This window comes from Catonella sp., from assembly GCF_052173895.1.
In the GTDB taxonomy this organism is placed as follows: Bacteria; Bacillota; Clostridia; order Lachnospirales; family Lachnospiraceae; genus Catonella.
In genome coordinates this window covers 1-57,671 of the sequence record NZ_JBQMXS010000011.1, presented here as the reverse complement: position 1 = coordinate 57,671, position 57,671 = coordinate 1, and the positions used below count along the sequence as shown (strand labels likewise).

Here is a 57,671-nt window from a genome sequence, read left to right as displayed (position 1 = left end):
TCTGTAGCCATCATTTTTTTATACTTTCTTGTAACAATATAATAGCATATAAGGTGAGTTAAAAACGTTATTATCCAAGTTACAGGGTATGAGAGAAATAAGGTATGGAGACTTCTAAATTCTACAAAAATAGTGTATATCCAAACTATTCTAAGTCCGCAGGCACCTATTAGCGAAACAATCATAGGTAGTATAGAATAGCCTATGCCACGCATAGCACCTACCATTACATCCATAAGACCGCATAAGAAATAGAACCTTGCAATGATGGAAAGTCTTGTAAGCCCATATCCTATTACCTCAGGCTCATTATTGTAAGCGGAGAGTAAAGTATTTCCGAATAAATATGCAAAGTTTCCAAGTACAAGCCCGGTTATGGTAACGATTATAATGCAGTTAATAAGTACTGCTTTTATTCGCTTAAATTTGCCGGCGCCAAAATTTTGACTGGTGAAACTGATACAAGTCTGATGAAGTGAGTTCATAGATACATATACAAAACCTTCTATATTACCTGCTGCTGTGTTGCCGGCCATAACTGTAGAACCGAAAGAATTGACAGAGGATTGTATAAGTACATTCGAAATGGAAAAAATACATCCTTGAAGCCCTGCGGGAAGTCCTATTTTCATTATATCAATACATTTATCGGGTGTAATTTTTATCTTATTTAAGTATAATTTTATTGAACCTGTCTCGTGCTTTAAGCAGATAATTATGAGCGTGCAGGACACTGCCTGAGATATAACAGTGGCAATGGCCACACCGGCAACTCCTAAGTGAAATACTGTAACAAGAAATACATTCAGTATTACATTTACTACACCGGCTATTGTGAGGTAATAGAGAGGGCGTTTCGTATCACCTACAGCCCTTAGTACAGCTGCTCCAAAGTTAAGGATAAGGCTCAGGGGCATACCCAAAAATATAATTCGCATATAAAGAGTGGACTGATCAATTACATCTTCAGGTGTTGCCATAAGTTCAAGCAGTGGTCTTGCAGCAAAGAGTCCGGCAACTAAAAGGATGATGCCGCCGACAACTCCCAGTGCGATGGAAGTATGTACTGTTTCTGAGACAGATTTTTCATTTTTTGCTCCCTGATATCTGGCTACGAGTACATTTGTACCTATAGAAAGCCCCATAAAGAGACTTACAAGCATATTGATAAGAGCACCGGTAGAGCCTACTGCGGCCAGTGCAGTCTTGCCTGAAAATCTCCCTACAACAATTACATCAGCAGTGTTGAAAAGCAGCTGAAGTATTGCGGAGAGCATAACTGGGATTGTGAATTGTATTATTTTTGAAGTTAGAGGGCCTTCAGTCATGTCCATTCTATAAGATTTTTGTATTTCTGCCATATTATCTCCTGTAAATTGTATAGTAGTAATAAATTATAATAGTACACTCTTGTGATAATGTCAAAGATTAATATAATGAAGCAGGTCTATTTTGATTGATTATTTTTTTGAGTTGTTATATACTTAGCCTAGATAAATTTAAGAGGAGGCAGGTTATGGAATATAAGGAAAAAAGGAAGGCCGAGAGACTTCCGGTAGATCTTATCCTTGGTGTATCTGAACTTTTTAAGCAGGATAATGAGGTTATTAAAAATGTAAATGCACCTATTGAAGTGTTGGATATTTCAAGAAGAGGAATAGGATTCCACAGCGAGAGTGATTTGCCACTTGAGTTTTATTTTAATGCGAGAATTCAAGTTACTGATGATTTACACTCTGCGTTTTATTGTGTGGTTAAGATTGTAAGAAAATCACAGATTGATGAAAAAACTTTTTCATATGGTTGTGAATTTGTGGGCTTTCCTCCGGTGCTTAATTATATATTCGATGATTTTGAAGAGAAGATTGCTAAGAAAATGGGTAAGTAAGTTATTGTCTGCAATAGCTTTAATAGATAAGCGTTTAAAAAATAATTATAAAAATTTTTTATAACTGCATCAGCTTATATTAAATTACAATATATAAGTTGGTGCAGTTTTATTGACTAAATATCAAATTATGATAACATTAATAATTGGTAAAATCTAACAAAACTATGGTGTAAAGGAGAGAAAGATGAAGTTGTACAAAAAATTATTTGCATTTGTATTGATGTTAGCTTTGATGCTAACAAGTGTCAATATGAATGCATTTTCTGCGTTTGGACAAGAAGCAGAGGCGGTACTTACCGGCGTGAGTGTCACCAAGCCTGAACCGGTTCCTGCAAGTGGTGGGAAAAAGGCATTCAAATTAAAAGGAACGAACCTTAAGCTTAAAAATACCAAGGCTAAGGTTACTTTGAAAGACAACACAGAAGATATTGCTGAGATTAGTAATACACTTTCACCGGTGAGACCTGATTTGAACGTAGATGAAGTGTATCCAAATTTCAATGTTAATTTATTATTTCCTGCAAATGAGTCCACTGAAGATAAGATATATGTTGTAAGTTTTAGTGTAGATGGAGGTAAAACTTTTTATGACAAAAAGACTGAGTCGCATGAATCAGGGCTGTCAGTCGCACCTATAGAGATTACTGTAAAAGGAAATAGCTCAGGTCAGCAGAATCCGGGCACAGAGCCTGAACCTGAAAAAAAGCCTGTAGTTGATAAAATAACTATAGCTACTCAAATTGGTGAAATGGTTTCTTTATCCATAATTGGTAAAGATTTAACAGCAGCAAAATTCAAAGAAAAGGTAACTTTGGGAGATGGTTCACCTGTTGCAGGTTATAATGCTGCAAAATGGAATTATGTTCGTGATACTGGCTTTGCTCAGACTATACGTTTACCTGAAAATAATACAGAAAATGATATAAATTATAAAATATATATAAGTATAGATGGTGGTAATAGTTATCTTGACGATAAGGCTGTTGCTGTAACTGTTCCTAAAAAAGTGGTGGGAGCAGAGACAGAGATTATAGAAATCTCTGAACAGGGTGTCAATTTGATAGAAAAAAAGCTGGGCAAAGAAGGCGGAGATATAAATCTTTTTGTGTCTACAAAAGAAGAAACTACATATGACAAGATAAAGGCTAAAATTACCAGGATTGTAGACGGAAGTGAAGAGAGTACAGATGTATTCTGGCAAATAGGTGTAAAAGATAAAAAAAGTAAGTCTTTTAAATTTAATGCACATTTTCCTGAAAATACCGGGAAAAAAACTAAAGAATACAAAATAGTATTCAATGCAAAGGGTTCTGATACAGAATTTCAGACCGAGCCTGTACTTAAAGTAATTGTAGCAGGAACTGATGAAGGAAGTTCTGAAGATGAGATTATTATAAAGACTATCAGAGCATCTGTTCCGGGACTTCCAAAGGAAGGTGGAGTATCCAATATTTCTGTAATTGGAGAAAATATTGATGTAAATAAATTAGACGCAGCTATAACAAAGACAATTAATGGAGCATCTGCACCTGTAGAATTAAAAGTTGATAAGCAGGGAGGTGGCAGAGCGGCTTCCTACACTATAACTTTCCCAAAAGCAGAATCAGATAAGGTTGAGATTTATAATATAAGCATAGGTGGAAAATCAGTGATTGTTACAGTAGGCGGTAGAGTAAGTGGAAGTCTGCTTAATATACTGCCAAGCAAGGTATACACCAATAAAGATAAGACAATAATTACTGTTTATTATGATGAAGAAATTTATGCCGTAGCTGATGACTATAAGGAGCTTAAAGAAGGTATAACTCTTAAGGCAATTAGGGCAGGTAAAGTAACGGATAGAAGGCTTACAGAAGCAGATAATGTAACTATAGATGGTAATAAGGTAATTATAACCTTGGCTACCCCTTTTGATGGAGAAATTAACTCAAAGCTTGTAGTGGAAGAGAGGCTGTTAAAGAATAAAGAAGGCTTTGAAGCAAGAAAGATTAATCAGATTATTGATATAGCAAAGCCTATAGTGAATTCTTCCGTATTTACAAAGGGTGAAGTTTTAACCAAAGAAGGTGGAGATGTAGAGTTAAAGCTAATTGGTGAAGGCTTTGTGCAGAAGGTTGGTGGAGAAGATAAGCCTGTAAATACCTTAGTAAAAGTATTGGAAAATAATAAAGCCAAAACAGAGCTTTATGGAATTGTAACTGAAGGATTTAAGAAGAAAAACAGTGATGAGATTAAATTGACAACTAATACCGAAGGAACAGAACAGACTATAGCTTTCAGTCTCCCTGCTAATGATACAGGCAAGACCAAGACTTATTCGGTTATGGTTTCCTTGGATGGCGGACTTACATATAGTTCTGCGCTCGGTGTAAATGTTCTTGAAAACAGAGCAAAAAGACTGGTGGCTTCTATACTTCCAACAGAGATAAATGATGGAAAGCCAAGCCTCAGCTTTATGTCAATTACTTCCTATGGCACCCAGGGCGGTGGTAGCGGAGCAGTTGATATTACACATACTGAGACACCTAACGGTCAGGAAAGTAAAAAGACTTGGGTGACTGCTTTTGGAGCAAATTTTGATAAAAAGCTGACAAAGATAAGAGTTTTAGACAGAAACGGTATTATATGGTATCCACTTCAAAATGAGGGGACATCAGACAGCACGTCTAATTTCATTATGGTAAGCTCAGATGGTACAGGTATATTCGGAAATGGCAATACTCAGATGCTTGAAGTTATAGGTATGAACAACATACTTACAACTGAAACCTTTACTTATCAGGTGGCTATGGATGGCAAAAACTATGATGAGAATACTGTTGTAACTGTTACGGTACCTTATGATGGAGCACCTAAAAATACTAAGAAGGAAATGACTGAAGAGTTTATTCAAAATGTAAAAGTAAGCCATGTAACTAAGGCTGGAAAGGCTCTTGAGGCTGAAACAGTGGTAAGAGGATATTCATGGTCAAAGCTTAGGTCGTTTGGAATCAGAGATAAAGAGTTTGCTAATTGCACTATCCTTGGTTATAGAAAAAATGGAAGTAAAGAACTTACTCCTATTACCGGACTTTATGAAGAACTTGTTGGTAAACTTGAATCAGTAGAGTTTGTATATAATGAAACAATTCCTCCTACAGTTTCACCTTCTCCTGCAGTTCCGACAGAGAGCGGAACTCCTGCCGAGAACCCAACCAAGTCGAATACAGATGTAAAAGATATAGTTAAAGACAGTACTCTTCTTGGTACAACTAAAGATACAGTAAATCAGGAAAATACGAAAAACTCAACCTTTACTACTTCTAAAGAAACTTTTAGAATAAGTAAGAAACTGTTTAATTCTTTAGATAAGAACGATAAACACATAAAAATAACTGTAAAAAATGGTGAGATTTCTTTGTCGGTTAAGGAGCTTAAGAATGCTGCCAAAGGTACATCTTATCTTGGAATAGTTAAAAACAGCAACAAAAAAGATGTTAAAAAGTTAAGTTATAATAAAAAACTTTTCAAGTCTGTTACAGTAGTAGGAAATAAGTCCTATGAAGTAAAACTTGTTGTAAATGGTAAGGTGGTTACAAAAACTTCTTCAAAGACTAAGGTATATCTGAAGACAGATAAGGCACTTACAGGAAATATTTATGTAATCAACTTTAAAACAAGCAAGAAGATTAAGGCTAAGTATGATAAAAAATCTAAATCAGTTGTTTTTTCAACAAGTGAATTAGGAAAGTTTGTGATTGTAAAACAGGCAAAATAATTAAGACAAATTAAGTTTGGTAAGATAACCAAAAGAACAGACTGTACAAAAAACAAATGTACAGTCTGTTCTTTTATGCTCTCATATCAAAGGTGTATCTACTATAATTATTGCTATCAATTTCGGAAGGAATAAAGTCATTTATGAGATTGAACTCGCCGGACTTAAGTTTTTTCTCGTCTTCTTTTTCAGTAGTTTTTACTACTTCACTTTGTGGATTGAATCCCTGTTTAGACATAGCAGTATCCAGTTCGTCAAGATGGCTTGCTATCAGTTTTCCAGAAGTGTCATCACTTAGGAAAAATCTGGTAGAAACCTGTTCTCCATTAAGGTCGATTCTTATATTTATTCCACCTAAATTTGCCATATCAAGATGTAGTAGACAGGAAATTCCATCTTCATTACCAATTCGTTTTTTATGTTTATCGGAGTATACATACAAATCTCCGGCAGCAGTTTGGCCGTTCATTCTGATGGGCAATTCCACGAAGTTATACATCTGATTCATTTCATTCATAAAATTCATATTCTGTTTTGTCTGTCCAAGATCGGCAGAAAGCTTTGCAGAAGCGTTTCCGGAAGTGTTGTCTGCAAGAATTTTTAGTTTATCTATCTGCTCATTCATTCTTCTATAAAGATTGGCTATGGCCTCTTTTTCGTTAAGCTCTTCTGCGGAAAGAGTCCAGTCGGTATGTATAAGCATTTTCAAGGTTTTATGAAAATCATTTGATTTAAGCAGTGCCTCTTTAATTTCAATTGGCACACTGGTAGTGGTAAGGAGTGTTTTAATATGTTCGGCAGCCTCGCTGAGTGTTGCAGTTTCGGGAAGTAAATTAGTAAGTAAGTCATTTGAGATAGGGAGTTCTTTACTAAATAATTCAGCTATCTGCTTTGTCATAGGAGTTAATGCTTTTTGTTCAGTCTCAGGAAGAGTTTTTATAAGTTCGGAGAGTTCAGTTACAGTACAATCACCCTTAATAAGCTTTTGCAGTTTTGAAGCATCTACATCTACTTCAGCATTTTCAAATAAGGTAAATATTTCAAGCCTTTGATCCTCACTCAGTATATAAGAAACGGCAGTGTCTTTAGTTAAATTGGTATTGGTAAAAATAGTATTATCCGGAATTAAATCATTCCCGGGTAAATTGGTTTCTTCTGATATTAAATAATCAAGAAACATTGTAAAATCATTAGGAATAGCAGCAGGAGGATTATTTTCGTTATTGGCAACAAGGGTTAGAACCAGTTCATCAGGCTCTATTCCTATATTGAAAATATCAAGCATATTAGAAGCGAGATTGGCACTTTCTTCTATATTTCCATCAGAAAGCAGTCCTTTTATCATGTCTAGCATATCATTGAAATTTGATTCAGTAGCAGCAGTGAGTTCAGGCAGACCGTTGCTGTAGATTTCAAATAGTTTTGTACTTTCAGGGTTTACATCCAGTCCTGCCTTGTTCATTAGCACAAGGTTAGTCATAGATATGTCAGGATTTTTAAGAGACTGCCTAAGCATTCCATTTATCATCTGTCTGCTTATCGGATATTCATTTTTAAGAAGGGCAGTTACAAGTTCTTCATTTTTAGGAGAAAATGGCAGACCTGAGGATTCAAGAGCTCTGTAGACAACGTTTTCAAGATTGTTTCCTGTCTGAATGGTTTTTAAGGTGATTTGACCATCTTCTTTATTAATAACTTTAAATCTTGCCCCATCACCGATGGAAAGTTCTGCACTGTTGTCATACTTAGCAGTTAGAGTTTGTCCATTTTCAAATTCAAGAGTAAGCTCTCCGGGGGAAATATTTTTCACTTGACCGGAAAATACCTGTCCTTTTGACAGAGTATTATAATTTATATTGCCTAAAGCTGGACTGGTGCCTGAAGCTCGGCTTACTTCGTTGTTTCGACTTGTTTCTGCTGATTCTCTTCTGCCATTTATACTGTTATTTGGCAGTCTTGATACATCTATTGGCATAACTCCTCCACACATAATATTATATAGTTATATAGTTTATCGGATAAAATAGAAGATTTCTATAATATGATTTATCTTTACTAGGAAATTTTTATATTTAGATAGACAGATTCACATTTGACAGTTATAATAACTAATGGGGAAATGTACCCTATGTTTTGAAAGGATTTGGTGTTGACGCATGGATGCAATTAATTCAGAAACTCTTATGATAAGCAAATTATTGCCGGGATCTATAATAAGCCTAACTGCCAGAAAGGGCAGTCGTACTTATCGTTTTGAAAGCTTTGTTGTAGAGCTGTCTGAAAAGGATGACATTGATGTTGCTAAGAAATTAGAGAATGAACCTCTCTTGATTGAACCGATAAAGGTAGATGGTAAATTGGTAAGATTTGATAAAGAGGGAATTAGCTATTATTTTATAGGTAACCACAAAGGAAGACCATACTTGTTTGAACAGGTATATGTAGATAAGGTAAATTTACCGGTATATGGTACAGTTCATGCTATAAGGGCTCCTAAAGAAGGAAGAAGGTTTAACAGGAGAGATAATTTTAGAATCTGGCTTGGACAGTATTGTCACATAGCTCTTAGAGGAACTAGAGCTCAGCATGATGCTATGGTTAAGGACATAAGTAATGATGGAGTAGGGCTTATAATTAAAAAAGAGAATGAAGTAAATATAGGGGATTCGGTAGAAGTTCAGTTTAATTTTGAGAAATATAATGAACAGAAAGAAGATTATCAATTTACGCTACATACCTTAAAGGGGGAAGTAGTAAGAATAGTTGAACAAAATGATAAGGCTAATTTAGCTGGATGCAAGATAATAGATGGAAGGGAAGCTGTAGAGAAATTTGTTGCAATGAAACAGAGGGAAAAGAATAAGGTGGGGCGTAAGACTAATGACCTTATCAGTATGTTTGTGGGTAAGGATAGAAAAGAAGACAAATCATAGAATAAATATGTTTTTGTAATATATTTTGCCAAGAATTTTATAAGAAAGATAAGGAGATAATTAAATGTCAGAGAATGAAAGAAAACCATATAATCCGGCAGAGATTGAGCCGAAATGGCAGAAGTTCTGGGAAGAAAATGAAACTTTTAAGACAGATGTATGGGATTTTAGCAAGCCAAAGTACTATGTACTTGATATGTTCCCATATCCATCAGGGGTAGGTCTCCATGCAGGACATCCTGAAGGTTATACTGCAACAGATATAATTTCCAGAATGAAGAGGATGCAGGGCTACAATGTACTTCATCCAATGGGATACGATTCTTTCGGTCTTCCTGCTGAACAGTACGCTGTAAGTACAGGTAACAATCCGAACGGATTTACTGAGAAAAATATCGGCACATTTTCAAATCAGCTTAAAGAGCTGGGCTTTGACTATGACTGGTCGAAGATGATAGCTACTTCCGACAAAGATTATTATAAATGGACTCAATGGATATTTGAAAGACTATACGAGAAGGGGTATGCAAAATATGTGGATATGCCGGTAAACTGGTGCGAAGAATTGGGTACAGTGCTTTCCAATGATGAAGTAATAGATGGTAAGAGTGAGCGTGGTGGTTTTCCTGTTGTAAGAAAGAATATGAAACAGTGGGCTATAGACCAGGTTGCGTTTGCTGAAGAACTCCTTGAAGGTCTTAATGAAATAGACTGGCCGGAGTCTACCAAGGAAATGCAGAGAAACTGGATTGGTAAAAGTGATGGTGTAGAGGTTGATTTTAAAATAGTTGATGGTGGAGAATTCTCAATTTATACAACCTGTATTGAGACTATTTACGGTATCACTTTTATGGTTCTTGCTCCGGACGGGGAAACAGTTAAGAGCCTTATGCCAAGGATTAAGAATAAAGAAGATGTAGAAAAATATATAGCTGAAACTCTTAAGAAAAATGACATGGATAGGACAGAGCTTAATAAGACAAAGTCAGGCTGTGTACTTGAAGGAATATATGCTATAAATCCTGTAAACGGTAAGGAAGTTCCGGTATACATAGGTGATTTTGTACTTGCAAGTTACGGTACAGGTGCAGTTATGGCTGTTCCAAGCCATGACCAGAGGGATTTTGAGTATTCTGAGGCTCATAATATACCTAGAATACAGGTTATTGACGGGGGTGATGTAAGCAAGCAGGCATTTGAGAAACAGGATTATCTCGGCAAGGGATGCAAACTGGTGAACTCTGAAGAATTTAACGGGCTTACAGTGGAGGAAGCAAAGGAAGCCATCACAGAAAAACTTGTTAAAATGGGAGTTGCAAGAAAGAAGATAAACTACCATTTTAGAGAATGGATTTTTGCAAGACAGCGTTATTGGGGAGAGCCTATCCCGGTAGTGCATACAGAGGAGGGAGAAGTAAAACTTCTTCCTGAAAGTGAACTTCCTCTTGTTCTTCCTGAGTTAGAAGATTATAAGGGAAAGAATGGCAAGGCTCCGCTTGAAAATGCTACTGAATGGAAAGAGTATGACAAAAACGGAATAAAGGGTAAGCGTGAGACCTCAACAATGCCGGGTAGTGCAGGCAGTTCTTGGTATTATATGAGATATATCGATCCTAAAAATGATGATGAGTTTGCAAATCAGGAACTCCTTAAGCACTGGCTACCGGTAGACCTTTACATAGGAGGACCTGAGCATGCTGTCGGACATCTTATGTATGCCAGGATTTGGAATCGCTTTCTTTATAATGAGGGGCTGTCTCCTGTAAAAGAGCCTTTTAAGAAACTTGTACATCAGGGAATGATACTTGGTTCAAACGGAATTAAGATGGGTAAGCGTTTTCCTGAATTTGTAGTAAATCCAAGTGATATAGTGAGAGATTATGGTGCAGATACCCTTAGAATATACGAAATGTTTATGGGACCTCTTGAAGCATCCAAGCCTTGGAGCAAGCAGGGAGTAGAAGGTTCAAGGAAATTCCTTGGAAGAGTATTCTTCTATTTCTCAAATCCTGAGAATATTGTAAGACAGGGTGAGGAGGGCTATAACGAACTTTTAGAGGAACATAAACTTATTTATAATCAGACTGTTAAAAAAGTAACAGATGATTTTGAAACCCTTGGCTTTAACACAGCAGTAAGCCAGATGATGATATTTATGAATGCTGTTACAAAGGGTAAATGCCCACTTGAATATGCAGAAGGTTTTGTAAAAATGATTTCCTGTATTTGTCCACATCTTGGTGAGGAGCTTTGGGAAATATTCGGACATACCGGAACAATAGCTTACGAGAGTTGGCCAACCTATGATGAGGCAGCACTTGTAGTTGATACTGTAAAGATAGGCGTACAGGTAAATGGTAAAGTAAGAGGTACTATTGAAATAGCTGCTGAGGCAGAGGAAGAAGAAGCTATAAACAAGGCTTATGAGATTGCTTCTGTAAATAAGGCTATTGATGGAAAACCTGTAAGAAAGGTTATCTATGTAAAGGGAAAGATACTTAATATAGTGGCAAAGTAAGATTTTAATATTTGACAGGGAGATAATTTGTCTCCCTGTTTTTTTGTATATATAGTAAACTGCATAAAATTTTAAGTTGAATTTTACAGCAATCAATGTATAATAAGAGTGACAATATGCATTATTAGTGAAGATAAGGAGGGAAACATGGCAAATATTTTACCTGTATCTGATTTGAGAAATTATAATGAAGTTTTGAAGAATTGTCATAAAGGAGAACCGGTATACTTAACAAAAAATGGAAGAGGCCGTTTTGTGGTTATGGACATTGAGGATTATGAGCGTGATAAGGCGGAAAAGAAGCTTTTAATGAAATTATATGAAGCGGAAGAGGCAGTTAAAGATGGTGAAGGCTGGCTAAGCTTGGAAGAACTAAAAAGGGTTGTGGGGTAAAAATATGTTAAAATTGCGTATTAATCCGATTGTTGCAGAGGATTTAAAGAGTATTAGGGATTATATCGCTGAGGATAATAAAGAATGTGCTGTAAAGACCGTAAATGAGATTTATGGGAAATTTGAGAATTTACAACTATTTCCAGGGATGGGTACTGACCTTTCAAGGAGGGTAAGTTTTCGCACAGACTATAAGTATATTGCGTGGGAAGACTATCTGATTATTTATAAAATAAATAATGAATATTTGGAAATTTATCGTGTTATAAATAGATATCAGGATATAACAAGGATTTTAGATTGAGTTTTGGAGGAAAAATGTCAGATAAACAATATGAATTTAGTAATAGGCTTGCAGATTTGATAGCACAGGCTCATATGAGTGGGAATAAGATACATGAAAGTGATATAAGGGAATTTTTTGAAGATTTAGAGCTTGATGAGAGTCATTTTAATCACATATTTGCATATCTTAAGGCTTCGCATATAGCAATAGAAGGCTGTGAATCTAAAGAAGAAATTGAAGAAGAAGCAAAAAAATATGCTGAGGCAGCTAAGGCACAGCTTGAAGAAGCTGCAAGAGAGGGCTTGGAGAAGAAAAGTAATATAAAGGATACAAAAAAAACAATAAAATATCAGTCCGAATTTTTAAATATGTATTTAAATGAATTAAAGCATATAGAGAAGATGACATTAAAAGAAGAGCAGAATATTATGAAACTTCTTTTAGAAGGAGATGAAGAATCAGAAACTTCTTACATAGATAGAAAACTTCATAAAGTAGTTGAAATAGCAAGAGGCTTTGAATTAACTGAAGATTATTTTAAAGAATTGATAGAAGAAGGAAATATTGGTTTATTAATGGGAATCAAAGAACTTAAAGAAAAGCCTGAAGAAGAAAATCCTATTGAATTTATAGAAAGCAGAATAGAAAGTGCTATGCAGGATTTTTTAGAAGAGAGTTTAGAAATAGAAAGTACAGCAAATGCCATGGTTGCGAAAGTAAACTTCGTTAGCGATGCAGCTAAAAAAATGAAAGAAATGAACGGTTCATCACCTACACTTAAGGAACTTGCAAGTTATACTAATTTGACCGAAGCTGAACTAACTGATATCATAGAACTGTCCGGAGATAATTTAAAAAGCAAAGAGTGATTTGACCATGCTTAATAGTAGTCAAGACATCCAATCAAAAAACACTTGGAATATTAAGCAAAATTATTCACGAAATATCAAGAAAGCACATAATTAAGCCGCAGGCTTAGAATTATGTGCTTGCGCAGATATTTTGATGTAATCACATTTAGCCGAAGGCTAAATGCGTGAATAATTGAAGCGAGCTGTCAGCAGAAAGTTCTGTTGTTTTTGAAACACTTTATGCACGAATAATAATTATCATCCAGACATATACCTTGTTAATAATTTACATCATATACATACAGGAGGAAACTATGAGTACAAACCGTTATGACAGCCCACTTTCAGGGAGATATGCCAGTAAAGAAATGCAGTATATATTTTCGCAGGATAAGAAATTTACAACTTGGCGCAGGCTTTGGATTGCACTTGCAGAATCAGAGAGAGAACTTGGGCTAAATATAACTGAAGAACAAATAGCAGAACTTAAAGAACATGTAAATGATATAAACTATGATGTAGCTGTGGCAAGGGAAAAAGAAGTTCGCCACGATGTTATGAGCCATGTCTATGCCTATGGGGTACAGTGTCCTAAAGCAAAAGGCATCATTCACCTTGGAGCTACTTCCTGTTTTGTAGGAGATAATACAGATATTATTATAATGACGGAAGGGCTTAAGCTTGTTAAGAAAAAACTTCTTAATGTAATGAGCAAGTTAGCAGATTTTGCAGAAAAATATAAGGCGTTACCAACTCTTGCATTCACACATTTTCAGCCTGCACAGCCTACAACAGTAGGAAAAAGGGCGACGCTTTGGCTTATGGAGCTGAAACTGGATTATGATGATATATGTTACCTGATAGATAGTATGCAACTTCTGGGTTCAAAGGGAACAACAGGAACTCAGGCAAGTTTTTTGGAACTTTTTGACGGAGACCACGAGAAAATTAAAAAGATAGATAAGTTGATAGCTGAAAAAATGGGATTTACTGATTGTTTTCCTGTATCAGGGCAGACTTACTCAAGAAAAGTAGACTCAAGAGTGCTGAATGTACTGGCAGGAATTGCCTCAAGTGCTCATAAATTCTCAAATGATATCAGGCTTTTACAGCACCTTAAAGAAGTAGAAGAACCGTTTGAAAAAAGTCAGATAGGTTCGTCTGCTATGGCTTATAAGAGAAATCCTATGAGAAGTGAGCGTATTGCCTCTCTTTCCAGATATGTAATGAGCGATTTGATGAACCCTTATATAACAGCAGCAACTCAGTGGTTTGAAAGAACACTTGATGATTCTGCAAATAAACGTCTATCTATTCCTGAAGCTTTCCTTGCTATAGACGGTATACTCGACTTATATATGAATGTGGCTGATGGACTTGTGGTATATGAGAAGGTTATAGAAAAGCATATCATGGCCGAACTTCCATTTATGGCTACCGAGAACATAATGATGGATGCCGTTAAGCGAGGTGGAGATAGGCAGGAACTCCATGAGAAGATAAGAACTTTATCTATGGAAGCAGGAAAAAATGTAAAGGAAAGAGGGCTTGATAACAACCTGCTTGAACTTATAGCAGCTGAACCTTCCTTTGGAATTACTCTAGAGGAGTTAAAAAAGCAGATGGATCCGTCTAAGTATACAGGCCGCTCCAAAGAACAGGTAGAGGACTTCTTAAAAGATGTTATAAGACCTATACTTGATGAAAATAAGGCAGAGCTTGGACTTGAGGCGGAGATAAATGTGTAAAATTAATTTATAAGCCCCAAAACAGAACCGTCCCCCAAACGTTAGATTTTTGGTCTAACTCTTGGGGGACGGTACATCTTTCAACTTCTTTTATTCTTTTAGATTAAAACCTGTCTTTTTTATAATCCCTTAGAATAAACAATATATCAAACTATTATGTTTATTAAATAGTATACCCTTGCATTTAAATCGGTCATATTGTATTATTATGGGAAACATTTGTAAGCGAGAGGAAGAAAGTATATGGAAGCTAATATTACTCTTATAAAAGGTGATGGCATAGGACCTGAGATAGTAAATGAAGCGGTTAAGGTACTTGAAAAGATAGCCTCTGTATATGGTCATAAGTTTAATTACAATGAAGTCCTTATGGGAGGCTGTTCGATAGATATGTATGGAATTCCTCTTACAGATGAAGCTATAAAGACAGCAAAAGCAGCAGATGCAGTTCTTCTCGGTGCAGTAGGAGGTAATACGGATACATCTCCTTGGTACAAGCTTTCACCTGAAAAACGCCCTGAGGCAGGGCTCCTTAAAATAAGGAAAGAACTGGGGCTTTATGCGAATATAAGACCTGCTATTTTGTTTGATGAATTGAGAGCTGCCTGTCCACTAAAGGAGTCAACAGGTGGAAAATGCTTTGATTTTGTTATATTTAGAGAGCTTACAGGTGGACTTTACTTTGGAGAAAGAAATACTACAGTGGTAGAAGGAAAGCGTAAGGCTATAGACACCCTAGTTTATGTAGAAGATGAAATAGAAAGAGTAGCAAGGAAAGCCTTTGAAGCAGCAGCGAGAAGAAAGAAGGAGCTGTGTAGTGTAGATAAGGCAAATGTTTTAGATTCTTCAAGGCTTTGGAGACAGGTAGTTTCTGAAGTTGCTAAGGATTTTCCGGAGATAAAACTTACCAATATGTTAGTTGATAACTGTGCTATGCAACTTATAGCAAATCCTTCTCAGTTTGATGTAATTTTAACTGAAAATATGTTTGGAGATATACTGTCCGATGAGGCGAGTATGGTTACAGGTTCTTTAGGAATGCTACCTTCAGCCAGTCTTGGAGAAGGGAAATTCGGGCTGTATGAGCCGAGCCATGGTTCAGCACCTGATATAGCAGGACTGGACAAGGCAAATCCTATTGCAACAATAATGTCTGTAGCGATGATGCTTAGATATTCCTTTGGACTTAATAAAGAGGCTAATAAGGTGGAAGAAGCTGTTAAAGCAGTTCTTAAAAAGGGTTATAGAACCGGAGATATTTATAGCGAGGGTAAGAACTTGATTGGATGCAAGGAAATGGGAGATAGAGTAGTAGAAGAAATTTGTATTTGATAGATTTAACTGCTAGAGAAGATGTTTAGAAGACCTAATAAGAAAGGAATTTTTAATGAGAAGTGATAATGCAAGAGCCGGTATGAAACAGGCGCCGGCTAGGAGTTTGTTTAATGCCCTAGGTTTTACAGCGGAAGAGATGAAAAAGCCTATGGTTGGAATAGTGAGTTCGTATAATGAAATAGTACCGGGACATATAAACTTAGATAAAATAGTAGATGCAGTAAGGATGGGAGTTGCAGAGGCAGGTGGAGTACCTGTGGTATTTCCTGCTATTGCTGTCTGTGACGGTATAGCAATGGGGCATATAGGCATGAAATATTCTCTTGTAACAAGAGACCTTATAGCTGATTCAACTGAATGTATGGCTATGGCACATCAGTTTGATGCATTGGTTATGGTACCTAACTGTGATAAGAATGTACCTGGGCTTTTGATGGCAGCTGCTAGAGTAAATGTACCTACGGTCTTTGTTTCAGGAGGCCCTATGCTTGCAGGAAGAGTTAAGGGATGTAAGACCAGTTTATCCTCTATGTTCGAGGCGGTGGGAGCATATGCTGCAGGAAACTTAAGTGAAGAGGATGTACTTGAATATGAAAATAAGGCCTGTCCAACCTGTGGCTCCTGCTCAGGCATGTATACAGCAAACTCAATGAACTGTCTTACAGAGGCTCTTGGTATGGGACTTCGTGGCAATGGAACTATACCGGCAGTTTATTCAGAGAGAATAAAACTTGCAAAACACGCAGGAATGGCAGTTATGGAAATGTTCAGGCAGAATATAAGACCTCGTGATATAATGACAAAAGAAGCTATAATTAATGCACTTACAGTAGATATGGCACTGGGTTGTTCTACCAATTCAATGCTTCATTTACCGGCTATTGCACATGAAATCGGCTTTGATTTTGATATAGCCTTTGCCAATCCGATCAGTGAAAAAACGCCTAACCTTTGTCATCTTGCTCCGGCAGGGCATGCTTATATGGAAGATTTGAACGAGGCGGGGGGAGTGTATGCCGTAATGAAGGAACTTGCGGATATAGGACTTATTAATACAGAATGTATGACTGTTACAGGTAAGACAATAGGAGAGAATATTAAGCATGCTTATAATAGAGATGAAGAAATTATAAGACCTGTAAGTAATCCTTTTAGTAAAACAGGTGGTCTTGCAGTACTTAAGGGAAATCTTGCACCGGATGGAAGTGTAGTTAAGCGTTCTGCAGTTGTAGAAGAAATGATGGTACATGAAGGACCTGCAAGAGTTTTTAATTCAGAAGAAGAGGCAATAACAGCAATTAAGGGTGGAAAGATTGTACCGGGAGATGTGGTGGTTATAAGATACGAAGGTCCTAAGGGAGGACCGGGTATGAGAGAGATGCTCAATCCTACTTCAGCGATAGCAGGTATGGGACTTGGCTCTACGGTAGCCCTTATTACAGATGGAAGATTCTCAGGAGCTTCAAGAGGGGCATCTATCGGACATGTTTCACCGGAGGCAGCAGTAGGAGGTCCTATAGCCCTTATTAAAGAAGGAGACATAATTTCTATCAATATACCTGAGATGACACTTAATATGAAGGTGTCAGATGAGGAACTTGAAGAGAGAAGAAAGACTTGGAAACCAAAAGACAGTGGAGAAATAACAGGTTATCTTAAGAGATATCAGGCTATGGTTACATCAGGAAATAGAGGAGCTATACTTGAAGTTTAAAAGACTTAATAGTAAAATAGATTGATTATAATGTTTATAATTTACCAAGATAAGAAAAGGAGAATTTATGGCAGAACTTAATGGATCACAGATTCTTGTTGAATGTTTGAAGGAGCAGGGGGTAGATACTATTTTTGGTTATCCTGGTGGAGCAGTACTTAACCTCTATGACGAACTTTATCGTCATCAGGATGAAATAAAACATATCCTTACTTCTCACGAGCAGGGAGCTGCACATGCGGCTGACGGATATGCAAGAGCTACAGGTAAGGTCGGAGTCTGCCTTGCTACAAGTGGGCCGGGAGCGACAAACCTTGTAACAGGAATTGCAAATGCATATATGGATTCAGTTCCTATGGTCGCAATTACAGGTAATGTAGGTACAAATCTTCTTGGTAAGGATTCTTTTCAGGAGGTTGATATAACAGGTGTAACAATGCCTATTACAAAGCATAACTTCATTGTAAAAGATGTAAAGAAACTTGCAAAAACAATAAGAAGGGCATTTAAAATAGCATCAACAGGTAGACCGGGACCTGTACTTATAGATATTACAAAGGATGTAACTGCTAATAAATGTGAATACAAAAAAGAAGAAATAAAGAAAGAAGAAAAGAAAAAGATAGTGGATAATTTCACTGATAAAGAGCTTGATAAGGCAGCAGAGATGATAGCAAAGGCTAAACGTCCTGTTATTTTCATAGGTGGCGGAGCTATTATTTCGGAAGCACATAAAGAGATAAAAGACTTGGTAGACCTTATGGATGCGCCTGTCTGTGATTCGCTTATGGGAAAGGGAGCATTTGACGGTACTGATAAGCGTTATATGGGAATGATAGGTATGCATGGCACTAAGACAGCGAATTTCTCAGTAACGGAATGTGACCTTTTGGTTGTTCTCGGAGCAAGATTCTCAGACAGAGTTACTGGTAATACCAAGAGTTTTGCAAAGAGAGCAAAGATTTTGCATATAGACATTGATCCTGCTGAGATAAATAAGAATATTAAGGTTGACCTTAGTGTTGAAGGTGATGTTCAGGATGTGCTTAAGGAGCTTAATAGGAAGCTTAAGCAGCAAGACCATGAGGAATGGATGGAGCATATAGCTGAGATGCAGTCGAAATTTCCGCTTAGATATAATGAGGCTGAACTTACAGGACAATATTTTATAGAAGAGCTTTACAGACTTACAAAGGGTGATGCAATCATTTCTACAGAAGTAGGACAGCACCAGATGTGGGCTGCACAGTTCTATAAGTATAGTAAGCCTAGAACCCTGCTTACTTCAGGTGGTCTTGGAACTATGGGATATGGTCTTGGAGCTGCTATTGGAGCCCAGATAGGTTGTCCTGATAAGCAGGTTATTAACCTTGCAGGAGATGGCTGTTTTCGTATGAATATGAATGAGCTTGCGACGGTAGCACATTATAATGTACCTATAATTGAAGTTGTATTTAATAACAATGTACTTGGTATGGTAAGACAGTGGCAGACACTTTTTTATGGCAAGAGATATTCACAGACCATGCTTTCTCAGGATATTGACTATGTTAAGCTTGCTGAAGCAATGAGCATAACTGCTTTTAGAGTAACCAAAAAAGAGGAAGTAGAGGAAGTTATAAAGAAGGCTCTTAAGGCTAAGGGGCCTGTATTTATAGAGGTAGTTATAGACAGGAATGAGAGTGTATGGCCTATGGTTCCTGCCGGTGCTACCCTTGAGGAGACCTTCTCTGAGGAAGATGTAAAGGAAAAGGAAGCTAAGGTTAAGAAGTAAAGATAAAAGTTAAAGAAACAGACTTGCATAAAGTAAGGGCTGTTTCTTTAACTATAACTTTGAAGCTGTCTTTAATTTGGTATTTGAATTATTATCCCCATAACTTTATGATGACAGCTCCGAATGATAAATTCTAAGCGAGCGCATTAGGCGTAGCGAAGCGGATGCCGGAGCGAGTCTGAAATGTTATCATTCGGAGCGTCAACTTTGCTAAATAATTTGAAAGCGACAAATTTTAATTTGGTGGTGTGAAGCATGAATTATATAAGACAAGCAAAAATTGATGATTTAGGAAGAATAGCTGAAATATTTGTATTTAATTACAGATTGAATTTTTATCCGATATTTCAAGAAGATACTTTCTATTTTGAGGAGTTAACGGTTTTTAATATGGCAGAAAGTTTTGTGAAAGAACTAGATAGTATTTGGGTTTATGATGATGGTGTTGTAAAAGGATTTATTCAAGTAGAAAAACGAGAAGTGAAAAGATTATTTGTTGAACCTGCTCTTCAAGGAAAAGCTATCGGGGCTGAATTATTAGAATATGGAATAGCAGAAAAGGATGTTAACTTTTTGTGGGCATTAGAAAAAAATATAAAAGCAATATCATTTTATAAGAGACATGGTTTTAGCTTGACAAATAAAAAGAAATATGAAGAAGATACAACAGAGTTTCTTGTTTGTATGGAGAGATAAATTTCAATTAGTAAGTGCTAGAAATAACTTGACTTTAGCGCACCAAAGCGATAAAGTATAAGAGTGATATTTGTGAATATTTTAACGATATAGAGGAGGGAATATTTATGGAAAGAGTATATAATTTTTCAGCAGGACCTGCGGTACTTCCTGAGGAAGTGCTAAGAGAGTGTCAGGAAGAAATGATGAATTATGGCGGAACCGGAATGTCCGTTATGGAGATGAGCCACCGTTCCAAAGCTTTTGAAAATATTATAAATACTGCGGAAGCAGACCTTAGAGAGCTTATGAACATACCTGATAATTATAAGGTACTTTTCTTACAGGGAGGAGCCTCACTTCAGTTTGCCATGATTCCTATGAACCTTATGAAAAACAAGGTTGCTGACTATATTATTACAGGTCAGTGGGCAAAGAAGGCATTTGCAGAGGCTAAGATTTATGGTGATGCGTTAGCAGTAGCTTCCTCTGCCGATGAAACTTTTTCATATATTCCTGATTGTAGTAATCTTCCTATTAGGGAAAATGCAGACTATGTATATATATGTGAAAATAATACAATATACGGAACTAAGTTCAAAACACTTCCGAATACAAAGGGTAAGACTTTGGTAGCCGATGTTTCATCCTGCTTTCTAAGTGAGCCGGTAGATGTAAGTAAATACGGTATTATTTATGGAGGAGTACAAAAAAACATCGGTCCGGCAGGAACTGTTATAGTAATTATAAGAGAAGATTTGATTACAGAAGATGTACTTCCCGGTACACCAACTATGATGAAATATAAAATTCATGCAGATAATAAATCGCTTTATAATACCCCTCCTGCTTACGGCATCTATGTATGTGGAAAGGTATTTAAATGGCTTAAGGCTCAGGGTGGACTTGGCGTGATGAAGGAGAAAAATGAGAAAAAAGCTGGTATTCTTTATGATTTCCTTGATAATAGCAAACTTTTTAAAGGCACTGTCAGAAAAGAAGACCGTTCGCTGATGAATGTACCTTTTGTTACAGGAGATGATGAACTTGATGCAAAATTTATAAAAGAGGCTTCTGCGGCAGGTTTTGTAAACCTTAAAGGGCATAGAAGCGTAGGTGGAATGAGAGCAAGTATTTACAATGCCATGCCTTTAGAAGGAGTGGAAAAACTGGTAGGATTTATGAAAAAATTTGAAGAAGAAAATTTGAAATAAATCAGCAGATAAAAGGGGAAAGAGTTATGTACAAGATAAAGAAACTGAATAAAATATCAGACATAGGACTTAAAGAATTTACAGAAAATTATAGTTTTGTAGAGGAATTAAATGAGGCAGATGCAGTTCTTGTAAGAAGTGCGGATATGAAGACACTGGAATTTGGTGATAATCTGCTTGCAGTTGCAAGGGCAGGTGCAGGAGTGAATAATATCCCCCTTGATAAGTGTGCAGAACAGGGCATAGTGGTATTTAATACGCCGGGGGCAAATGCAAATGCAGTTAAAGAACTTGTAATAGCAGGTATGTTACTTGCTGCAAGAGATGTAGTAGGGGGTATAGGCTGGGTTCAGGCTAATAAGGGAGCAGAGGGACTTTCTAAGCTTGTAGAGAAAGAAAAAAGTAACTTTGCAGGCAATGAAATAGAGGGTAAAAAGCTGGGAGTGATTGGACTCGGTGCAATAGGTGTTTTAGTTGCAAATGCGGCTAAGAGACTGGGGATGGAAGTTTATGGATGTGACCCTTATATTTCCGTAGAACACGCATGGAGTCTTTCAAGAGATGTAGTTCATGTAAAGACAGTGGAAGAAATTTATAAAACTTGTGACTACATTACAGTTCATGTACCTCTTATGGATGCAACAAGACACATGATTGATGCTGACAGCTTAAAGATAATGAAAGATGGAGTAGTTCTCTTAAACTTCTCAAGAGATGCCCTTGTAAAAGATGAAGATATAGAAAAGGCTCTAAAAGAGGGTAAGGTAAGAAAGTATGTAACCGATTTCCCAAATGAAAAGAGTGCCAATATGGAGGGAGTTATTGCCATACCGCATCTTGGGGCTTCTACGGAGGAGTCGGAAGATAATTGTGCAGTAATGGCAGTTAAGGAGATAACAGACTACCTTGAGAATGGAAGTATCAAGAATTCTGTAAATTATCCTAACTGTGAGGTGGCAAAGCTGACAAGTAAGGCAAGAATAACCATTTTACATAAGAATATCCCAAGTATGATTACAAAGTTTACAACCGTACTTTCTTCTTATAATGTAAACATAGAAGAGCTTGTAAACAAGAGCAGGGGGGATTATGCGTACTCTGTATTTGATATTGATAAGGAAGTTAGTGGAGAGATGAGGAAGGCTCTTAGTGAAATAGAGGGAGTGCTGAAAGTTAGAGCTATATAATTTAATATGTATTTGAGTAAAAAAGATGAGATAAATAATTTCTATGGATTATTTATCTCATCTTTTTTCTTTTATATATAAAAATTTACGGTGAAATCAAGATGTGTAAAGACTTAATTTAATATAACTTAACAAGTGTCTTGTCAGATGTAAACTTATGTGTTATTATAACATTCCAAAGAACACTTAAACAGTGTTGGAAAGGAATGTTATGGGAAATGATATTAAGTCTACGGTCAATGAAGTGAATTTATCCCAAAAGATAAGAGAATTGTGCAAAGAAAAAGATGCAGCCATATTGGCGCACTACTATGTTGATGGTGAAATACAGGATATTGCAGACTATGTTGGAGATTCATTTTATCTTGCAAATATGGTAAAAAAACTTCCCAATAAAGTAATAGTTTTTTGTGGAGTAACTTTTATGGGAGAAAGTGCAAGTATTATAAATCCTGATAAGAAAGTTTTGATTCCTGATATGTCAGCCGAATGTCCGATGGCAGGGATGGCAGATAAAAAAGAGATTATAGCTATGAGAGAAAAATATGAAGACCTTGCAGTAGTGTGTTATATAAATTCATCTGCAAAGACAAAGGCACTCTGTGATGTTTGTGTAACTTCTTCAAATGCCTTAAATATAGTCAAGGCTCTGCCGCAAAAAAATATTTATATGATTCCTGACGGCAATCTTGCGAGATGGATAGCCGGCAAACTGCCTGACAAGAATATTATTCCGGGCAGAGGTTACTGTTATGTACATCATGGAATAATGGTTGATGATGTGCTTAAGGCTAAAAAGGAGCATCCTGAAGCACAGGTACTGACACATCCTGAATGTCGTATTGAGGTATGCGAAATTTCAGATTATGTAGGAAGTACGAGTGATATTATAAGATTTGCATCTGAAAGTAGTTGTAAAGAATTTATTGTATGCACAGAAATCGGAGTGTCACATAAGTTAAATGCACAAAATCCGCAAAAAACATTTCATTTTATAAAAAAAGGTGTCTGTAACAGTATGCGCAAATTGACACTGGAAAGTGTGTATGATTGTCTGATAAATGAGAATACAGTAGCAGAGATAGACGATAATATAAGTAGGCAGGCAATACATTCATTAAACAGAATGCTTGACTTTGCAAGGATATAAATGGAGAATATTATGAGATTACAGACAGATGTACTTATAGTAGGGAGCGGGGTTGCAGGACTTTACTGTGCATTGAATTTACCTGAGAACTTGCAGGTTACTGTTATTACAAAGGCAAAGGTACATGAATGTGATTCTTATCTTGCACAAGGAGGTATCTGTGTTCTGAGAAACGAGGCAGACTATGACAAGTATTTTAAAGATACACTTCGTGCAGGACATTATGAAAACTGCAGAGAGTCAGTAGAAATAATGATTAAATCATCTCAGGCGGTTATTAAAGAACTTATAGATTTTGGAGTTGATTTTGCAAAGGATGAGGATGGGAACTTAATTTATACTAAGGAGGGGGCTCATTCAGTTCCACGAATCTTATTTCATGAGGACATAACAGGAAAGATAATAACCGAAACTTTAATCAAAGAGGTTAAGAGTAGAAGTAATATAAGTCTGTTGGAAGATATAACAATGATAGATATATTGACTTTTGAATATAAAGGGATGAAAATATGCAGGGGAATAACTGCCATACATTCTAAGGATTATAAAGAAAAATCATCTGTCAATTTTAAAGAGCCTTATGCCAATCTGATTACTATTGAAGCAAAGGATACGGTACTTGCTTGTGGAGGCTTAGGCGGACTGTATGAGCATTCCACAAATTATAGTCACATTATGGGAGATGCACTCGCAATAGCAATAAAACATGGAATTAAGCTGAAAAATATGGATTATATACAGATACATCCTACAACACTTTATACAGGGAAGAAAGGCAGGGCATTTCTTATAACTGAGTCTGTAAGGGGAGAGGGAGGAATACTTCTAAATGCAGACGGTAAGAGGTTTGTAAATGAACTTTTGCCAAGGGATATAGTAACGGAGGCTATTTTTACAGAAATGAGACGGAGCGGAGCAAAGTATGTGTGGCTATCTATGGAAAATATAGATAGAAGTGAAATTATGGGGCATTTTAAGCATATATATGAAAAATGCTTGGAAGAAGGATTTGACTGTACCAAAGAGCCTATTCCGGTAGTTCCCGCTCAGCATTATTTTATGGGAGGAATAGATGTAGACAGTTACAGCAGAAGTAGTATGAAAAATCTATACGCAGTGGGGGAAACAAGCTGTAACGGTGTACATGGACGAAATCGTCTAGCCAGTAATTCACTGTTGGAAAGTCTTGTATTTGCAAAGCGGGCGTCAAGTGACATAGTGAAGAACAGATGTAATAATGAGCCGATTACAAAACTTGATGAAACTCATAAAATAATTTATAATCTGCACGAAGAATATAGAGATATTGATGCCTTATTTGAAGAATATAGAAGTTTAATAATTAATGAAATAGAAAGGTCGAAAAATCAAAATGAACAAGATTACAATGGAGTTAAATGCGGATGAACTGATACTTCTTGCACTAAAGGAAGACATTACTTTTGGAGATATTTCATCAGATGCGGTTCTTCCAAATGCTTGTAGAGGTTCAGTGGAACTTATAGCAAAACAGGATGGTGTAATTGCGGGGCTTAAGGTATTTGCAAGAGTATTTGAACTGCTTGATAAAGAAATAGAAATAGAATTTATGGTAAGTGACGGTGATTTAGTAAAATCAGGGCAGAAACTTGCGATGCTTAGAGGAGATTTACATTCTCTTTTATCAGGAGAACGCACTGCCCTTAATTATTTGCAACATATGAGCGGTATTGCAACATATACTCGCTCCATAGTGGAAATTTTAGAGGGAAGTGATATAAAACTGCTTGATACAAGAAAGACCACACCTTGCAACAGGATTTTTGAAAAATATGCAGTTAAGGTAGGTGGCGGAAACAATCACAGGTTCAATCTGTCTGATGGAGTTATGCTTAAAGATAACCATATAGCGGCAGCAGGAGGCATAAAGAATGCGGTAAAGATGGCAAGAAATACAGTATCCTTTGTAAGAAAGATTGAGATAGAAGCAGAAAATCTCGATATGGTAAGAGAAGCAATAGAAGCAGGGGCAGATATAATAATGCTTGATAATATGGACTATGAAACTATGAAAGAAGCTCTTAAAATAATTGACGGAAAAGCAGAAACAGAATGTTCGGGCAATATAACGGCAGAAAATGTTGCAAAACTGGCAGACTTAGGTGTAAACTACATATCAAGCGGAGCAATTACACATTCCGCTCCAATATTGGATATTTCTATGAAAAATATGCATTCGGAGGAGATATGCAAGGTTTAAGAGGTGTTGAACGAAGAAATAAGATTGTAGATATACTTTTATCGTCATCAGTTCCGGTATCCGGCGGTACTCTTGCGTCTGAATTAGGAGTAAGCCGTCAGGTAATAGTGACGGACATAGCAATTATCAGAACTAAGTTTCCTGACTTAACGGCTACAAGAAATGGATATGTTTTATCGGGACTTATGGAAAATAGGCGTATTTTTAAGGTTAGGCATGACGATGCTGACATTGAAGAGGAACTTACGAGTATAATAGATTTGGGCGGTACAGTGCTTGATGTATTTGTGGAGCATAGGGTGTACGGTACTATCAGTGTGCCTTTGAACATAAGTTCAAGACGAGATATTGCCAATTTTATGAATGATTTGAAAAGCGGTGTTTCCACACCGTTAAAAAATATAACCCATGGCTACCACTATCATACAGTAGAAGCTCGTTCTATAAAAATAATAGATGAGATTGAGGCTATGCTGGAAGAAAAAGGGTATTTAATAGAAGCTATGAATTCACAAAATATTTGGAGTCCTAAGAGTTATAAAGAAGTATGACATTATTTTTTACTTGACATCTCCCATAATTACATAGATAATTATAAAAGTTATTTTGATTTACTAAGCATTTATAAACAGAGGTATATAATGGGAAATTTATTTAATGTAAATAATGTTTTTTTTCGGTTTATGGGGAAACTTTTCGATGTAGTGGCACTTAATATTGTATTTATTATTGTCTGTATACCTATTGTAACAATTGGACCTGCTATTTCAGCCCTTTATTATGCATCCGTAAAATCAATAAGGCGTGACAGAAGCTATCCTGTTAAGGAGTTTTTCAAAGGTTTTAAGCGTGATTTTAAGCAAAGTTTCATAGTAGGTCTCATTATGGTAATTGCAGGCATAATATTGTATATAGATGTTAAGTTTTCGGTAGATTTTATACAGAACAGTTTTACCTATATGAGGTATATTTATTTTATTATAGCAGCGGTACTTGCCTTTATAATGATATACATTTATCCGCTTATTTCAAGATTTTCTCTGAGATTATCCGGATTATTTAAGTTGTCATTTTATTTGTCAATCAGACACTTTCTTACTACCATTGTTTCAATAATACTGCTCTTTGGCGGTTTTGTATTAGTATATATTTCGGCGGGACTGGCGTTACTTATAGTACCTGTTACTGTAACTCTTCTAATATCAATTATGATGGAAAAGGTGCTTATAAAATGTATGAACTTGGTTAAAACAGATGATGACTATGAGAACAAAGATCAGTGGTATCTGGAGTAAATATACTTTATCAAAACTTTGTGAAAATATTATCATATAAAGAGGAGAAATATGGGTGAGGGAAAATTTGTTCTGCCAAGAGATTTTGCTAAAAATGTCTTTAATGATGAAGTGATGAAGGACAGGCTTCCGAGTGATGTATATAAAGAACTCAGGAAGACTATTGACAATGGTGAAGATCTTAATGAGAAGATAGCAAGGGCTGTGGCGCATGCTATGAAAGCCTGGGCTATGGAAAGAGGAGCTACGCATTTTTCACATTGGTTTCAGCCGATGACAGGTATAACTGCTGAAAAGCATGATTCATTTCTTAAGCCTGAGGGCAAGGGTGGAATTATAATGCGATTCTCAGGGAAAGAGCTTATAAAGGGAGAATCTGATGCGTCTTCATTTCCGTCAGGAGGACTTAGGGCAACATTTGAGGCAAGGGGATATACGGCTTGGGACTGTACTTCACCGGCTTTTTTGAAGGAAGATACTGCCGGAGTTACTCTTTGCATACCTACTGCATTTTGTTCTTATACCGGAGAGGCACTTGATGAAAAAACTCCTCTACTTCGCTCTATGGAGGCAATAAGCAAACAGGCTACTCGTATAGCAAAGCTATTTGGCGATGAGGATGTAACCAGTGTGAGCTGTTCCGTAGGGCCTGAGCAGGAGTATTTCCTGATAGATAGAAAAGATTTTTTAAAGAGGGAGGACTTATTATTTACAGGTCGTACCCTTTTTGGAGCTATGCCTCCAAAGACTCAGGAACTGGATGATCATTATTATGGAAATATTCCGGAACGCATAGAACTCTTTATGAAGGAGTTAAATGAAGAATGTTGGAAACTTGGAATCTATGCGAAGACTCAGCATAATGAAGTAGCTCCTGCACAGCATGAAATGGCACCTGTATATACAACAGCCAATATAGCAACTGACCATAATCAGCTCGTGATGGAGACTATGAAAAAGGTAGCAAAACGCCATGGGCTTGAATGTCTTTTACATGAAAAGCCTTTTGCTGGAGTGAACGGTTCAGGCAAACATAATAACTGGTCCATAGTTACAGATACTGGAAAGAATATGTTAGATCCCGGTAAAACACCACATGAAAATGTACAGTTTATGCTCGTACTTGCGGCTATCATAAAAGCAGTAGATGAAAATGCAGTACTTCTTAGGCTTTCCGCCTCAAATCCTGGTAATGAGCATAGGCTCGGTGCAGACGAAGCTCCTCCTGCAATTATTTCAATCTTTCTTGGTGACCAGCTTGAGGACTTGGTTAAGCAGGTAATAGAAACCGGTGAGGCAACTTCGAGTAAGCAGGGTAGAAAACTTGATATAGGTGTACATAGTCTGCCAAATCTTTTACTTGATGCAACGGATAGGAACAGAACTTCACCGTTTGCATTTACTGGTAATAAGTTTGAGTATAGGATGGTAGCTTCCTCTATGTCGATAGCAGGGGCGAATACTGTACTAAATACCATAGTTGCAAATGTATTTAGGAATATGGCAGATGAACTTGAAAAGGCTGAAGACTTTAATCAGGCGGTGCATGACCTCATTATAGATACACTTACAGAGCATAGGAGAATTATTTTTAATGGAAATGGCTACTCAGATGAGTGGGTTCAAGAGGCGAAAAGAAGGGGACTGCCAAATACAAAGTCAATGGTAGAGGCAATACCTTCGCTTGTAAGTGACCATACAATAGAAGTATTTGAAAAGGAAAAGGTATTAAACCGTACGGAGCTTGAGTCCAGAGCCGAGATACAATATGAAAAGTACACTAAGACTATAAATATTGAGGCAAAAACCATGATAGATATGGTAAGAAGGCTCTTTGTTCCGGCAGTAATTAAGTATCAGACTGTACTTGCAAAGTCTATAAATGAAATGGAAAAGACAGGCTTGGGGCTTGAATGTTCTATGCAGAAAGATCTTTTGAAGAAAATTTCTCTGATTCTTGAAGAAGCTAATAAAATCTCGGATGACTTAGAGATATTAATCATAGAGGCAAAAAAATTAGACGAGGGAAAAGAGCAGGCAGAAAGATTTAACGTGGAAGCTACTCCTATGATGGCAAGACTTCGTGAAAAAATTGACAGTCTTGAGGTGATAGTTGATAAGGCTTACTGGCCTGTACCAACTTACAGTGATATATTATTTGAAGTATAAAGTTGATATGAGTGCATAAATATTTATTGTTTATTAAATATTTATGCACTTTATCTAGCTATAAGGATGAGGTTTGTTATGAATATTTTTGACATATTATTTATTGGAGTAGGACTTTCGATGGATGCCTTTGCAGTTTCCGTCTGTAAAGGCTTAGCTGTTAAAAGGATGGACATAAAAAAAGCCCTGCTTTGTGGGCTTTATTTTGGAATTTTTCAGGCTTTGATGCCTTTAATCGGCTATATTTTAGGGAGCAGTTTTCAAAATGTGGTAAGTTTTATTGATCATTGGATAGCCTTTGTCTTACTTGGAATTATTGGGATAAATATGATAAAAGAGGCAAAATCCTGTGAAGTAGTAAATAATTCTATGGATGTAAAAACAATGGTAACTCTTGCTATTGCTACAAGTATAGATGCACTAGCCATAGGAGTTACCTTTGCTTTCCTTAAAGTAAAAATTGTACCTGCCATATCTATAATAGGTGTGATAACCTTTGTATGTTGTGTAGTAGGATTTAAGCTTGGCAGTATATTTGGTGAAAAACTAAAGGTTAAGGCAGAAATTGTGGGTGGAGTAGTGCTTATAATAATAGGAACTAAGATACTTATAGAGCATTTGTTTTTTGGGGGTTGAGGAGTACATTGCTAAAATAATGCATATTTATACAAATTTATGCTTTAAATATTCATTAAACTGTGTTATACTATGTATATAGTGGATTATATTAAGAATATTTATTCGAGAGAGGAGCTCAAATATGAAAAAAGCAATTAAATTTATTTCGGTATTAATCCTTGTATTTGCTACTATGCTCACAGCTTGCTCAGGAAATACAGATAAGACAGTATCTGAGACAAGTAAGACAGACAGTGTAAGTAAAACATCTGTTTCTAATATTTCAGGGGCAACTAAACTTGACCTTTCATCAATAAAGGGTGAGGGGGATAGGCTTGATAAGATACTTGCTGCAGGAGTTATAACTTGTGCAACCAGTCCGGATTTTGCTCCTAATGAATTTATGGATATAAGCAGTGGTGAAACAAAGTATGTAGGTTGTGACATGGATCTTGCACAGTATATAGCTGATAGTCTGGGGGTAAAACTTGAAATTGTGCCTATGAAGTTTGATGCAATTAAGGCAGCAGTTACAACGGGTCAGATAGATATGGCGATAGCAGGACTTGCCTATACAGAAAATCGTGCAAAAAATATGCAGCTTTCAGACCTTTTTGGTAACACAGATGCAGATGAGGGGCAGGGAGTTGTTATTCTTAAAGAAAATGCAGATAAATTAAAGACTGCTGATGATTTTGCAGGAAAGAAGGTGCTTGCGCAGAATGGTTCAGTTCAGCTTGACTTAACTATGGAACAGCTTTCTAAGGCTGATTGTACTCCTATAGCTGATGTGAACAACGGTGCTATGGAAGTTATGACAGGACAGGCTGACGGACTTACACTTGACCTTGCAGTAGCTAAGGTCTTGGTTGTAGCTCATAAGGAACTTGCAATAAGCGACTTTGGGTTTGAGTATGAATCAAAAGGAAATGTAATCGGCTGTACAAAGGGAGAAACCAAACTTGTAAATGCTCTTAATATGGTCGTTAAAGAAGTAAATGATAAGGGACTTTATAAACAGTGGAAAGATAAGGCGATAGAGCTTGCCAAATCATTAGGTGTAGAGGTTAATAACTAATGGATAAATGGTTTGAAACTTTTAATAAAATAGTATTTCTGATAGAAAATTATGGGACTTTATTTATAGTAGGTACAGGCTATACACTTCTTTTGAGTGTTATTACAGTTTTTTTCGGTTCTATTTTCGGCTCTGTACTTGCTGTACTTAAGAACAATAAGTTTTTGCCTATAAGATTTTTAATTACAGCCTATATCGAGATAGTACGAGGTACACCTATACTTTTACAGCTGTACATATTTAAGTTTATGCTGCCGGCAGCTATACCGGGGTTTAAGCCATCCACCTTTGTGTGCATACTTGTAGCACTTATCTTGAACTCTGCTGCCTATGTATCTGAGGTAATCAGATCAGGTATAGAAGCTGTAGATAAAGGTCAAACTGAGGCGGCAAGGTCGCTTGGGCTTAGTAAAAGGCAGACTATGTTTAAGATAGTATTGCCTCAGGCTGTAAGGTATATCCTTCCCGCACTAGGTAACGAGTTTATTATGATGATTAAGGAAACCTCTCTTGCATCTGTATTCTTTGTGGGAGATCTTATGACTCAGTTTCAGACTATATCAGGAGCAACCTTCCTTACAATGGAACCACTTATTATAATCGGAATAATTTATTTTGTACTTACATTCAGCCTCTCTAAAGGAGTAGCTGTGCTGGAAAGGAGGATGAAGGCAGGTGAACGCTAATCATAATGAATACTTAATAGATGTAGTTGATTTGCATAAAAGTTTTGGCGAGCTTCAAGTACTTAAGGGGGTAACTGAGCATATAAAAAAAGGTGAGGTTGTGTCTATTATAGGACCTTCCGGCGGAGGTAAGTCTACATTTCTTCGCTGTCTGAATCTCCTTGAAGTACCTGAAAAGGGTGAAATTTATTTTGAAGGAATAAATATAGCAGACAAATCTGTAAATATAGATATACACCGTCAGAAGATGGGAATGGTATTCCAGCATTTCAATGTATTTCCGCATCTTTCGGTAGGAGAGAATATTACTCTTGCTCCTACTTTACTTGGTAAGAAAAATGTTAAAGAAGCAAAGGAAAAAGCAAGGGAACTGCTTGACAGAGTCGGACTTCTTGAAAAATATGATGAGAAACCGAACAAACTTTCAGGCGGGCAGAAACAGAGGCTTGCTATTGTTAGAGCCTTGGCAATGGAGCCGGATGTAATGCTTTTTGATGAGCCGACCTCAGCCCTTGACCCTGAGATGGTAGGCGAGGTGCTTGCAGTTATTAAAAGCCTTGTAAGTGAAGGAATGACAACTGTAATAGTTACTCACGAAATGGGCTTTGCGAGGGAAGTATCCGACAGGGTGCTTTTTATGGACGGAGGCATCATAGCTGAAGAAGGAAGCCCTGAGGCAATATTTGGGAATCCTAAGAACCCTAGGACTAAGGACTTTTTAAGTAAGGTGCTGATGTAAATATTAACATAATAAGAAATATGATGTGGGTGTCAAAAGATAATAAGTTCTTTTGCAAGCCGGCTTGCACAGAATTTTTATACTTTTGACACTTTTATCAATATATAATTAAGGTCAGGCTTAGGCTTGGTCTCTTTTTTTGATATAAAATGGTTGTGTTTATATACTTATAATGATAATATATCTGTAGAACAAAAATTAGATGCATTTTGTAGAATGAGAAAAGCTTTAAATAAAGGATTGTTTGATGGGATTATAGCGAACAAAAGAGGAGAGAATATTGGTAAAGTTATTTAGAAATAAAAATTTCAATTATTTTATAAGCTCACTAATGATTTCGGCTATTGGAGATATAGTAGATGATGTTGCTTTTATGCAGCTTGTATATATCCTGACAAATTCAACTGTTTTGTCAGGATATATATTTATTGTTAAGATAATAATAACTTTTTTAGGAATATTCATGTCAAGCATAGCAGATAAATGTAATAAGAAAAAAATTATATTTTTCAGCTCATTTAGCCAAGCTATGGTATTAGCCATAATATATTTCATATATGTTAATAATAAATTGAACTTTGTTGTTATTATTATAGCCATGATTTTACAGACTATTTTTTGTACAATATCAGTACCGGCAAAAAATGCCTTGATTTCAGAAATATTATGTGATAATGAAATTGTTGAAGCTCGTTCTTTTATCAATATTTCACATAAATTTATAGAATTATTCAGCTATTTGATTTCAGGGACAATTATAGGTATAATAGGAATTGGTGGAGCTTTATTGTGCGACATTGTAACATTTATCATATCAGGAGTACTTATCTGCAAAATATTTATTCCGAATAAAATAAAAAATAATGGAAATAAACTGAATTTTATTGAGGATACATATGATGGGCTAAAAATTGTTTTTAAGTCTAAAATTATTTTTATAATAATGAGCATTACTTTTGTAGCGAATATGTTAGTTACACCAACAGAATCATTTATCAATATATATTTACAAAATAATAATGCAGGTAATGTTGGATATTCATTGTATATGTTTTCTATTTCTGTAGGTGGAATTATTGGAGGATTTGCTATTTTATATTTGAAAAAGTATTTTAAAATAAATATTCTTATGATGATAGGCTTTATATGTGGGGGGATGGGATTGATTTTATTATCATTTGAGGAAACAACAAAAATTATATACTGTTTTGCAGCTTTAATAAACGGCATATCTTTTAGCTTGGTTTCGGTAATTAATTCATCTGTATTGCAATTAAACGCCCCTAAAGAGATGATTGGTCGAGTGTTTAGTTTGTTTAAGTGTATCTCATTTGTTGCAGGTCCTTTAGGGATATGGATAGTAGGACAGTTTGGTGAAATTTATAGTTTAAATAATATTTTTGGTATTATAGGTATCTTATTATTGATATTAGCACTTGCAGTATCAAGATTTAGCATTATAAAGAAGAAGTTATAGAATTAAGTTTAGATAATATTTGTTGTATTCAAGCATTTTTGTAATATCATTGCATACAGTTAATTACCCAAATCAGGAGATAAATGTTTAACTATGGATTGTAAAGATAAAATAGCATATATAATATTAGGTTATTTAAATGGTGAATATAATATAAAAGATTTTTGCGACTTATATGAAGAATATTATGAAGAGCTTGACGCTGATAAATTGCCTGTATCTTCAAGAACTTGGTTTAAAAATTTGTGGGAAATGTGTAGCAGATTCAATGATATTGAAGAGGATTTAAAACTGTATCCGGGTGTATATTTTACAGAAGATGAAATACGAAGATATATGCAGAAGTTTTCCGTAGATAAGTTTAGTGACAAACAATAGACTTATAAGCATTTGAAAAATTTTATAAATAGATTTTAATACATAGGCTTTCTATGATAAAATGTATTCATAGAAAGCCTTTTATGATAGAAAAATAAGGAAAAAGGAGTCCATAAATGCTAAAAATAACTAACCTACGCAAATCTTTCCGAGAAAAATCAGTCCTAAAAGATGTATCATTTACCGTAAATGCAGGTGAAATAGTCTGTCTTTTAGGAAATAACGGAGCAGGAAAGACAACCATAATAAACTGTATATTAAAAATGATACGCCAAGACTCGGGGGAGATAAGGCTTGAAGGAAAAGACATACATAAATGCAAAAATAGTGAATATTTTAACAAAGTGAGTGCCTTGCTTGAATCAAGTACCAATGTATATGACTATCTAACAGGTTTACAGAATATAGAGTATTTCGCAGGATTATCTAAGATAGACAGTAAAAGTCCTGAAATAGCTAAGTATATAGATGATTTTGAATTACGAGAAGCTATCAATAAGCCGGTTGGCGAGTATTCAAGAGGAATGCAGCAAAAACTTGCTCTGATAATATCTCTTATGCTCTCGCCCAAGCTTTTGCTTTTAGATGAACCGACCTTAGGTCTTGATATAAAAAGTAAAAACTCGGTTATAGACAACCTGAACCGCTTGGTAAAAGAAAAAGGGATGGCAGTCATACTTACCACACACCAAATGGAAGTAGTGCAAAAGCTTAACGGCAGAGTTCTAATACTAAAAGACGGAGTAGTTAAGAACTTTTCTGAAAATATCGAAGATAAAAACCTAAGTTATATAGTTTCATATATTAAAGACGGGAAAATAGTGGAAGAAGAGGCAGAAGGAGAGTTTTCAGAAGTTTATGAGAGCTTTGCAAATGAAGAAATAGTAGAAATAGTGAAGAAAAAGAAAGACATGGAAGAAAAGGTAATGGAGGCACTTGATGAATCTAATTAAAGCTGAGTTTAGAAAAAGTCTTATCGAAGCGGTAAGCTATTATCCTGATTATATAGTAGGGCTGATTACAGATTTTTTTATCCTGCTGATTGTAATAAATACAGAGGGAAATACCACTGAAAAGGTATTTGGATATATATTGTGGATGCTTGCAAGCGGAGTTATTTCAGAAGCCTCTATGTGTATATCCACAGAAAAACAGCTTGGAACTTTGCAAAATATTATGATTAAACCGTATTCGATAGCACAGATTGTTACGGTAAAAACTGTGGTATGGTTTAGCATCAATGTTATAAAAGCTATAATAACACTCATTATTGCAACTGTATTCTTAAATATTGAACATCTGTTCAGAGTAGAATATTTATACATTACAATTTTTGTTTGTATAGGAATAATGGGGCTGTCCTATGTACTGGCCTCTGTAACGCTTATGTTTACAAAGGTGGCATCTTTTGTAAATATTATAAGCTACGGTTTTCTTTTTTTATCGGGAAGTATAGTTAAAATTCCGAATGTCTTGGTTTATACCAATCCGATATCTTATGGGGTAAGATATGCATCTTTAATTTTAAAAAACGAGATTAGATTTATAGATACAATAATATTTTTATCAATATGTGTTAGCTGGCTGTTAGTGGGATATTTAATTTTTAAGTTTATGTTTAACAGGAGCAAGCAGTTTAGGTGGACTTATTAAATTTGAGGGATAGTGCAATGAAAGATGAAGTTAATAAATGCGAAAAAAGTTGTGATATAATCAAACATCAAGCAATAACAAAAAAGGAAGCTCTAAATACATTTTATGAAGCTAGAAAGCAGATGGCTGATATACCGGAAATGTCTTTGGAGGAAATTAATGAAGAAATAAGTAAGACTAGGGCTTCAAAAAAATAGGTGATTAGTTTGGATTGAATAGTAATAAATACTGAAGTAAAAAATAATTAAGGAAAACTTATGAAAGAAATTTTAACAGTAAAAAATCTTACAAAAGAATATTTTGTAAAAACAGATAAAGAGACCGTAAAAGTAATAAAGGGCATAAATTTAAGCATAACAGAAGGCGAAAAAGTAGGTTATGTGGGACTTAACGGAGCAGGAAAATCTACTACTATAAAAATGCTTACAGGACTTATTAAACCTACCGGAGGAGAGATAAGTGTGCTTGGTTTCAATCCATTTGAAGAAAGAAAAAACTATGTGGAGTATATTGGAGTAATTTTTGGACAGAGAAATCAGTTGTTGTGGGATTTGAAAGTGGAAGATTCTTTCATATTTAATAAAAGCCTGTATAAACTCTCAGGTAAGACTTACAATGACAGAATGGATTTTATTAATGAATATACGGATATTGTTCCACTTATGAAAAAGAGGGTATTAGAACTTTCGCTAGGTCAGAAGATGAAATGTAATATAGCCTTATCTCTGTTACATTCTCCTAAAATTTTATTCTTAGATGAAGCGACCATAGGATTAGATATTATAGTTAAAAATGAAATTAAAAAACTATTAAATGAGGTAAATAGAGAATTTAATACAACAATGCTGTTTACCTCGCATGATATGAAAGATATAGAAGATGTATGTGAAAGAATTATAATTCTTGAAAAGGGAAATATTCTCCATGACATGGCTCTAAAGGAATTTAGAAAACTCTATGGTGGAACAAAAAATGTAACGATTTTATTGAAAGAGAAAGCCGATTTTGAAAAAATTATTTCTTTATATGAAAAAGAATGGAAAAATAAGTTTATGAATTTTCAGACTGATAGTGGAGAAAATTCTATAAATTTTTCATTTAATGAAGAAAAAATAAATATTTTTGTAATTATGGACGAATTAAAAAATGAAGAAATTAAGCCGGTAGATTTTACAATAAACAGTGACAGTTTAGAGGATATAATAAGAGGAATATATAAATGAACCCGTTAATAAAGTTAGAAAAATATCTGTCAATCATAGTTATTTCGATAAAAGCAAGTTCTGCATATAAAATAAAATTATTTTTCTATGCTCTTACAGGTATAACACAGTTTATAAGTTACCACTATTTATGGAGTTCCTTATATAATGATGGAAGAGAATATAATGGTTTTACAGGTGGAACAATTCTTACCTACTTTGTAGTATCATTTCTTATTCAGAGCATTATTCCAAGATGGATTGCCATGGAAATAGGCTGGGGAGTAAAAAGAGGAGAAATTATAAATGTATTTTTGAAACCGATTGGATTTCGAAAATACTATCTGTTATATGCTTTTGGAGATGTGATATTTACCCTAATATTTATGGGATTGCCGATAATGCTTATAGCATTTTTTAGTGATTCATTAGTACTTTGTGGAAATATTTTGTTGTTTATGTTTTCATTAATTATAAGTTATGGCATAGCATTCAACCTGTTTTATCTTGTCGGACTTATAAGCTTTGTGACAACCAATATTTGGGGGATATTTTTAACTTTTGACCTTGTAAATTTATTTTTATCAGGAGCTTTGCTACCACTTCAATTCATGCCGAGATGGTTGGTGATGGTTATAAAAATACTTCCGTTTAGATATATTGTAGATTTTCCGATTTCAGTATGGCTTACAGGAAAGGCTGATATTTATGAACTTCTTGTTCAAATATTGTGGTTTATTTTGCTTTGCATAGTCACAAAAATTGTATACAGGAGGGCGATTTCAAGGTTGGATATTTTTGGAGGCTGAGATGGGAATTTATATAAAATTATTTTTTACAAAGCTGTCTATGCTTAGAATTTATAAGAAAGATTTTTACTTAGGGCTTATTTCCTGCATAATAAAGGCATTAATAAGTATTTTCCTGATTGAATTTATACTGGCTAATTTCAATCTTGTAGGAGGTCTGAAAAATGAGCAAGTGGCTTATCTGTATTTTTTTATAGTTTTTATGCAGGCTGTATCAGCTATGATTTTTCCGGGAATTATCAGTTTTACAGGAATATATATAAGAGATGGAGAGCTTGATATGGTGCTTTTAAAGCCGGTAAATAAGCTGGTTTATATAATTTTTGAAAACATAGATATAAAAGAATTTCCGAATGTAATTGTAAATCTTGTGATATTTATTATATCAATATTGAGATTGGAAAGAGATTTGTTTACGAGTATAATGCTGTTTTTGTCAGTATTTTCAGGAGTGATTATAATTTTTTCAATTTGTCTTTTGATTAATATTTTAGGCTTTAGATATAAGGATACCCTAATGCCTATTAAATTTTTGTTTTCACTAATTGATATGTGTAAGTATCCTTTAACTATTTATAATCCGTTCATAAGGTTTATATTTACCGTTATAATTCCTATCGGCTTTATAAGTTATTTTCCGATTATACAAATGAATAATATAGCTTGGATATTTGCCTTTGGAATAGCAGTTTCGGGAGTATTTTTGATTGTTTCGGTGTACTTGTTTGAAAAAGCTTTTAGACTATATGAAAGTACAGGTTCTTAAAAAGAAGCAATAATTGGAAATAAGATAAACAGCTCATACCTAACTTTTTTTCGGATAAAACAAATGGATAAAAATCTGCAAATAGTTAAAATTGAAATGGAGATAGAATAAAAAACTATAATAGTATATAAATAGAGCTGAATGATAGATTCCTAAGCGAACGCATTAGGTTTTTCGTAGAAAAACCGGAGCGAGTCTGGAAATGCTATCATTCAGCTCTATTTAGCTAAGCTATATAGAAAAATCTCTAATGTAATTAGTACATTTTATATGAAATATACTTTATCTCCACACAAACCATATAAACAGGTATCCTGCTACAACAGCTGCAAGGGTAAATGGAACACCTATCTTCATAAAGTCCTTAAAGGAAACCTCATAGCCCTCTTTGCGAAGAAGTCCGATACCTGCTATATTTGCCGAGGCACCTATAGGAGTGATATTACCACCAAGGGTAGCACCTACAAGCAAACCGAAGAAAAGCAGATAAGGCGTGGTTCCCATTTCATTTGAAACACTTGCTATTACAGGCAGCATAGTAGCCACATAAGGTATGTTATCTACAAAGGCAGACACAAGAACTGACCCCCAAACTATAATTGTAAAGAGCAGGAAGAGATTACCACCACCGATATGGGTTATAATGTCTGCAAGATCCTTAATTATTCCCTGCTCCTGTATACCCCCTATTACAGCAAAAAGTCCTGCTAGAAGAGTCATTGTGGCATAATCAACATTTTTGATATTTTCTATCATAGTTTCTTTATCTTTAGTAGCAAAATATTCCCAAACCACACAGACTATACCCCAAACCATACATATTACACCGTTTGTTATTTCAGGCTTTTCCGAGATAAATGATGCGGCTACAAGGAAGACTATATGACCTATCATTGCTATGGTAGGAATCAAATCTTTAACTTCAGTGTATTCATTTGAAGATACTGACATTTTATCCTTACGGAACAAAATCATCATAATAGGTATGGTACATAATGCTCCGAGTTCGACTGCAAAGAAGATACCCGGCTTTCCCTGCATAAAGAAAAAGTGCATAAAGTCCATTTTAGCAGTACCTGCAAGCATGATGGAGGTGGTGTCACCGACAAGAGTAGCAGCACCCTGCAAATTAGAAGAAACAGCTATGGAAATTATCATAGCAACAGGAGAAATCTTAAGTTTCTTACAAATAGCAAGTGCAACAGGAGCAACCATGTATACAGTAGCTACATTATCTATAAAAGCTGAAATTATGCCTGAAAAAAGAGACATAAAAATAGTAGTCCACATTACATTGGGAGAAAGATTAAGTATGTGGTCTGCAATAAGATTTGGCATCTTAGATTGAATAAAATAATCTACGATTATGACAGTACCAAAAATCATAAGCAGAATATTCCAATCTATTACCTGAAAAAGTTCTCCAATTGGAAGTATGCCTACAGCTAAAAATATGGCAGCAGTGCCACAGGCTATGAAGGCTCTCCATTTTGCAGGTAGAAATATCATAAGAGCATACATAAGCACAAAAAGAATGATTGCTATTGTCTTTAACATTTTTACTCCTTTATAAAAATTTAATGATATTTAAGTATCATACACTATGATAAGCCGGACTTGCAATATATTTGACGAAAAAATTTTAGTTAATTGTTTACAATTTAAGATAAAAATATTATAATTAGTATGACTATTTCTTAATTTTACTAAAAAGATTAAAATATGTTTTCTAGTGTAAAAAGTGTTGCCTTATCCGGCATAAATGGAATTATTACCAGCGTAGAAGCAGATATTCGGAATGGATTGCCTTCATTTAATATGGTGGGCTTTCTTTCTACGCAAGTAAGAGAATCAGGAGAGAGGGTAAGGGCAGCTATTCTTAATTCGGGCTTTTGTTTAGAGCCTAAGAGAATTCTTGTGAATATATCCCCGGCAGATATTAAAAAAGATGGAACTTCATTTGACCTTGCAGTGGCAGTATCTGTGCTTGCGGCTAGTTTGGCTCTTGACCAAAGTTATCTCATTGAAACCGCCTTTGTAGGTGAACTTAGCTTAAATGGTGAAATGAAACCTGTAAACGGCATATTGCCTATGGTTTGTGCAGCAAAGGAAGCAGGACTTAAACGTTTTATTCTTCCAAAGTCTAATTACAGGGAGGCTAAGTTGGTAGACGGAATTGAGATTATAGGTGTTTCAAGTCTTTTAGAAGTTTTAGATTTAGTACAGAAGAAGGCAGAGAGAGGAATGTTTTTGGAGGAGGCTGAATATATTGAACAAAATAAAAAACTGCCTGATTTTTCAGAAGTACATGGACAAGATGGTATAAAAAGGGCATTGGAAATAGCAGTGAGCGGCATGCATAATATTCTTATGATAGGTCAGGCAGGCTCAGGTAAAAGTATGCTGGCCAGCCGTATTCCGTCTGTTATGCCTCCCATGTCGAGGGAAGAGAGTCTCGAAGTTACTAAAATTTATAGTATTTCAGGGCTTTTAGATGAAGGAAGAGGGCTTATAGAAAATCGTCCTTTTAGAGCACCGCATAATTCTATATCTTTGCCTGCACTTGCAGGGGGAGGAAGTAAGGTTAGGGCAGGTGAGATAAGTCTTGCTCATAATGGAGTTTTATTTTTGGATGAACTTCCGGAGTTTAATAGGCAGACAATAGAAGTTTTGAGACAGCCACTTGAAGAGAAAAAAATTACTATTGGAAGGGTAAATGGTACAGCCACATATCCATCAGATTTTTTGTTGGCAGCAGCTATGAACCCTTGTAAATGTGGATTCTACCCTGATAGAAAACTTTGCCATTGTAATGATATACAGATAAAAAACTATCTTTCAAGGGTGAGTAGACCATTGATAGACAGGTTCGACATAGTAACGGAAGTTAAAAGAATAAGTTTTGAAAGTATTTTTAATAAGCAGGAAAAGGAGATAGAGAGTTCGGAAGATATTAGAAAAAGAGTGTGTAAGGCTCGTGATATTCAAGAAGAAAGATTTAAAAAGGAAAAAATTCATTTTAATTCCCAGATGGATTCTAAGATGACAGATGAGTTTTGTAAGATAGATTCAAAGACTAAGAAATTATTGGAAGAAGCCTATAAAAATATAAATCTAAGTCTAAGGGGGTATTATAGAGTATTAAAAGTTGCAAGAACCATAGCAGATACAAGGGAAAAGAAAGAAGTAAGCGAACTTGAGGTAGCAGAAGCAATCCATTACAGAGAAATGATTGAGAGGTTTTGGGGATGAGAGATGAGCTACTGATGTTTTGGCTTTCGCTTGAAGGGCATACGGCAAAGATAAAATATGACATATTGGTTGCTAATTATGGTAGCTTGTATGAGGCGTATGAGGCTATAAGCAAAGGAAAATGTAATAAGATAAAGGGAATGGGGGAAAGACATTTATCAAGGCTTAAAGAGATATCGAGCAAATCGGAAATAATTGAGAAATATGAGAAAATGTTAGAAAAAGGAATTAAGTATATTAATTATTTTGATAAGGCTTATCCTGACAAGTTGAGAAATATATGTTCTGCTCCTGTAGGACTATTTTATAAGGGAGAATTACCGAGTAATCAGGAAAAAATAATAAGCGTAGTAGGCTCTAGAGATGCAACTGAGAAAGGGCTGTACTACGCAAGGAAAATGTCTGAGGAGCTTTCTGATAATGGAGTAAGTATAGCAAGTGGAATGGCCTTAGGTATTGATTCTGCAGCACATTTAGGAGCATTGCAGGGAGAAAAGGGTAAGACTTATGCAGTATTAGGTTGTGGAGTGGATATTTGTTATCCTCTTAATAATATTGAATTATATCTAAAAATTATAGATAAAGGTGCAGTGATTTCAGAATTTCCTATGGGTGTGCAGCCGATGAAGGCAAATTTTCCTCAAAGAAATAGGATAATAAGTGGCTTGTCAGACGGAGTTTTTGTAGTTGAAGCTAGAGAAAAGAGTGGTAGCCTTATTACAGCAGATATGGGGCTTGAACAAGGTAAAAATATTTATGCCCTGCCGGGAAGAAGCGAAGAGCCTTTAAGTCGAGGTACCAATAAATTAATACAGTTTGGAGCCAAGCTTGTAAATGATGTAAATGATATATTGGAAGATTTTGATTTTCCTGTTCTGAACACAAAACAGGAGTGTGTTCAAAATTTAACACTTGAAAGTGGAGAGAAAATAGTGTATTCTACCCTCTGTTTAATACCAAAACATATTTCTGAAATTTTAGCAGAGACAGGACTTGATGAAGGGGAACTTTTTAGAATTCTTCTTTGGCTGGAATTTAAGGGGTATGTAAGGAGAACCAGCTTTGAATATTATATAGCTGTTCCGATATACATATGATAAAGAGAGGTAGATAAAATGCCTAAATACTTGGTAATAGTTGAGTCACCGGCAAAAGCTAAAACAATTAAGAAATATCTCGGCACAAACTACGAAGTAATAGCATCTATGGGTCATGTTAGAGATTTGCCGAAGAGTCAGATGGGAGTGGATGTTGAGAATGACTATGAACCAAAGTACATAACTATAAGAGGAAAGGGAGAGCTGTTGTCTGCACTTAGAAAGGCAGTCAAAAAATCAGATAAAGTATATCTTGCAACTGACCCGGATCGTGAGGGAGAGGCTATATCTTGGCATTTAGTAAGTGCGCTGAAATTAGAAGAAGGCAAGTATAAAAGAATTACATTTAATGAAATTACAAAAACAGCTGTAAAAAATGCAATTAAATCCCCAAGGGATATAGATATGGATTTGGTGGATGCACAACAGGCTAGAAGAGTGTTGGATAGGATGGTAGGATATAGCATCAGTCCTTTACTTTGGAAAAAAGTAAAAAGAGGACTTTCTGCCGGAAGAGTGCAGTCTGCTGCCCTTAAACTTATAAGCGACAGAGAAGATAAGATAAATGAATTTATTCCTGAAGAATATTGGACTCTTGATGTACATCTTGGTGCTAAAGGAATAAAAAAACCTGTAATAGCTAAGTTTTATGGAGACGGAACAGGAAAATTGCCTATTTCATCAGGAAAAGAAGTAGATGAAATTATAAAAAGCCTGAAAAATGCTGATTATAAAATCACAGATATTAAAAATTCGGAAAGAATGAGGAAGGCACCACTTCCATTTACAACGAGTACCTTGCAGCAGGAAGCCTCAAAAAGTTTGAATTTTTCGACGCAGAAAACTATGAGAGTGGCACAGCAACTTTATGAGGGTGTTGAAATAAAGGGACAAGGACTTGTTGGACTTATTTCCTACCTGCGTACCGATTCAACAAGGGTTTCGGAAGAGGCGGACAAGGCTGCAAGGGAGTATATAGAAAAGTTTTATGGTGAGGCATATTTATCTGAAATACAGCCTCAAAAAAATAAATCAACAAAAATTCAAGATGCACATGAGGCTATAAGGCCTGCTCATACAGATTTATCACCTGTAGCAGTAAAAGATTCTCTTTCTAGGGATCAGTTTAGACTTTATGCTCTTATATGGAAGAGATTTATTGCAAGCAGAATGAAACCTGCTGTCTATGATATAAAGTCTGTAAAGATAACTGCCGGGAAGTACATTTTTACTGCATCTGCATCAAAACTTAAGTTTGATGGTTTTATGTCGGTCTATGTTGAGGCTGATTTTAAAAAGGAAGAAGATAGTATTTCCGGTAATATAGATGAAAACACTGAGCTTAAGTTTGAAAAGTTTGATGCTGCACAGCATTTTACCCAGCCACCTGCACATTTTACAGAAGCATCACTAGTTAAAGCTTTAGAAGAGCTTGGAATTGGCAGACCCAGTACCTATGCGCCAACCATCACTACTATTCTTGCAAGAAGATATGTGGCAAAAGAAAATAAAGCGATTTTTATTACTGAGATAGGTACAGTTGTCAATAAGATTATGAATGTTGCTTTTCCTGAAATAGTGGATGCAAATTTTACAGCAACGATGGAAGGCCTGCTTGATAAAGTTGAAACCGGAGATATAGCTTGGAAAGAAATTGTGAGAAATTTCTATCCTGACCTTGAGAGAGAAGTTAAGAACGAAGAAGAAAATCTTGAGAAAATTGAGATTCAAGATGAAGTTACGGAAGAACTTTGTCCGAATTGTGAGAGGAATTTGGTAATTAAATATGGGCCACATGGTAAATTCTTAGCCTGCCCCGGTTTTCCTGACTGTAAGTTTACCAAGCCTTATTTAGAGAAAGTTGGAATATCTTGTCCAAATTGTGGCTCAGAAGTTGTTATAAGAAAAACTAAAAAAGGTCGTCCTTTTTATTCATGCGAAAAAAGCCCTGAGTGTGAATTTATAAGCTGGCAGAAACCTTCTGAAATAAAATGTCCTGAATGTGGTTCTTATACTGTTGAAAAGGGCGGAAAGCTCGTATGTTCTAATAAAGAGTGCCAAAAAGTTGTTGTAAAAACCAAAACAATTAATGATAAATAATTATTAATGAAGAACAATACACGATGCGTGAGAAAATAAATTAATAATTTGAGCAATTAATTAATTTATCTTGATTATTAATACAATTATGTGGTACAATCTCTATACAACTTAAATTTATCTCTTTTATTAGAGAGCATCAGGAGGGGCTAGGAATGAGTGTTCAGTTATTGGATAAAACAAGAAAAATCAATAAGTTACTGCACAACAACGATTCTCACATGGTGGTCTTCAACGATATCTGCGGAGTGCTGAGCGAAATATTAGACTCTAATATTATAGTGCTTAGCAGAAAAGGAAAAGTTTTAGGGATAAAGAATAGAGAGGACATACCGGCAATAAAGGAACTTATTCAAGATGATGTCGGCTGCTATATAGACAGTAATTTGAATGAGAGACTACTTAGTATCCTGTCTACTAAAGAAAATGTTAATCTTACAACCTTAGGCTTTGAATTTGAAGGAGTAAGTGAGTATCAGGCTATTATCATACCGATAGATATAGCCAGTGACAGATTTGGAACATTGTTTATCTATAAGAAAAATGAAACATACAATATTGATGATATTATATTATCTGAGTATGGAACAACTGTAGTAGGGCTTGAGATAATGAGGTCAGTCAATGAGGAGAATGCTGAGGAGAGCAGAAAAATTCAGATCGTTAAATCAGCAGTAAACACCTTATCATTCTCAGAACTTGAGGCCATTACCCATATTTTGGGTGAACTGAACGGAAATGAAGGAGTGTTGGTTGCCAGTAAGGTAGCTGATAGAGTTGGAATTACAAGGTCTGTTATTGTAAATGCTTTAAGGAAGTTTGAAAGTGCAGGAGTTATTGAATCAAGATCCTCAGGAATGAAAGGTACTTATATTAAAGTGCTTAATGATGTGGTATTTGATGAATTGACTAAGGTCAATAATAAATGATGGAGCATTTATAAAAGCAAAGGGATTTGGTTTAAGACTGAGTCCCTTTGTATATTTTTAAACTAATTTTGGAATTAGGTTGTAATTTTATAGAAATATATTTATAATAGATGTATTAGGCTATAATTAATACAACCATATTTTAATATAGGAGTTTTTAATATGATTGCATCAGATGCATATAATTTTATTAATGTTTTAGGGAAGGCTGCGGATGCGAGTTGGCTTAGACATAACATGATTTCAAATAATATTGCCAATAATGATACTCCGGGCTACAAGAGGAAGGATGTTCAGTTTGAATCATATCTTGCAATGGAACTGATTAGAGGGGGAAACCTTAGACATAGAGTTGCAAATACTGATTTAAATAGACTTGACGGTACAGCTTATACAGATTATGCAAGCCTTAGTTATCGTGTGGATGGAAATAATGTAGACATTCATACGGAAAATACTTATCTTGCAGAGAATCAGATAAGGTATTATACGTTGTTAGATTCTATGACACAGGAGTTTTCCAGACTTAAGCTGGCTTTAACATCGGCTACTTAAAAAATTTATAAAAATAAAAGAGAGGTATTATAAATGTCGGTTTTTGGAGCAATGGATATAAGTGCTACAGGTATGACTGCACAGCAGCTTAGAAAGGATGTAATTGCACAGAATATAGCTAATATAAATACTACAAGGGATCAGAATGGACAGGTGTATAGGAGAAAGAATGTAGTATTTCAGGAAAAAGATGTAACAGGATTTTCTCAAATCCTCCTTAGAACAGCAGGAAGAGTTGGAAATGGAGTTAAGGTAACTAACATTTATGATGACACTAAAAGTCCGATTAGGATGGTGTATGACCCGTCTCATCCGGATGCGAATGAGGACGGATATGTAAGTTATCCAAATGTGAACACTGTTCAGGAAATGGTTGATATGATAGATGCAACCAGGTCTTATGAGGCAAATGTAACTGCTTTTAATGCTACTAAGAGCATGATTATGAAAGCTCTTGAAATGGGTGGAACACAGTAGAACTTATTAGTAATGGTTTAATAATATTATTTTGGAGATGAGGATAATGGATATTGCTGCAATAGGTAGTTTAGTCCCACTGAAACATATTAATGGAATTAATACAAAAAATTCACAGGCAGGTGTAGTTCAGGGTAGTGGAAGTGAAGGTTTTGAGAACATATTTAAATCTGCCCTAGATATGGTTAAACAGACGAATGATCTTACGAATGCAGCAGAGCAGGAAGAAATGAAATTTGCCCTTGGCAATTCTGACAATATAGCAGATCTTATGGTAGCACAGAGAAAGGCAAATATTTCTCTGCAATATACAGTGGCAATTAGGAATGCTGTTATGGGAGCTTATAGGGAAATAATGAATCTGCAGTTCTAATTTTACTTTAATACTGCTGAGGAGAAAATTGTAGATGAATACACTTTTAGAAAGATTGAGGAAGATTCCTGCCCGTTTTTTGGAATTTTGGAATAAATATTCGCCAGTACAAAAGATACTAATGCTTGCTGTTGGAGTAGGAGTTTTTCTTGCAATTATACTGGTGTCTTATTTTGTAACAAGACCGGTTATGACAACGCTTATGAGAGCAGAGAAAGCCTCAGATGCAGCTAAAATAAAAGACCTATTGGAAGATAATAGGATTTCTTATGAGTTGTCTGATGATGCGCTTACTATATCTGTAGACCAAAAAGATTATTCGAACGCCTTGCTTGTTTTGGCTAAGAATGATATTCCTTCGATTGGAATGTCTTTAGATCAGCTTTTTGACAATGGTTTTTCTACCACAGAGAGTGAGAAGAAGTTAAAGGCTAACTTATATAAACAGGATTGGTTAAAGCAGGTCTTGTTAAATATGGATAATGTTGAAGATGCTATAGTTTCAATTACTTCACCAACTATAGGGAATACTCTTTTTGCAGAAACCAAGGATACATCGGTGAGTGTAATTTTAACGGTGACCAGTAATTTTAAACAGGATAATGCAAAAACTATAGCAAATATACTTGCAGGAGCAGTAGGAAACGATAGTACAAAGGCTATTAGAATTGCAGACCAGAATGGAAATCTGTTATTCAATGGTGCTGACAATGATATATTTAGTGGTGGCATTAATTCCATAAGTGATTATGAGAAAAATGTAACCGGAGTTAAGAAAGAAGAAATTTATAAAATTCTTGTAGGACTTCCGGCTTATGATGATGCAAAGGTAGCAGCTAATTTTATATTTGATATGAATAAGATTAGTTCGGTATATACAGAATATACTCCGCCTGAGGGAGCTGAGCAGGGATTAAAGTCACATGACTATAACTATGAGGCTCAGAATTCAAATGGAAATGGTGGAATACCGGGTACTGACTCCAATAGTGAAACTGACTATATGGTTCAGTCAGGAGGGAATAATCAAGGAAATGTTTCCATAAAGGAAAATGATTATTTACCTAATAAGAAGGTAACTAATACAGAGGCTGCTATGGGAGCGATTAAGCCTAATGAATCATCAATTGCTATAACGTTAATATCTTATATCAACTATAATGAGTCAGAAATGAAGAAAAATGGCAAGCTTGAAGGAACAACTTTTGACGAATTTATGTTTGCCAATCAGGAAGCAAAGGAGCTTACTGTACCTGCGAATGTTATAACCTTGGTTTCGAGAGCTACCGGAGTTCCAGAGGCAAATATTCAAGTACTTGCTTGGCAGGTGCCGCTGTTCCAGCCGGATGAGACAGGAGGATTCTTCACATTCACTAATATACTTATGATTGTGCTCGCTGTTCTCATTGTTGCATTGCTTATATTTGTAGTGTTTAGAGGTCTTGCACCGGTTGAGGTTGTTGAGCTTGAGCCGGAACTTTCAGTGGAACAGCTATTAGCTACAACTAAGGAAAATCAGTCACTTGATGATATTGAATTCTCAGATAAGTCTGAGACTAGAAAGATGATAGAGAAATTTGTGGATGAAAATCCTGAAGCTACAGCTCAGCTGTTGCGTAACTGGCTGAGTGATGAATGGGGGTAAAGAATGGCTAAGACTTATGCTGAATACACAGGAGTGGAAAAGGGTGCAATCCTTATGATTGCACTCGGACCGGAAAAATCTTCATCAGTATTTAAGTATCTTAAGGATGAAGAGATAGAAGAGCTTACCCTGGAGATTGCCAATACGAGGAGTGTTTCCCCAGAAATAAAGGATGCGGTTCTAGATGAATTTTATGAAATTTGTCTTGCACAGCAGTATATTTCAGAAGGTGGTATTGGATATGCGAGAGATCTTTTGGAAAAGGCACTTGGTGCAGACAAGGCGCAGTCTGTTATTGGCAAGCTTACAGCAAGCTTACAGGTAAGACCGTTCGAATTTGTAAGAAAGGCAGATGCCTCACAGCTTTTAAGCTTTATTCAGGATGAACATCCACAGACTATTGCCCTTATTTTGTCATACCTGCCTACATCACAGGCTGCTGCAGTGGTATCTTCCCTGCCACCCGAAAAACAGCCTGATGTTGCAAGGCGTATAGCAACTATGGACAGAACCTCACCTGATGTTATAAAGGAAGTGGAAGATGTGCTTGAAAAGAAACTGAATTCTCTTGTAAATCAAGATTATACTATTGTGGGTGGCGTAGACAGTATAGTAGAAATCCTCAACACTGTTGATCGTGGTACAGAGAAACATATTATGGAAACTCTTGAAATTGAAGAGCCTGAGCTTGCAGATCAGATTCGTAGAAAGATGTTTGTATTCGAGGATATCCTGCTGCTTGACAATAAGTCTATTCAGCGTGTACTTCGTGATGTTGATAATAACGACCTTTCTATTTCTCTTAAGAATGTCAGCGAAGAGGTACAGACAGCTATATTTACAAACCTGTCAAAGCGTTTGGCATCTATGATAAAGGAAGAGATGGAATTTATGGGACCTGTGCGTGTTAAGGATGTTGAAGAGGCACAGCAGAAGATTGTTAATATTATAAGAAAACTTGAGGACTCAGGAGAAATTATTATTTCACGTGGTGGAGGAGACGAGATAATTGTCTAATATTATTAAAAGTTCAAGAGCTAGAGGCGAGACTGATGGTTTTGTAATAGATTCTAATTCAAGGGCAGATTCTTACTTTGCCTCGCTTATTAAGGCACAGGAAGAGAAGGCTGCAAGGGAAGCGGAAGAGAGGATGGAGCTTTTAGGAGAAATTGTTCCTGAACTTATGGTTAAAGAACCACCAAAGCTTACTCCGGAAGAAATTGAAGAAGAAGCTAGAAGGCGTGCAGATGAAATTCTTTTAGAAGCTGAAGAAATGAAACAGCAGGTAATGAGCCAAGCTATAAAGGAGGCTAAGATAAAGGAACGTAGTCTTAGAGAAGCAGCTACAGAAGCCGGTTATAGAGATGGATGTGAAAAGGCTCAAGCGGAGTTTAATATTAAGCTTGAAGAACTGGAAGAAGAGAGAAAAAGGCTTAGAGAGGAGTTTGAACTTGAAAAAGAAAGCCTGGAACCTCTTTTTGCAAGGTTGGTAATTGACTATGTTGAAAGGCTGACAGGGATAGTCGCAAAAGAGTATGAATCAGTGATATATAATATGCTTGTATCAGCTATAAATAATGCAGAGATAAGCCACAGCTATACAATTCATGTTCCTAAAGAGCAGTTTGATTATGTAAGTTCCAGAGAGGGTTATATTAGGGAGGCTGTTGGAAGTCATGCCAATATTGAAATAATAGCAGACCATGTACTACCACTTAACAGCTGCAAAATAGAGACTGATTCTTGCGTAATAGATGCAGGACTTGACACTAGACTTACAACCCTTGTCAATTCAATAATGTTATTGGCGGGAAGTAAAAAATAATATAATTAATGAGGGGAGGGTATAGTATTGTTAGACATAAATAAGTATTATTCCCTTTTAGAACAGCCTCTAGAGAAAAAATATGGTAAGGTCACAAAGCTTATAGGGCTTACAATAGAGTCTCTTGGACCTAATGCTAATATAAATGATTTATGTATAATTTATTCCAATAATAAAAAAAATAAGGGAACTTATGCAGAGGTGGTTGGATTTCGTGACAATCGTATTCTGCTTATGCCCTATGGAGATGTAGAAGGTGTAGGAGTAGGGAGTCTTGTTGAAAGTACAGGAGCTCCCTTTCATGTTGATGTAGGCTATGGAATACTTGGAATGGCTGTAGATGGATTGGGGCGTCCTATTGATGCGAGCCTTGATTTTGAGAAAGAAGATAGTTATTCAGTGGAAGCTATGCCACCGGATCCGCTTTCAAGACAGATGATAGAAGACATTTTACCACTTGGTGTTAAGGCAGTAGATACACTTTTAACTATAGGAAAGGGACAGAGAGTAGGTATATTTGCAGGCTCAGGTGTAGGTAAGAGTACTCTTATGGGAATGTTTGCAAGGAACACTCAGGCTGATATAAATGTAATCGCTCTTATAGGAGAGCGAGGTAGGGAAGTAAGAGAATTTATAGAAAGAGACTTAGGTAAAGAAGGAATGAAACGCTCAGTTGTAGTAGTTGCAACTTCAGACCAGCCTGCTCTTGTAAGAAAAAAAGCTGCTAAAACAGCTACTGCGATTGCGGAGTTTTTCAGGGATAAGGGCGAAGATGTTCTTTTGATGATGGATTCCCTTACAAGATTTTCTATGGCACAGAGAGAGATTGGGCTTGCAAGTGGAGAGCCACCGGTTACAAGGGGGTATCCGCCAAGTGTATATTCTGAAATGCCTAAACTTTTGGAGAGAGCAGGTAATGCAGAGAGAGGCTCTATCACAGGCTTATACACAGTGCTTGTTGATGGAGATGATATGAATGAACCAATAGCAGATACTGCGAGAGGTATACTTGATGGTCACTTCATTCTTTCAAGAGCCTTGGCTCAGAAAAATCATTATCCGGCTATTGATGTTTTACAAAGTATATCAAGGTGTATGTCATCCATTGCAACAGCTGAGCATAAAAAATTAGCAGGAATGATGAAAAATGTGCTTGCTACATATAATGGAGCAGAGGATCTTATAAATATTGGTGCATACAAGGCAGGAGCTAATGAAGATATTGATTTTGCAATAAGCAAGATAAAAGAGGTCAATGCTTTTTTGATGCAGAGTACGGAGGAGAAATTCTTGTTGGGTGATGAGATTGAAGGCTTAAGAGCAATATTTGCAGAGACTGAGTAGTGTTGAATAAGGTGGAGTATGGCAAAATTTAAGTATAGGATGCAAAATATTCTTGATTTGAAAAGTAAACTTGAAGACAGGCAGAAAATGGCCTTAGCTACGGCAAGGATAAATCTCAATAATGAAGAGGACAGGTTGAATGGTTTGTATGCAAGAAAAAAAGATTATGAAAATAGTCTTAGATTATCTTGTAATGGCAAACTGGATGTCAATGTTATAAAACGAGGTGTCTTAGCCTATGAAAGTATGGATTATTTTATAGGTTTGCAAAAGATTGAGGTTAAAAAGGCTGAGGGTAAGGTGAAAATTGAACAGGACAAGATGGTTGAGGCTATGAAAGAAAGAAAAATTCAAGAAAAACTTAAAGAAAAGGCCTTTAATAAGTTTGTAAAAGAAATGAATGATGAAGAAGCTAAACTAGTAGATGAGCTGGTAGCATATAAATATGGAACTAATAGAAATGAAGAAGAGTGGAGGTAGGGGCTGATATGGATGAGATGAATGACTTGGACAACTTAGAAGATACAGTGGAAGATAGTCAGCCGACAGGAAAGAAAAATAAGAAGAAAAAGAGTGGAGAAAAAGGCGAAGAGAAAGAGGGTATATTAAGTAAGATACTTACACTTATAATTGTGCTTTTTATAGTTGCAATATGGCTCGGAATATTCGCATTTCTTATTAAGTATGATGTAGGTGGATTTGGTTCTACGGTGCTTAGACCTATTCTTAAGGATATGCCTGTAATTAGTGAAATCTTGCCGGATATACCTGACGAACAGGCTGCAGAGGAAAATAATTATCCATATAAGAATCTTCCTGAGGCTATGGATAGAATAAAAGAACTTGAATCTGCACTTGCAGCTGCTAACGGAAGTAGAAAAGGTGATGCAAATTATCTTGCACAGCTTGAGGCAGAGGTTGCAAGGCTTAAGACTTTTGAAGAAAACCAATTACAATTTCAGACTGAAAAGGATAAATTTGATAAAGAGGTAGTTTTTAATAATAAAGCTCCGGACATAGAAGAGTATAAGAAATATTATGAAACAATCAGTCCTGATAATGCAGCTGAAATTTATAGGCAGGTAGTAGAGCAGCAGGAAATTGAAAGAAAATTAGTAGAGCAGGCAGAGATGTATAAGAGTATGAAACCTGAAGAAGCGGCTAAGATTCTAAATGGAATGGGTGGAGACCTAGATTTAGTTTCTAATATTTTACTGCATATGAAAACTAAAGAGGCAGGAGCTATTTTAGCTAAAATGGATACTAATATGGCAGCGAAGGTAACAAAAAAAATTTCATTACTACAAGGAAAATAGGGTTGATTTTCTCCCTCTTTTATCCGATAATATATATGAGGTGTATCTTACACTTAAATATTGAGGATAGGAGGGAGATTTTTTATGATGGCAGCACAGGTCAATTTGAATACTGTTTTACCATCAGCAAATGCTAAGGCGAAGGCACAGACTGGTAGTACTGATGCATCTTTTTCAGACATACTGAATAAAGAAAATAATTCAGCTATGACTAAAGCTAATGCAAGAGAATCAAAAGTTAGTAATGCTTTTGAAAAAAATTCAAAGGAAGGAGGGAATATACAAACTGCAAATGCTGATAATAAAGCTGTAAATAATGTGAAGGACAGAACATCTGATGATAAGGGTGGGGCTTTATACAATGTAAAAGACAGTACCTGTCAGGCGGATAAAGAGTCTGTAAAACAGATATTTACAAAAGAACTAAAAGATGATGGTAAAGAGCAGTGTGAAGGCATAGGGGCTTTAATGGCAATACTTGCTGGTCTTATAGCTGATATTTCTAATAAAACAGGGGCTGATGAAACTGTTATTAAAGATTTTATGATAGGAGCTGATTTAACATCTGATAATTTGCTGGACATTGATAGCTGGAAAGGGTTTGTTACTGAGATGAACGGACTTGATAATATTTCAGCTATCCTCACAAATAATGAGGCGTTTAAGGATTTAGAGGGGATTTCTGAAGTCTTAAACAGTTATCTGGATGATATGGAGCAAATGACTTCCGGAATGACAGAAGGAGTCGCAGATGAGAATCAGGTAATAAAAGAGCTAATTGAGTCTGAGAAAAAAGAATCGGTAAGCCTTGGTGAAATTCTTGCTAAAATGTTTGAGAAGTCTGAAACTGCAGAGCTTGTTACAATAAGGGAAGAAACAGAGACTGACAAGGTTATTGAACAAGATATACAAGAGTCGGCTGTAATGATTCCCTTAGTAGGAGATGTAAATGGGGCAAATTCGCAAGAACCTATGTTTGAGTTTGACGGTAATGATAAAAATTCAAGTGGAGATAAGCGAAATATATCATCAGGAGCTGTAGAAGTTTCAGCACAGAAACTTTTTGAAAATATTGCAGCAAATGTAAAGGAACTTGAAGGAACAGGGGCACTTCCGGAAGGAACAACAGCTAAGGCAATACTTGAGCAGGTTACAAATCAGATAAAGAATCTTCATGCTCCGGATAAGACAAGTCTTGAGTTTTTACTTACTCCGGAAACTCTTGGTAAAGTGGCTGTAAATGTGTCCGCTAAACATGGCATTATGCAAGCTGAGTTTAGGGTAGAAACAGCTGAGGCTAAGGCGGCTCTTGAAAGTCAGATAGCTACACTTAAGTTAAATTTTGAAAATCAGGGACTTAAGGTGGAGAGCGTATCTGTAATGATTTCAGAAAATGGAATTAGCAGAGAAAATAAGGGCAACAGTACCGGAGAAGAAGGAAAGAAAAATAAGAGAAATAGAAATTTTGCTATTGATGGAGAGGATGGAATTGAGATGGTATCAGTTTCACCGGAAGAGGCAATCAGAGCCTATACGGATGATGGAACAGGTAGCAATATAAATCTTGGAGCATAGCAAGATTATAGAAAGGCAAAATATGGCAGATTTTAGTACAAACTATAGTTCTACAAGAACTGATAAAGGTCTTGAGGCACAGATAAAAGATGGTGTTATCAACAAGACTAAAAATATAAAAAAAATAAAAACTGCTGATGAGATGAATAAGTTAGGTAAGGACTCATTTTTAAAACTCCTCTGCGCTCAGATGGAAAATCAGGATCCACTGCAGCCTCAGAGTAATACAGAGTGGGTATCGCAGCTTGCAACTTATTCAACTCTTGAGCAGATGCAGAATATGAATGCGACTATGGCTAATGCACAGGCTTTCAGTCTTATTGGGCAGGAAGTTGTGATGGCTACTAAGGGTGCAGATGGAAAAGAAACTACCATAAGTGGAAAGGTTGATTTTGTATCAATAAAAGGAAATAAAGCCTACCTTTCAATCGGTGGAAATATGTATCCGGCATCAGATTTACAATCGGTTATTAATCCTGAATATTTAAAGGGAAATGTAATTCCAAAGGTTGAAAATAAGAATCTGAAGTTTAATAAGGATCATCCTGGTGTTGTGAAGTTTAGAGTACATATGGGTGAGGGAATTGGAAAGGCAACTGCCCTTGGACTTAATATAGGTGGAAAAGATATTCCGGCTAAATACTTCACAGTAGATGAAGATGGACTTGTAACAGTTTATCCGGAGGCATTTAAGGACTTAAAGCCGGGATACTACAAAGTAGATGTTAAGTTTAAGAATGACTTTAATACACATAATAATACAAATCTTTCTCTGACGGTTACAGAGGGTGATGAGCCTAAGAAACCTGAAAATGATAAGAAGACTGAAGGAGATAAGAAGACCGAGGCTGATAAGAAAGCTGAGGGGGACAAGAAGACTGAGTCTGATAAGAAGACTGAAGGAGATAAGAAGACCGACTCTGATAAGAAAGCTGAAGAAGATAAGAAGACTGAGGCTGATAAGAAAGCTGAGGGAGATAAGAAGACCGAGTCTGATAAGAAGACCGAAGAGAATAATAAGCCGGATAATGATAAGAAGGCAGAAGAAAATAAGCAAAAAACTCCTTGACCTCATAAAGGTAGCATGGGGAAAGGATGAAGATGATATTAAATAATATTTTTTACTCCAAGCTGCCGAATAAGTTAAATATGAGGTGAGGTCATGAAATTAAATAATGGGAGTTTAGGCTCTATTGAACAGATTAGAGGAAGATATCTTGACCGAGAATTAAAAGAAAGCAAGGTTAAAGATAATGCTGTCTTTACAGGACATAGTTTTAGGGATATACTTATAAATGAGTCCGAAAAAGAAACGGGAAAACTAAGGTTTTCCAAACACGCAAACGAGAGGCTTGCCAGTCGTAATATCAATTTATCAAATGAACAGATATCAAGACTTTCAGAAGGAACTGACAGAGCAAGACAGAAAGGAATCAATGAATCGCTTATAGTAGTTGACGAACTTGCATTTATAGTAAATGTAAAGAATAATATGGTAGTCACTGCTGTAGGAGATAGTGGAGACAAAATTTTCACAAATATTGATGGAGCAGTAATAAGCTAAATAATTATTATATAATAAGAAGTTTACGATGGAGGTCATACATTATGATGAGATCACTTTTTTCTGGTGTTGCAGGACTTAAAGTGCACCAGACCAAGATGGATGTTATAGGTAACAATATAGCGAATGTAAATACAGTTGGTTTTAAGTCCAGTTCTACAGTGTTTTCTGATGTGTTTTATCAGACTACACAGGCATCTTCAGGCCCTAATAAGGAGACAAATGTAGGTGGTATCAACTCCAAGCAGATAGGTCTTGGTGCCAATGTAGCAGCTATTTCTAAAAATATTTCAGGAGCAGGTGGTTCACAGACTACCAATAATGCTTTTGACTGTATGCTTTCAGGGGATTCATTCTTTATAACTAAGAACGGTGGAAGGACTTATTTTACAAAAAATGGTGCATTTACAGTAGATGCTGATGGTACTCTTACCACTTCTGACGGTGCTAAGGTACAGGGATGGCAGGTAGATCCTGATGACCCTACAAAGACTAAGCCAGGTCCAGTGTCTAACCTTAATATAATGTCACCTGAGAATATGTATACAGACCCTGAGGCTACTAAAGCATCTTATATTTCAGGAAACATAGATAAGACAGATACTCAGATGGCATCAGGTTCAGCAGGGCGTACTTTCCAGATGAACTTCTATGATAAATTAGGATATAAGTATACAGCTAAGTTTGTAATTAAGCAGAGTTCTGTATCGGACAATGCCTATAATATAGAGCTTAAGGACATACTTAGAGATGGTAAGTCCATAATGTATACAGAAAAGAAAAATGATGATGGCTCAACAGAGTATACACCAACAGGTTGGGGAGCAAAACTAAGTAAAGAGAAACTGAATCCTACTGATGTGGGGCAAGTTGATAGTGTTGAGAATGGTCAGCCTAATTTCGGAGATGAATCCAAATTTAATATGGTATTTGATGGAACTACAGGTAAGTTTAAGACACTTGTAGAAGAGGGTGGATCTGATTATGATGCATCAAATGCAGGTGATGAGGCTCCGATTAAGAAATGGTATCTTAATATAGGTGGAAAAACTCCTAACCCATTTGAAAATATTGAGATGGATTT

At 35.9% G+C, this 57,671-nt stretch carries 52 protein-coding genes (1 of these 52 running past the window's edge); 49 read left to right on the top strand and 3 right to left on the bottom strand.

Annotated elements, in window-relative coordinates:
• On the bottom strand, positions 1-1,352 hold the 5' portion of the coding sequence (locus ACTTG8_RS04235) for an MATE family efflux transporter (protein WP_442560885.1). Its footprint begins 4 nt before the window's first position; only the first 1,352 of its 1,356 coding nucleotides appear in the window; its start codon is at positions 1,350-1,352; its stop codon lies off the left edge, out of view.
• A 164-nt stretch (positions 1,353-1,516) separates the two neighbouring features.
• Here ACTTG8_RS04235 and ACTTG8_RS04230 point away from each other — a divergent pair, with 164 nt between their 5' ends.
• Complete coding sequence (locus tag ACTTG8_RS04230) at positions 1,517-1,888, top strand: PilZ domain-containing protein (RefSeq protein WP_442560880.1); 372 nt, start codon at positions 1,517-1,519, stop codon at positions 1,886-1,888.
• 187 nt (positions 1,889-2,075) lie between these two features.
• Complete coding sequence (locus tag ACTTG8_RS04225) at positions 2,076-5,648, top strand: hypothetical protein (RefSeq protein ID WP_442560879.1); 3,573 nt, start codon at positions 2,076-2,078, stop codon at positions 5,646-5,648.
• A 73-nt stretch (positions 5,649-5,721) separates the two neighbouring features.
• On the opposite strand, the gene ACTTG8_RS04220 is transcribed toward ACTTG8_RS04225, so the two are convergent.
• Positions 5,722-7,623, bottom strand: coding sequence for a flagellar hook-length control protein FliK (locus tag ACTTG8_RS04220; RefSeq protein ID WP_442560878.1), 1,902 nt, complete (start codon positions 7,621-7,623; stop codon positions 5,722-5,724).
• Positions 7,624-7,804: 181 nt separating this feature from the next.
• Here ACTTG8_RS04220 and ACTTG8_RS04215 point away from each other — a divergent pair, with 181 nt between their 5' ends.
• The 30 genes from ACTTG8_RS04215 (at position 7,805) to ACTTG8_RS04070 (ending at position 38,535) form a co-directional block, all read left to right on the top strand.
• Entirely contained in the window at positions 7,805-8,581 is a 777-nt protein-coding gene (locus tag ACTTG8_RS04215; protein WP_442560877.1) for a PilZ domain-containing protein, read from the top strand.
• Positions 8,582-8,645: 64 nt separating this feature from the next.
• Positions 8,646-11,099: a leucine--tRNA ligase gene (gene leuS / locus ACTTG8_RS04210; RefSeq protein WP_442560876.1), complete on the top strand. Its 2,454-nt coding sequence runs from the start codon at positions 8,646-8,648 to the stop codon at positions 11,097-11,099.
• Positions 11,100-11,246: 147 nt separating this feature from the next.
• The gene (locus tag ACTTG8_RS04205) at positions 11,247-11,492 is read left to right on the top strand and encodes a type II toxin-antitoxin system prevent-host-death family antitoxin (RefSeq protein WP_442560875.1); all 246 of its coding nucleotides are present in this window, start codon (positions 11,247-11,249) and stop codon (positions 11,490-11,492) included.
• 4 nt (positions 11,493-11,496) lie between these two features.
• Positions 11,497-11,796 carry a type II toxin-antitoxin system RelE/ParE family toxin gene (locus ACTTG8_RS04200; protein WP_442560874.1) on the top strand — a complete coding sequence of 100 codons (300 nt, stop codon included), beginning with the start codon at positions 11,497-11,499 and terminating at the stop codon, positions 11,794-11,796.
• Between the two features lie 14 nt (positions 11,797-11,810).
• Positions 11,811-12,647 (top strand): hypothetical protein, encoded by an 837-nt coding sequence (locus tag ACTTG8_RS04195; RefSeq protein WP_442560873.1) that lies wholly within the window; start codon positions 11,811-11,813, stop codon positions 12,645-12,647.
• A gap of 296 nt (positions 12,648-12,943) precedes the next feature.
• Complete coding sequence (purB, locus tag ACTTG8_RS04190; RefSeq protein WP_442560872.1) at positions 12,944-14,377, top strand: adenylosuccinate lyase; 1,434 nt, start codon at positions 12,944-12,946, stop codon at positions 14,375-14,377.
• A 243-nt stretch (positions 14,378-14,620) separates the two neighbouring features.
• Positions 14,621-15,709, top strand: a complete 1,089-nt coding sequence (gene leuB, locus ACTTG8_RS04185; RefSeq protein WP_442560871.1) for a 3-isopropylmalate dehydrogenase — start codon at positions 14,621-14,623, stop codon at positions 15,707-15,709.
• A 55-nt stretch (positions 15,710-15,764) separates the two neighbouring features.
• Positions 15,765-17,426: a dihydroxy-acid dehydratase gene (gene ilvD, locus ACTTG8_RS04180; protein WP_442560870.1), complete on the top strand. Its 1,662-nt coding sequence runs from the start codon at positions 15,765-15,767 to the stop codon at positions 17,424-17,426.
• Between the two features lie 67 nt (positions 17,427-17,493).
• Positions 17,494-19,200 (top strand): biosynthetic-type acetolactate synthase large subunit, encoded by a 1,707-nt coding sequence (gene ilvB, locus ACTTG8_RS04175; RefSeq protein ID WP_442560869.1) that lies wholly within the window; start codon positions 17,494-17,496, stop codon positions 19,198-19,200.
• Between the two features lie 255 nt (positions 19,201-19,455).
• Positions 19,456-19,896 carry a GNAT family N-acetyltransferase gene (locus ACTTG8_RS04170; protein WP_442560868.1) on the top strand — a complete coding sequence of 147 codons (441 nt, stop codon included), beginning with the start codon at positions 19,456-19,458 and terminating at the stop codon, positions 19,894-19,896.
• Positions 19,897-20,003: 107 nt separating this feature from the next.
• Positions 20,004-21,089, top strand: a complete 1,086-nt coding sequence (serC, locus tag ACTTG8_RS04165) for a 3-phosphoserine/phosphohydroxythreonine transaminase (RefSeq protein WP_442560867.1) — start codon at positions 20,004-20,006, stop codon at positions 21,087-21,089.
• 26 nt (positions 21,090-21,115) lie between these two features.
• Entirely contained in the window at positions 21,116-22,276 is a 1,161-nt protein-coding gene (locus ACTTG8_RS04160; RefSeq protein ID WP_442560866.1) for a phosphoglycerate dehydrogenase, read from the top strand.
• Positions 22,277-22,520: 244 nt separating this feature from the next.
• Positions 22,521-23,426: a quinolinate synthase NadA gene (gene nadA, locus ACTTG8_RS04155; RefSeq protein WP_442560884.1), complete on the top strand. Its 906-nt coding sequence runs from the start codon at positions 22,521-22,523 to the stop codon at positions 23,424-23,426.
• 12 nt (positions 23,427-23,438) lie between these two features.
• On the top strand, positions 23,439-24,833 hold the full coding sequence (locus ACTTG8_RS04150) for an L-aspartate oxidase (protein WP_442560865.1): 1,395 nt from the start codon (positions 23,439-23,441) through the stop codon (positions 24,831-24,833).
• Complete coding sequence (gene nadC, locus ACTTG8_RS04145) at positions 24,799-25,665, top strand: carboxylating nicotinate-nucleotide diphosphorylase (RefSeq protein ID WP_442560864.1); 867 nt, start codon at positions 24,799-24,801, stop codon at positions 25,663-25,665. The genes ACTTG8_RS04150 and nadC overlap by 35 nt, the downstream gene beginning before the upstream one ends.
• Positions 25,653-26,216, top strand: a complete 564-nt coding sequence (locus tag ACTTG8_RS04140; RefSeq protein ID WP_442560863.1) for a transcription repressor NadR — start codon at positions 25,653-25,655, stop codon at positions 26,214-26,216. Before nadC ends, ACTTG8_RS04140 begins: the two co-directional genes overlap by 13 nt.
• 90 nt (positions 26,217-26,306) lie before the next feature.
• The gene (locus ACTTG8_RS04135; RefSeq protein WP_442560862.1) at positions 26,307-26,960 is read left to right on the top strand and encodes a YesL family protein; all 654 of its coding nucleotides are present in this window, start codon (positions 26,307-26,309) and stop codon (positions 26,958-26,960) included.
• A gap of 51 nt (positions 26,961-27,011) precedes the next feature.
• A complete protein-coding gene (locus ACTTG8_RS04130) occupies positions 27,012-29,129 on the top strand; it encodes a glutamine synthetase III family protein (protein WP_442560861.1) in 2,118 nt (705 codons plus the stop codon).
• A gap of 78 nt (positions 29,130-29,207) precedes the next feature.
• Complete coding sequence (locus ACTTG8_RS04125) at positions 29,208-29,765, top strand: manganese efflux pump MntP (protein ID WP_442560860.1); 558 nt, start codon at positions 29,208-29,210, stop codon at positions 29,763-29,765.
• 124 nt (positions 29,766-29,889) lie between these two features.
• Complete coding sequence (locus ACTTG8_RS04120) at positions 29,890-30,825, top strand: transporter substrate-binding domain-containing protein (RefSeq protein ID WP_442560859.1); 936 nt, start codon at positions 29,890-29,892, stop codon at positions 30,823-30,825.
• A complete protein-coding gene (locus tag ACTTG8_RS04115) occupies positions 30,825-31,511 on the top strand; it encodes an amino acid ABC transporter permease (RefSeq protein ID WP_442560858.1) in 687 nt (228 codons plus the stop codon). Before ACTTG8_RS04120 ends, ACTTG8_RS04115 begins: the two co-directional genes overlap by 1 nt.
• Positions 31,501-32,250: an amino acid ABC transporter ATP-binding protein gene (locus tag ACTTG8_RS04110; RefSeq protein ID WP_442560857.1), complete on the top strand. Its 750-nt coding sequence runs from the start codon at positions 31,501-31,503 to the stop codon at positions 32,248-32,250. Before ACTTG8_RS04115 ends, ACTTG8_RS04110 begins: the two co-directional genes overlap by 11 nt.
• 280 nt (positions 32,251-32,530) lie before the next feature.
• Positions 32,531-33,727: an MFS transporter gene (locus tag ACTTG8_RS04105; protein ID WP_442560856.1), complete on the top strand. Its 1,197-nt coding sequence runs from the start codon at positions 32,531-32,533 to the stop codon at positions 33,725-33,727.
• Positions 33,728-33,820: 93 nt separating this feature from the next.
• A complete protein-coding gene (locus tag ACTTG8_RS04100; RefSeq protein WP_442560855.1) occupies positions 33,821-34,105 on the top strand; it encodes a hypothetical protein in 285 nt (94 codons plus the stop codon).
• A 116-nt stretch (positions 34,106-34,221) separates the two neighbouring features.
• Positions 34,222-35,058 (top strand): ABC transporter ATP-binding protein, encoded by an 837-nt coding sequence (locus ACTTG8_RS04095; protein ID WP_442560854.1) that lies wholly within the window; start codon positions 34,222-34,224, stop codon positions 35,056-35,058.
• Entirely contained in the window at positions 35,045-35,758 is a 714-nt protein-coding gene (locus ACTTG8_RS04090) for an ABC transporter permease (RefSeq protein ID WP_442560853.1), read from the top strand. Before ACTTG8_RS04095 ends, ACTTG8_RS04090 begins: the two co-directional genes overlap by 14 nt.
• A gap of 17 nt (positions 35,759-35,775) precedes the next feature.
• Positions 35,776-35,955 (top strand): hypothetical protein, encoded by a 180-nt coding sequence (locus ACTTG8_RS04085; RefSeq protein ID WP_442560852.1) that lies wholly within the window; start codon positions 35,776-35,778, stop codon positions 35,953-35,955.
• Positions 35,956-36,015: 60 nt separating this feature from the next.
• Complete coding sequence (locus tag ACTTG8_RS04080) at positions 36,016-36,981, top strand: ABC transporter ATP-binding protein (RefSeq protein ID WP_442560851.1); 966 nt, start codon at positions 36,016-36,018, stop codon at positions 36,979-36,981.
• Complete coding sequence (locus tag ACTTG8_RS04075) at positions 36,978-37,769, top strand: ABC transporter permease (RefSeq protein ID WP_442560850.1); 792 nt, start codon at positions 36,978-36,980, stop codon at positions 37,767-37,769. The genes ACTTG8_RS04080 and ACTTG8_RS04075 overlap by 4 nt, the downstream gene beginning before the upstream one ends.
• A gap of 1 nt (position 37,770) precedes the next feature.
• The gene (locus ACTTG8_RS04070) at positions 37,771-38,535 is read left to right on the top strand and encodes an ABC transporter permease (protein WP_442560849.1); all 765 of its coding nucleotides are present in this window, start codon (positions 37,771-37,773) and stop codon (positions 38,533-38,535) included.
• 282 nt (positions 38,536-38,817) lie between these two features.
• Here ACTTG8_RS04070 and ACTTG8_RS04065 read toward each other — a convergent pair whose 3' ends face one another.
• Entirely contained in the window at positions 38,818-40,092 is a 1,275-nt protein-coding gene (locus tag ACTTG8_RS04065) for an SLC13 family permease (protein WP_442560848.1), read from the bottom strand.
• Positions 40,093-40,257: 165 nt separating this feature from the next.
• Between ACTTG8_RS04065 and ACTTG8_RS04060 the strand changes: the two genes are divergently transcribed.
• The 17 genes from ACTTG8_RS04060 to ACTTG8_RS03980 all read left to right on the top strand — a co-directional run.
• Complete coding sequence (locus tag ACTTG8_RS04060; RefSeq protein ID WP_442560847.1) at positions 40,258-41,787, top strand: YifB family Mg chelatase-like AAA ATPase; 1,530 nt, start codon at positions 40,258-40,260, stop codon at positions 41,785-41,787.
• The gene (gene dprA / locus ACTTG8_RS04055; protein ID WP_442560846.1) at positions 41,784-42,884 is read left to right on the top strand and encodes a DNA-processing protein DprA; all 1,101 of its coding nucleotides are present in this window, start codon (positions 41,784-41,786) and stop codon (positions 42,882-42,884) included. The genes ACTTG8_RS04060 and dprA overlap by 4 nt, the downstream gene beginning before the upstream one ends.
• 18 nt (positions 42,885-42,902) lie before the next feature.
• Positions 42,903-44,984 (top strand): type I DNA topoisomerase, encoded by a 2,082-nt coding sequence (gene topA, locus ACTTG8_RS04050; RefSeq protein WP_442560845.1) that lies wholly within the window; start codon positions 42,903-42,905, stop codon positions 44,982-44,984.
• A 155-nt stretch (positions 44,985-45,139) separates the two neighbouring features.
• Positions 45,140-45,913 (top strand): GTP-sensing pleiotropic transcriptional regulator CodY, encoded by a 774-nt coding sequence (gene codY / locus ACTTG8_RS04045; RefSeq protein ID WP_442560844.1) that lies wholly within the window; start codon positions 45,140-45,142, stop codon positions 45,911-45,913.
• 162 nt (positions 45,914-46,075) lie between these two features.
• Positions 46,076-46,468, top strand: a complete 393-nt coding sequence (gene flgB, locus ACTTG8_RS04040; protein ID WP_442560843.1) for a flagellar basal body rod protein FlgB — start codon at positions 46,076-46,078, stop codon at positions 46,466-46,468.
• Between the two features lie 33 nt (positions 46,469-46,501).
• Positions 46,502-46,945: a flagellar basal body rod protein FlgC gene (gene flgC / locus ACTTG8_RS04035; protein ID WP_442560842.1), complete on the top strand. Its 444-nt coding sequence runs from the start codon at positions 46,502-46,504 to the stop codon at positions 46,943-46,945.
• A gap of 46 nt (positions 46,946-46,991) precedes the next feature.
• Complete coding sequence (locus ACTTG8_RS04030; RefSeq protein ID WP_442560841.1) at positions 46,992-47,318, top strand: flagellar hook-basal body complex protein FliE; 327 nt, start codon at positions 46,992-46,994, stop codon at positions 47,316-47,318.
• A gap of 34 nt (positions 47,319-47,352) precedes the next feature.
• On the top strand, positions 47,353-48,963 hold the full coding sequence (locus ACTTG8_RS04025; RefSeq protein WP_442560840.1) for a flagellar M-ring protein FliF C-terminal domain-containing protein: 1,611 nt from the start codon (positions 47,353-47,355) through the stop codon (positions 48,961-48,963).
• A gap of 3 nt (positions 48,964-48,966) precedes the next feature.
• Positions 48,967-49,980 carry a flagellar motor switch protein FliG gene (fliG, locus tag ACTTG8_RS04020; protein WP_442560839.1) on the top strand — a complete coding sequence of 338 codons (1,014 nt, stop codon included), beginning with the start codon at positions 48,967-48,969 and terminating at the stop codon, positions 49,978-49,980.
• A complete protein-coding gene (locus ACTTG8_RS04015; RefSeq protein WP_442560838.1) occupies positions 49,973-50,788 on the top strand; it encodes a FliH/SctL family protein in 816 nt (271 codons plus the stop codon). Before fliG ends, ACTTG8_RS04015 begins: the two co-directional genes overlap by 8 nt.
• Positions 50,789-50,815: 27 nt before the next feature.
• Entirely contained in the window at positions 50,816-52,132 is a 1,317-nt protein-coding gene (fliI, locus tag ACTTG8_RS04010) for a flagellar protein export ATPase FliI (protein WP_442560837.1), read from the top strand.
• 18 nt (positions 52,133-52,150) lie between these two features.
• On the top strand, positions 52,151-52,612 hold the full coding sequence (gene fliJ / locus ACTTG8_RS04005; protein WP_442560836.1) for a flagellar export protein FliJ: 462 nt from the start codon (positions 52,151-52,153) through the stop codon (positions 52,610-52,612).
• A gap of 8 nt (positions 52,613-52,620) precedes the next feature.
• The gene (locus ACTTG8_RS04000) at positions 52,621-53,448 is read left to right on the top strand and encodes a MotE family protein (protein WP_442560835.1); all 828 of its coding nucleotides are present in this window, start codon (positions 52,621-52,623) and stop codon (positions 53,446-53,448) included.
• 84 nt (positions 53,449-53,532) lie between these two features.
• Positions 53,533-55,023: a flagellar hook-length control protein FliK gene (locus ACTTG8_RS03995; RefSeq protein ID WP_442560834.1), complete on the top strand. Its 1,491-nt coding sequence runs from the start codon at positions 53,533-53,535 to the stop codon at positions 55,021-55,023.
• Positions 55,024-55,045: 22 nt separating this feature from the next.
• Positions 55,046-56,092, top strand: coding sequence for a flagellar hook capping FlgD N-terminal domain-containing protein (locus tag ACTTG8_RS03990; RefSeq protein WP_442560833.1), 1,047 nt, complete (start codon positions 55,046-55,048; stop codon positions 56,090-56,092).
• A 93-nt stretch (positions 56,093-56,185) separates the two neighbouring features.
• Complete coding sequence (locus ACTTG8_RS03985) at positions 56,186-56,587, top strand: TIGR02530 family flagellar biosynthesis protein (protein ID WP_442560832.1); 402 nt, start codon at positions 56,186-56,188, stop codon at positions 56,585-56,587.
• A gap of 44 nt (positions 56,588-56,631) precedes the next feature.
• On the top strand, positions 56,632-57,671 hold a 1,040-nt coding region (locus ACTTG8_RS03980; RefSeq protein ID WP_442560831.1), incomplete at its 3' end, for a flagellar hook-basal body complex protein.

Excerpts from the sequence above, each read along its gene's own strand:
- ACTTG8_RS04230 (WP_442560880.1), top strand. The coding sequence starts at position 1,517 with ATGGAATATAAGGAAAAAAGGAAGGCCGAGAGACTTCCGGTAGATCTT.
- ACTTG8_RS04225 (WP_442560879.1), top strand. The coding sequence starts at position 2,076 with ATGAAGTTGTACAAAAAATTATTTGCATTTGTATTGATGTTAGCTTTG.
- ACTTG8_RS04220 (WP_442560878.1), bottom strand. The coding sequence starts at position 7,623 with ATGCCAATAGATGTATCAAGACTGCCAAATAACAGTATAAATGGCAGA.
- ACTTG8_RS04215 (WP_442560877.1), top strand. The coding sequence starts at position 7,805 with ATGGATGCAATTAATTCAGAAACTCTTATGATAAGCAAATTATTGCCG.
- leuS (WP_442560876.1), top strand. The coding sequence starts at position 8,646 with ATGTCAGAGAATGAAAGAAAACCATATAATCCGGCAGAGATTGAGCCG.
- ACTTG8_RS04205 (WP_442560875.1), top strand. The coding sequence starts at position 11,247 with ATGGCAAATATTTTACCTGTATCTGATTTGAGAAATTATAATGAAGTT.
- ACTTG8_RS04200 (WP_442560874.1), top strand. The coding sequence starts at position 11,497 with ATGTTAAAATTGCGTATTAATCCGATTGTTGCAGAGGATTTAAAGAGT.
- ACTTG8_RS04195 (WP_442560873.1), top strand. The coding sequence starts at position 11,811 with ATGTCAGATAAACAATATGAATTTAGTAATAGGCTTGCAGATTTGATA.
- purB (WP_442560872.1), top strand. The coding sequence starts at position 12,944 with ATGAGTACAAACCGTTATGACAGCCCACTTTCAGGGAGATATGCCAGT.
- leuB (WP_442560871.1), top strand. The coding sequence starts at position 14,621 with ATGGAAGCTAATATTACTCTTATAAAAGGTGATGGCATAGGACCTGAG.
- ilvD (WP_442560870.1), top strand. The coding sequence starts at position 15,765 with ATGAGAAGTGATAATGCAAGAGCCGGTATGAAACAGGCGCCGGCTAGG.
- ilvB (WP_442560869.1), top strand. The coding sequence starts at position 17,494 with ATGGCAGAACTTAATGGATCACAGATTCTTGTTGAATGTTTGAAGGAG.
- ACTTG8_RS04170 (WP_442560868.1), top strand. The coding sequence starts at position 19,456 with ATGAATTATATAAGACAAGCAAAAATTGATGATTTAGGAAGAATAGCT.
- serC (WP_442560867.1), top strand. The coding sequence starts at position 20,004 with ATGGAAAGAGTATATAATTTTTCAGCAGGACCTGCGGTACTTCCTGAG.
- ACTTG8_RS04160 (WP_442560866.1), top strand. The coding sequence starts at position 21,116 with ATGTACAAGATAAAGAAACTGAATAAAATATCAGACATAGGACTTAAA.
- ACTTG8_RS04150 (WP_442560865.1), top strand. The coding sequence starts at position 23,439 with ATGAGATTACAGACAGATGTACTTATAGTAGGGAGCGGGGTTGCAGGA.
- nadC (WP_442560864.1), top strand. The coding sequence starts at position 24,799 with ATGAACAAGATTACAATGGAGTTAAATGCGGATGAACTGATACTTCTT.
- ACTTG8_RS04140 (WP_442560863.1), top strand. The coding sequence starts at position 25,653 with ATGCAAGGTTTAAGAGGTGTTGAACGAAGAAATAAGATTGTAGATATA.
- ACTTG8_RS04135 (WP_442560862.1), top strand. The coding sequence starts at position 26,307 with ATGGGAAATTTATTTAATGTAAATAATGTTTTTTTTCGGTTTATGGGG.
- ACTTG8_RS04130 (WP_442560861.1), top strand. The coding sequence starts at position 27,012 with ATGGGTGAGGGAAAATTTGTTCTGCCAAGAGATTTTGCTAAAAATGTC.
- ACTTG8_RS04125 (WP_442560860.1), top strand. The coding sequence starts at position 29,208 with ATGAATATTTTTGACATATTATTTATTGGAGTAGGACTTTCGATGGAT.
- ACTTG8_RS04120 (WP_442560859.1), top strand. The coding sequence starts at position 29,890 with ATGAAAAAAGCAATTAAATTTATTTCGGTATTAATCCTTGTATTTGCT.
- ACTTG8_RS04115 (WP_442560858.1), top strand. The coding sequence starts at position 30,825 with ATGGATAAATGGTTTGAAACTTTTAATAAAATAGTATTTCTGATAGAA.
- ACTTG8_RS04100 (WP_442560855.1), top strand. The coding sequence starts at position 33,821 with ATGGATTGTAAAGATAAAATAGCATATATAATATTAGGTTATTTAAAT.
- ACTTG8_RS04095 (WP_442560854.1), top strand. The coding sequence starts at position 34,222 with ATGCTAAAAATAACTAACCTACGCAAATCTTTCCGAGAAAAATCAGTC.
- ACTTG8_RS04090 (WP_442560853.1), top strand. The coding sequence starts at position 35,045 with ATGAATCTAATTAAAGCTGAGTTTAGAAAAAGTCTTATCGAAGCGGTA.
- ACTTG8_RS04085 (WP_442560852.1), top strand. The coding sequence starts at position 35,776 with ATGAAAGATGAAGTTAATAAATGCGAAAAAAGTTGTGATATAATCAAA.
- ACTTG8_RS04080 (WP_442560851.1), top strand. The coding sequence starts at position 36,016 with ATGAAAGAAATTTTAACAGTAAAAAATCTTACAAAAGAATATTTTGTA.
- ACTTG8_RS04075 (WP_442560850.1), top strand. The coding sequence starts at position 36,978 with ATGAACCCGTTAATAAAGTTAGAAAAATATCTGTCAATCATAGTTATT.
- ACTTG8_RS04070 (WP_442560849.1), top strand. The coding sequence starts at position 37,771 with ATGGGAATTTATATAAAATTATTTTTTACAAAGCTGTCTATGCTTAGA.
- ACTTG8_RS04065 (WP_442560848.1), bottom strand. The coding sequence starts at position 40,092 with ATGTTAAAGACAATAGCAATCATTCTTTTTGTGCTTATGTATGCTCTT.
- ACTTG8_RS04060 (WP_442560847.1), top strand. The coding sequence starts at position 40,258 with ATGTTTTCTAGTGTAAAAAGTGTTGCCTTATCCGGCATAAATGGAATT.
- dprA (WP_442560846.1), top strand. The coding sequence starts at position 41,784 with ATGAGAGATGAGCTACTGATGTTTTGGCTTTCGCTTGAAGGGCATACG.
- topA (WP_442560845.1), top strand. The coding sequence starts at position 42,903 with ATGCCTAAATACTTGGTAATAGTTGAGTCACCGGCAAAAGCTAAAACA.
- codY (WP_442560844.1), top strand. The coding sequence starts at position 45,140 with ATGAGTGTTCAGTTATTGGATAAAACAAGAAAAATCAATAAGTTACTG.
- flgB (WP_442560843.1), top strand. The coding sequence starts at position 46,076 with ATGATTGCATCAGATGCATATAATTTTATTAATGTTTTAGGGAAGGCT.
- flgC (WP_442560842.1), top strand. The coding sequence starts at position 46,502 with ATGTCGGTTTTTGGAGCAATGGATATAAGTGCTACAGGTATGACTGCA.
- ACTTG8_RS04030 (WP_442560841.1), top strand. The coding sequence starts at position 46,992 with ATGGATATTGCTGCAATAGGTAGTTTAGTCCCACTGAAACATATTAAT.
- ACTTG8_RS04025 (WP_442560840.1), top strand. The coding sequence starts at position 47,353 with ATGAATACACTTTTAGAAAGATTGAGGAAGATTCCTGCCCGTTTTTTG.
- fliG (WP_442560839.1), top strand. The coding sequence starts at position 48,967 with ATGGCTAAGACTTATGCTGAATACACAGGAGTGGAAAAGGGTGCAATC.
- fliJ (WP_442560836.1), top strand. The coding sequence starts at position 52,151 with ATGGCAAAATTTAAGTATAGGATGCAAAATATTCTTGATTTGAAAAGT.
- ACTTG8_RS04000 (WP_442560835.1), top strand. The coding sequence starts at position 52,621 with ATGGATGAGATGAATGACTTGGACAACTTAGAAGATACAGTGGAAGAT.
- ACTTG8_RS03995 (WP_442560834.1), top strand. The coding sequence starts at position 53,533 with ATGATGGCAGCACAGGTCAATTTGAATACTGTTTTACCATCAGCAAAT.
- ACTTG8_RS03990 (WP_442560833.1), top strand. The coding sequence starts at position 55,046 with ATGGCAGATTTTAGTACAAACTATAGTTCTACAAGAACTGATAAAGGT.
- ACTTG8_RS03985 (WP_442560832.1), top strand. The coding sequence starts at position 56,186 with ATGAAATTAAATAATGGGAGTTTAGGCTCTATTGAACAGATTAGAGGA.